Origin of the sequence: Flavobacterium sp. UMI-01 (assembly GCF_019656315.1) — a bacterium.
In the GTDB taxonomy this organism is placed as follows: Bacteria; Bacteroidota; Bacteroidia; order Flavobacteriales; family Flavobacteriaceae; genus Flavobacterium.
The window spans coordinates 57,672-115,342 of the sequence record NZ_BPLU01000019.1 but is presented as its reverse complement, the minus strand read 5'-3'; the positions used below and the strand labels follow the sequence as shown (position 1 = coordinate 115,342).

Annotated in this window: 41 protein-coding genes (2 of these 41 cut by a window edge); 26 read left to right on the top strand and 15 right to left on the bottom strand. The window is 35.6% G+C overall.

Going from position 1 to position 57,671, the window contains the following annotated elements; all coding sequences use genetic code 11:
- The 5 genes from rpoC to K5R64_RS07850 form a co-directional block, all read left to right on the top strand.
- On the top strand, nucleotides 1–3,042 hold the 3' portion of the coding sequence (rpoC, locus tag K5R64_RS07870; RefSeq protein ID WP_220762448.1) for a DNA-directed RNA polymerase subunit beta'. It extends 1,266 nt beyond the left edge of the window; the window shows 3,042 of its 4,308 coding nt (coding positions 1,267–4,308); its start codon lies beyond the left edge, outside the window; its stop codon occupies nucleotides 3,040–3,042.
- 304 nt (nucleotides 3,043–3,346) lie between these two features.
- On the top strand, nucleotides 3,347–3,646 hold the full coding sequence (locus K5R64_RS07865; RefSeq protein ID WP_220762446.1) for a DUF3467 domain-containing protein: 300 nt from the start codon (nucleotides 3,347–3,349) through the stop codon (nucleotides 3,644–3,646).
- A 257-nt stretch (nucleotides 3,647–3,903) separates the two neighbouring features.
- Nucleotides 3,904–4,254 carry a hypothetical protein gene (locus tag K5R64_RS07860; protein WP_220762445.1) on the top strand — a complete coding sequence of 117 codons (351 nt, stop codon included), beginning with the start codon at nucleotides 3,904–3,906 and terminating at the stop codon, nucleotides 4,252–4,254.
- Nucleotides 4,255–4,574: 320 nt separating this feature from the next.
- Nucleotides 4,575–5,042, top strand: a complete 468-nt coding sequence (locus K5R64_RS07855; protein WP_220762444.1) for a hypothetical protein — start codon at nucleotides 4,575–4,577, stop codon at nucleotides 5,040–5,042.
- Nucleotides 5,036–5,395: a T9SS type A sorting domain-containing protein gene (locus K5R64_RS07850; RefSeq protein WP_220762443.1), complete on the top strand. Its 360-nt coding sequence runs from the start codon at nucleotides 5,036–5,038 to the stop codon at nucleotides 5,393–5,395. Before K5R64_RS07855 ends, K5R64_RS07850 begins: the two co-directional genes overlap by 7 nt.
- A 131-nt stretch (nucleotides 5,396–5,526) precedes the next feature.
- On the opposite strand, the gene K5R64_RS07845 is transcribed toward K5R64_RS07850, so the two are convergent.
- Complete coding sequence (locus tag K5R64_RS07845; protein WP_220762442.1) at nucleotides 5,527–7,116, bottom strand: peptide chain release factor 3; 1,590 nt, start codon at nucleotides 7,114–7,116, stop codon at nucleotides 5,527–5,529.
- 468 nt (nucleotides 7,117–7,584) lie between these two features.
- On the opposite strand from K5R64_RS07845, the gene K5R64_RS07840 reads away from it, so the two are divergent.
- From K5R64_RS07840 to K5R64_RS07800, 9 genes are all read left to right on the top strand, one after another.
- The gene (locus K5R64_RS07840; RefSeq protein WP_220762441.1) at nucleotides 7,585–8,166 is read left to right on the top strand and encodes a hypothetical protein; all 582 of its coding nucleotides are present in this window, start codon (nucleotides 7,585–7,587) and stop codon (nucleotides 8,164–8,166) included.
- A gap of 586 nt (nucleotides 8,167–8,752) precedes the next feature.
- Nucleotides 8,753–10,162 (top strand): peptidylprolyl isomerase, encoded by a 1,410-nt coding sequence (locus K5R64_RS07835; RefSeq protein WP_220762440.1) that lies wholly within the window; start codon nucleotides 8,753–8,755, stop codon nucleotides 10,160–10,162.
- Between the two features lie 77 nt (nucleotides 10,163–10,239).
- A complete protein-coding gene (locus tag K5R64_RS07830) occupies nucleotides 10,240–11,193 on the top strand; it encodes a MoxR family ATPase (RefSeq protein ID WP_220762438.1) in 954 nt (317 codons plus the stop codon).
- A 336-nt stretch (nucleotides 11,194–11,529) separates the two neighbouring features.
- Entirely contained in the window at nucleotides 11,530–14,301 is a 2,772-nt protein-coding gene (locus K5R64_RS07825) for a bifunctional aconitate hydratase 2/2-methylisocitrate dehydratase (RefSeq protein ID WP_220762436.1), read from the top strand.
- 126 nt (nucleotides 14,302–14,427) lie between these two features.
- Entirely contained in the window at nucleotides 14,428–16,695 is a 2,268-nt protein-coding gene (locus K5R64_RS07820; protein ID WP_220762434.1) for an aconitate hydratase, read from the top strand.
- 314 nt (nucleotides 16,696–17,009) lie between these two features.
- Entirely contained in the window at nucleotides 17,010–18,626 is a 1,617-nt protein-coding gene (locus tag K5R64_RS07815) for a LysM peptidoglycan-binding domain-containing protein (RefSeq protein ID WP_220762432.1), read from the top strand.
- Between the two features lie 107 nt (nucleotides 18,627–18,733).
- Nucleotides 18,734–19,342, top strand: a complete 609-nt coding sequence (gene udk / locus K5R64_RS07810) for a uridine kinase (RefSeq protein ID WP_220762431.1) — start codon at nucleotides 18,734–18,736, stop codon at nucleotides 19,340–19,342.
- Between the two features lie 104 nt (nucleotides 19,343–19,446).
- Nucleotides 19,447–19,767: a septum formation initiator family protein gene (locus K5R64_RS07805; RefSeq protein ID WP_220762429.1), complete on the top strand. Its 321-nt coding sequence runs from the start codon at nucleotides 19,447–19,449 to the stop codon at nucleotides 19,765–19,767.
- Nucleotides 19,768–19,854: 87 nt separating this feature from the next.
- Nucleotides 19,855–21,219, top strand: coding sequence for a methylmalonyl-CoA mutase subunit beta (locus K5R64_RS07800; protein ID WP_220762427.1), 1,365 nt, complete (start codon nucleotides 19,855–19,857; stop codon nucleotides 21,217–21,219).
- Between the two features lie 42 nt (nucleotides 21,220–21,261).
- Here the strand turns inward: K5R64_RS07800 and K5R64_RS07795 are convergent, their stop codons facing one another.
- The 3 genes from K5R64_RS07795 to K5R64_RS07785 are packed head-to-tail and all read right to left on the bottom strand — an operon-like array spanning nucleotide 21,262 to nucleotide 22,344.
- Nucleotides 21,262–21,714, bottom strand: a complete 453-nt coding sequence (locus tag K5R64_RS07795; RefSeq protein ID WP_220762425.1) for a hypothetical protein — start codon at nucleotides 21,712–21,714, stop codon at nucleotides 21,262–21,264.
- 6 nt (nucleotides 21,715–21,720) lie between these two features.
- The gene (locus tag K5R64_RS07790) at nucleotides 21,721–21,858 is read right to left on the bottom strand and encodes a hypothetical protein (protein WP_220762424.1); all 138 of its coding nucleotides are present in this window, start codon (nucleotides 21,856–21,858) and stop codon (nucleotides 21,721–21,723) included.
- 39 nt (nucleotides 21,859–21,897) lie between these two features.
- Complete coding sequence (locus tag K5R64_RS07785; protein WP_220762422.1) at nucleotides 21,898–22,344, bottom strand: hypothetical protein; 447 nt, start codon at nucleotides 22,342–22,344, stop codon at nucleotides 21,898–21,900.
- 257 nt (nucleotides 22,345–22,601) lie between these two features.
- Between K5R64_RS07785 and scpA the strand changes: the two genes are divergently transcribed.
- Nucleotides 22,602–24,734: a methylmalonyl-CoA mutase gene (gene scpA, locus K5R64_RS07780; protein WP_220762419.1), complete on the top strand. Its 2,133-nt coding sequence runs from the start codon at nucleotides 22,602–22,604 to the stop codon at nucleotides 24,732–24,734.
- Nucleotides 24,735–24,832: 98 nt separating this feature from the next.
- Here the strand turns inward: scpA and K5R64_RS07775 are convergent, their stop codons facing one another.
- From K5R64_RS07775 to dapF, 5 genes are all read right to left on the bottom strand, one after another.
- On the bottom strand, nucleotides 24,833–25,474 hold the full coding sequence (locus K5R64_RS07775; protein ID WP_220762417.1) for a peptidoglycan-binding protein LysM: 642 nt from the start codon (nucleotides 25,472–25,474) through the stop codon (nucleotides 24,833–24,835).
- Nucleotides 25,475–25,571: 97 nt separating this feature from the next.
- On the bottom strand, nucleotides 25,572–26,486 hold the full coding sequence (locus K5R64_RS07770) for a DUF2279 domain-containing protein (protein ID WP_220762415.1): 915 nt from the start codon (nucleotides 26,484–26,486) through the stop codon (nucleotides 25,572–25,574).
- 2 nt (nucleotides 26,487–26,488) lie between these two features.
- Nucleotides 26,489–27,529 (bottom strand): endolytic transglycosylase MltG, encoded by a 1,041-nt coding sequence (mltG, locus tag K5R64_RS07765; RefSeq protein ID WP_220762414.1) that lies wholly within the window; start codon nucleotides 27,527–27,529, stop codon nucleotides 26,489–26,491.
- 10 nt (nucleotides 27,530–27,539) lie between these two features.
- Entirely contained in the window at nucleotides 27,540–28,100 is a 561-nt protein-coding gene (locus tag K5R64_RS07760) for a GNAT family N-acetyltransferase (RefSeq protein WP_220762412.1), read from the bottom strand.
- Between the two features lie 41 nt (nucleotides 28,101–28,141).
- Nucleotides 28,142–28,924 carry a diaminopimelate epimerase gene (gene dapF / locus K5R64_RS07755; RefSeq protein ID WP_220762410.1) on the bottom strand — a complete coding sequence of 261 codons (783 nt, stop codon included), beginning with the start codon at nucleotides 28,922–28,924 and terminating at the stop codon, nucleotides 28,142–28,144.
- A gap of 246 nt (nucleotides 28,925–29,170) precedes the next feature.
- Between dapF and K5R64_RS07750 the strand changes: the two genes are divergently transcribed.
- Nucleotides 29,171–30,571, top strand: coding sequence for a Do family serine endopeptidase (locus K5R64_RS07750; RefSeq protein ID WP_220762408.1), 1,401 nt, complete (start codon nucleotides 29,171–29,173; stop codon nucleotides 30,569–30,571).
- A gap of 449 nt (nucleotides 30,572–31,020) precedes the next feature.
- On the opposite strand, the gene K5R64_RS07745 is transcribed toward K5R64_RS07750, so the two are convergent.
- From K5R64_RS07745 to K5R64_RS07730, 4 genes are all read right to left on the bottom strand, one after another.
- A complete protein-coding gene (locus tag K5R64_RS07745; protein ID WP_220762406.1) occupies nucleotides 31,021–32,466 on the bottom strand; it encodes an MFS transporter in 1,446 nt (481 codons plus the stop codon).
- A 63-nt stretch (nucleotides 32,467–32,529) separates the two neighbouring features.
- The gene (gene uxaC, locus K5R64_RS07740; protein WP_220762404.1) at nucleotides 32,530–33,948 is read right to left on the bottom strand and encodes a glucuronate isomerase; all 1,419 of its coding nucleotides are present in this window, start codon (nucleotides 33,946–33,948) and stop codon (nucleotides 32,530–32,532) included.
- A gap of 146 nt (nucleotides 33,949–34,094) precedes the next feature.
- Entirely contained in the window at nucleotides 34,095–35,252 is a 1,158-nt protein-coding gene (gene uxuA / locus K5R64_RS07735; protein ID WP_220762402.1) for a mannonate dehydratase, read from the bottom strand.
- A 187-nt stretch (nucleotides 35,253–35,439) separates the two neighbouring features.
- Nucleotides 35,440–36,252 carry an SDR family oxidoreductase gene (locus tag K5R64_RS07730; RefSeq protein WP_220762400.1) on the bottom strand — a complete coding sequence of 271 codons (813 nt, stop codon included), beginning with the start codon at nucleotides 36,250–36,252 and terminating at the stop codon, nucleotides 35,440–35,442.
- Between the two features lie 206 nt (nucleotides 36,253–36,458).
- Between K5R64_RS07730 and K5R64_RS07725 the strand changes: the two genes are divergently transcribed.
- From K5R64_RS07725 to xylE, 5 genes are all read left to right on the top strand, one after another.
- Nucleotides 36,459–37,499 (top strand): LacI family DNA-binding transcriptional regulator, encoded by a 1,041-nt coding sequence (locus K5R64_RS07725; protein ID WP_308443158.1) that lies wholly within the window; start codon nucleotides 36,459–36,461, stop codon nucleotides 37,497–37,499.
- 296 nt (nucleotides 37,500–37,795) lie between these two features.
- On the top strand, nucleotides 37,796–38,794 hold the full coding sequence (locus tag K5R64_RS07720; protein WP_220762398.1) for a GntR family transcriptional regulator: 999 nt from the start codon (nucleotides 37,796–37,798) through the stop codon (nucleotides 38,792–38,794).
- Between the two features lie 2 nt (nucleotides 38,795–38,796).
- Nucleotides 38,797–40,281 carry a xylulokinase gene (locus K5R64_RS07715; protein ID WP_220762397.1) on the top strand — a complete coding sequence of 495 codons (1,485 nt, stop codon included), beginning with the start codon at nucleotides 38,797–38,799 and terminating at the stop codon, nucleotides 40,279–40,281.
- Between the two features lie 12 nt (nucleotides 40,282–40,293).
- Complete coding sequence (gene xylA / locus K5R64_RS07710; protein WP_220762396.1) at nucleotides 40,294–41,619, top strand: xylose isomerase; 1,326 nt, start codon at nucleotides 40,294–40,296, stop codon at nucleotides 41,617–41,619.
- Nucleotides 41,620–41,757: 138 nt separating this feature from the next.
- Entirely contained in the window at nucleotides 41,758–43,224 is a 1,467-nt protein-coding gene (xylE, locus tag K5R64_RS07705; RefSeq protein WP_220762395.1) for a D-xylose transporter XylE, read from the top strand.
- Nucleotides 43,225–43,337: 113 nt separating this feature from the next.
- On the opposite strand, the gene K5R64_RS07700 is transcribed toward xylE, so the two are convergent.
- The gene (locus K5R64_RS07700; RefSeq protein ID WP_220762394.1) at nucleotides 43,338–44,153 is read right to left on the bottom strand and encodes an SDR family oxidoreductase; all 816 of its coding nucleotides are present in this window, start codon (nucleotides 44,151–44,153) and stop codon (nucleotides 43,338–43,340) included.
- Nucleotides 44,154–44,159: 6 nt separating this feature from the next.
- Entirely contained in the window at nucleotides 44,160–44,609 is a 450-nt protein-coding gene (locus tag K5R64_RS07695) for a YhcH/YjgK/YiaL family protein (protein ID WP_220762393.1), read from the bottom strand.
- Between the two features lie 412 nt (nucleotides 44,610–45,021).
- Between K5R64_RS07695 and K5R64_RS07690 the strand changes: the two genes are divergently transcribed.
- The 5 genes from K5R64_RS07690 to K5R64_RS07670 form a co-directional block, all read left to right on the top strand.
- Complete coding sequence (locus K5R64_RS07690; RefSeq protein ID WP_220762391.1) at nucleotides 45,022–45,993, top strand: type I phosphomannose isomerase catalytic subunit; 972 nt, start codon at nucleotides 45,022–45,024, stop codon at nucleotides 45,991–45,993.
- A 178-nt stretch (nucleotides 45,994–46,171) separates the two neighbouring features.
- Nucleotides 46,172–50,326: a two-component regulator propeller domain-containing protein gene (locus K5R64_RS07685; RefSeq protein ID WP_255580325.1), complete on the top strand. Its 4,155-nt coding sequence runs from the start codon at nucleotides 46,172–46,174 to the stop codon at nucleotides 50,324–50,326.
- Between the two features lie 1,059 nt (nucleotides 50,327–51,385).
- A complete protein-coding gene (locus K5R64_RS07680) occupies nucleotides 51,386–52,819 on the top strand; it encodes a fasciclin domain-containing protein (RefSeq protein WP_220762387.1) in 1,434 nt (477 codons plus the stop codon).
- Between the two features lie 5 nt (nucleotides 52,820–52,824).
- Nucleotides 52,825–56,073 carry a TonB-dependent receptor gene (locus tag K5R64_RS07675; RefSeq protein WP_220762383.1) on the top strand — a complete coding sequence of 1,083 codons (3,249 nt, stop codon included), beginning with the start codon at nucleotides 52,825–52,827 and terminating at the stop codon, nucleotides 56,071–56,073.
- Between the two features lie 12 nt (nucleotides 56,074–56,085).
- A protein-coding gene (locus K5R64_RS07670; protein ID WP_220762382.1) for a RagB/SusD family nutrient uptake outer membrane protein crosses the window boundary here: on the top strand, nucleotides 56,086–57,671 show its 5' portion. It continues 493 nt past the right edge of the window; the window shows 1,586 of its 2,079 coding nt (coding positions 1–1,586); the start codon lies at nucleotides 56,086–56,088; its stop codon lies beyond the right edge, outside the window.

The window sequence follows — 57,671 nt, the reverse complement described above, 5'->3', positions numbered from 1 at the left end:
AAAAAAGAGCCAGTAGTTTGGGATATTCTTGAAAATGTAATCAAAGGACACCCAGTATTGCTGAACCGTGCTCCGACTTTGCACCGTTTGGGTATTCAAGCTTTCCAACCAAAATTAATTGAAGGAAAAGCAATCCAATTGCACCCATTGGTATGTACGGCATTCAACGCGGATTTTGATGGTGACCAGATGGCAGTTCACTTGCCATTAGGACCAGAAGCAATCCTTGAAGCCCAATTATTGATGCTTGCTTCTCACAATATCTTGAACCCTGCTAATGGTGCTCCTATTACAGTACCTTCTCAGGACATGGTTTTGGGTCTATACTATATGACCAAAGAACGTTTGTCAACTCCTGAAAAGAAAATCTTAGGAGAAGGATTGACTTTCTATTCTGCTGAAGAAGTAAATATTGCCTTAAATGAAGGTAGATTAGAATTGAATGCTCGAGTGAAAATTAGAGCGAAAGATTTTAATGAAAATGGAGAATTAGTTTATAAAATTATCCAAACAACAGCGGGACGTGTATTATTTAACGAAGTAGTACCAGAAGCTGCAGGATATATCAATGATGTATTAACTAAGAAAAACTTAAGAGATATTATCGGTCACGTATTGAATTCAACAAGTGTGCCTGAAACGGCTGCTTTCTTGGATAATATGAAAGATATGGGGTATAAATTCGCATTCCGTGGTGGATTATCATTCTCATTAGGTGATATTAGAATTCCAGAGCAAAAAACACAATTGATTGCTGATGCAAGAGAGCAAGTAGAAGGAATTTCTGCTAACTATAACATGGGTCTTATTACTAACAATGAGCGTTACAACCAAGTTATTGATGTATGGACTTCTGCCAATGCACAATTGACAGAATTAGCAATGAAAAACATTAGAGAAGACCAACAAGGTTTCAACTCTGTGTATATGATGCTTGATTCTGGAGCTCGTGGATCTAAAGAGCAAATTCGTCAGTTAACTGGTATGCGTGGTTTGATGGCTAAGCCTAAAAAATCGACTGCTGGTGGTGGAGAAATTATTGAAAACCCGATTCTTTCGAACTTTAAGGAAGGTCTTTCTATCCTTGAGTACTTTATCTCTACGCACGGTGCACGTAAAGGTCTTGCGGATACGGCTCTTAAAACGGCCGATGCGGGTTACTTGACACGTCGTTTGCATGACGTTTCTCAAGATGTAATCGTAAACATCGAAGATTGTGGTACCTTAAGAGGTGTTGAAGTTTCTGCACTGAAAAAGAATGAAGAAATTGTTGAATCACTTGGTGAAAGAATCTTAGGACGTGTAGCGTTACAAGATGTCATCAACCCATTGACAAATGAAGTATTAGTAGCTTCTGGTGATCAAATTACAGAATCTATAGTGAAGGCTATCGAAGCTTCTCCTTTAGAAAAAGTTGAAGTTCGTTCTCCATTAACTTGTGAGGCATTAAAAGGAATCTGTGCTAAATGTTACGGTCGTAACTTGGCTACAGGAAAAATGACTCAAAGAGGTGAGGCTGTAGGTGTAATTGCTGCACAGTCTATTGGTGAGCCAGGTACACAGTTAACACTTCGTACGTTCCACGTTGGAGGGGTTGCAGGAGGTATTTCTGAAGAATCTAGTATCATTGCTAAATTCCCAGGAAAATTAGAAGTGGAAGATTTAAAAACAGTTAAAGGAGAAGATCACGAAGGAAATGAAGTGGACATCGTTGTTTCTCGTTCAACAGAATTAAAATTGGTTGACGAAAAAACGGGTATTGTTTTAAATACACATAATATTCCTTATGGTTCTAGTATCTTTGTTAAAGATGGTCAATCTATCGGGAAAGGTGATGTAATCTGTAAATGGGATCCTTATAATGGGGTAATTGTTTCTGAATTTACAGGTAAAATTGCTTACGAAGATTTAGAGCAAGGTCAATCGTTCATGGTTGAAATCGATGAGCAAACTGGATTCCAAGAGAAAGTGATTTCTGAGTCAAGAAATAAAAAATTAATTCCTACTTTATTAGTTTATGGTAATGATGGTGAATTGATTCGTTCGTATAACTTACCAGTTGGAGCCCACTTGATGGTTGAAAATGGTGAGAAAATTAAAGCAGGTAAGGTATTGGTTAAAATTCCACGTCGTTCTTCTAAATCAGGAGATATTACAGGAGGTTTACCAAGAATTACCGAGTTGTTAGAAGCTCGTAACCCTTCGAACCCAGCTGTAGTTTCTGAAATTGACGGTGTTGTTTCTTTTGGTAAAATCAAAAGAGGTAACCGTGAGATTATCATCGAATCTAAATTTGGTGAAGTGAAGAAATACTTAGTGAAATTGTCTAGCCAAATTCTAGTACAAGAAAATGACTTCGTAAGAGCAGGTTCTCCTTTATCTGATGGAGCAATTACACCTGATGATATCTTGAGAATTCAAGGGCCATCAGCTGTACAACAATACTTGGTGAACGAAATCCAAGAAGTGTACCGTTTGCAAGGGGTAAAAATCAATGACAAACACTTTGAAGTTGTTATCCGTCAAATGATGCGTAAAGTACAAGTACAAGATCCAGGAGATACATTGTTCTTAGAAGATCAATTGATTCATACAAAAGATTTTATTGTTGAAAACGATAAATTGTACGGTATGAAAGTGGTTGAAGATGCTGGAGATTCAGCTAACTTGAAAGAAGGTCAAATCGTGACACCACGTCAATTGAGAGATGAGAACTCATTATTGAAACGTTCTGATAAAAACCTTGTTGTGGCTCGTGATGTTATTACGGCAACTGCTACTCCAGTACTTCAAGGTATTACAAGAGCATCGCTTCAAACGAAATCGTTCATCTCTGCTGCATCTTTCCAAGAAACCACTAAAGTATTGAATGAAGCTGCTGTAGCAGGTAAAATTGATTACTTAGAAGGATTGAAAGAAAATGTAATTGTAGGACACAGAATTCCTGCAGGTACAGGTATGAGAGAGTATGACAATGCTATTGTAGGATCTAAAGAAGATTATAACGACATGATGGCAAACAAAGAAGAGTATATTTACTAAAATAAATATTTTTCAAATTAAAAAAATAGAAAGATTACCTCGTGTAGTCTTTCTATTTTTGTTTTAAGGAGATTCGTGTAGTAAGTGTTGGGCTGTATCGATTTAAGATGTGAACTATTTTTTATTGTTTCAGTTGTTCTTTTTTCTTTGATAAGAATAAATTTAATCACATATTTGTTTCATAGTAAAAGGAGGCTCCTTTCGAGTTTAGGGTCATTTTTAAATGATGTAAATTAAGAAAGAATTTTTTTTTTTGAAATAAAAATGGAGCTGCTCTAATTTAACAATCTTAAAATAACAAGTTATGAAAGAACAAGAACAAATTAATATCGAATTAGACGAAAAAACAGCAGAAGGGATTTATTCCAATTTGGCTATCATTAATCATTCTTCCTCAGAGTTTGTATTAGACTTTGTGAGTATAATGCCTGGCATTCCCAAAGCAAAGGTGAAATCTCGAATTGTATTGACACCACAACATGCTAAAAGACTACTAAAAGCGATAGGAGAAAATATTTACCGTTTTGAAAGTACCCACGGTGAAATAAAAGATACCGAACAGGCACCCATTCCGCTTAATTTTGGACCAGCTGGACAAGCTTAGATTTTAAATAGTGTCTGAAAATATAGTCTTTCTTAGGTTGAACAAAATTGATAGTATATGATGAAGTCATTTGTTACTTTAGTTGTTTTGTTAAGAGTTACATGGTCTTGTTTTAGATACTCTTTATTTAGATTTTAGCTTTCCTAAATAACTTATTTCGTGTGTTATCGAGTTTACATGTTGTTTATCGAATATTTTTTTTATCCCTATGATGTTGCTGTAGCTTTGTTTCATAATCAAAGAACAACAACAAAAAGATGGAAAGATTTACAAAGAATAACAGCATAAAACAAGGAATTAGTAAAATGGTTTACTTGTTCGTTTTCATGTTTTCTTTAGTTGCTTACAGTCAATCTAATGATACCAACTCATTGACAGATGTAGCGGAACCTATTTCTAAATCGGCTCAAGCTACAACTTCAAAATCTTCCAGTATGGAATTTGTTTTATGGTTCATGGGGTCAAAACAAAATCCTAATACAACAATATCTTCTGAAAGTAACACAAGTACTAGAAATCAAATTATCAATTCAGGATTAGCACCAAATCGTTTGTTGATTAAAGCTTTCTTGAAAAAAGCAGTTAATTTTGAAACAGCTACAGTTTAAGTAAAAAATAAAATCCAATCTAACGCCAATTTATTTCTCAGTAAGTTGGCGTTTTTTTGTGCGAAAACATTTTTTTTTTTGATTTAATGGAAGTTTATTTTTAACAACTTTGTAATCGATTGCATAATTTTTGCTCTTTTTGATGTTTTGCTGTTTTATTTTAATTTTTATAGGTTATCAAATAACTCACGTTGCTTTTTTAATAATAATTACTTTTGGATAATTAATATCCTAAAATCTTAATAGATAGAATAATAGGAATATTTATATTTGTGTAATCGATTACATAGTGTAATCGATTGTAATTAAAAAATAGAGTTATGAAAAAAAAATTACTTTTATTCGTTTTACCAATGCTTTTTATAACATTGGTCGTTAATGCTCAAGGCAAAGATTGGAATTTTACCACTCATGCTACAATAAAAAATGGTAAAGCAGCTTCCACCACAGAAGAAGTTATTGACCAGTTGGGTTTCTTTCCGGGAACAGGAATTTCAAATTTTGGTTTAGTCACTTCGTCCAATCAAGTTTTTCCTGGTGATGCGACTACCTATTCAGGTCGTTTACAATCTAATGGTTCAGGTGGAGTTTCAACAGCTTCTAATCCGTATTTACCTATTCAACGCTATTTGTATTTTCATGTTGATGGGGATTGCACCGTAATTTTATATGCTAAAACCGCTAGTAATGGTGCGACGCGAACTGCTTACATTACAAATGGTCTTCTTTGCTTACCAATGGTTCCGGGACAACTAATAGCGGGGGTTCAGGAGATGCCATTGTGGTGACAGCTTCATATACTTATAATACAGCTAATAATGGTAAAATCTATATTTATGGACATGATAATGGATTCAATTATTATAGAATTCAGGTAATAGGCGCGAATGTTTTGAATATTTCTTTAGATACAAAAGAGCTTAAAGCGGAAGCTACTGCGAATATTTTTTCTGATGGAAACCTTGTCTCGGTTGCCAATGTTAAATCCAATACGATAATTTTTGTGTATGGGGTTTTAGGAAACCTCGTAAAAACAGTAAATACAACTACCGATACTTCTTTTAATCTTCCTAACGGAATGTACGTAGCTAAAGTGAAATCAGCTGAAGGTGAAAAATCAGTTAAATTATTGATTCATTAAATCGTGCTATTTTTAAAAAAAACGCCAATTTGAATTTTCAAATTGGCGTTTTGCTTTGGTGTAAATTAAATTAGCATTAATATAAAATTCACAGATTCAAATGCAATTTGCGAATCTGCGGTTATTTCAACTTAATCAAATTCCGAAGTAAAGAACAGCTTCACCGTTGGGTATTTGGTTTGGGTCATCTGAATCGTAAAATCCGAATCGGCTAAGAAAACCAACTGGCCGTATTTGTCTTTGGCCAAGAATTTTTGTTTGATACGTTTGAATTCTTTGAATTCTTCATTCTTAGCATCATCAGGTTTTACCCAACACGCCTTGTGAACAGGGAAGTTTTCATACGTACATTTTGCTCCGTATTCATGCTCTAAACGGTACTGAATTACCTCATATTGCAGGGCTCCAACGGTTCCAATCACCTTACGGTTGTTCATTTCAAGTGTAAACAACTGCGCTACTCCTTCATCCATCAACTGATCCACTCCTTTGTCTAGCTGCTTCGCTTTCATTGGGTCGGCGTTATTGATGTATCTAAAGTGCTCTGGTGAGAAACTCGGAATTCCTTTGAAACTCATCAATTCCCCTTCAGTCAGGGTATCACCAATTTTAAAGTTCCCCGTATCGTGCAATCCTACAATGTCTCCAGGATACGAAATATCCACGATTTCCTTTTTTTCTGCAAAAAAGGCATTCGGACTCGAAAATTTTAAATTTTTCTTTTGGCGCACATGGTAATAGGGTTTGTTACGCTCAAAAGTTCCCGATACAATCTTGATAAACGCCAAACGGTCACGGTGTTTTGGATCCATATTCGCATGGATTTTAAACACAAACCCCGTCATTTTAGTTTCATCAGGAGCCACTAAGCGCGTTTCAGAATCTTTAGGTCTTGGTGAAGGGGCAATAGCAATAAAGCAATCCAGCAACTCACGGACCCCAAAATTATTCAAAGCCGAACCAAAAAATACCGGTTGCAGTTTTCCGTCCAAATATTCCTGACGGTCAAACGGAGGATAAACTTCATCAATCAATTCCAATTCTTCACGCAATCTTGCGGCAGGTTTTTCGCCAATGATTTTTTCTAATTCAGGACTTTGAACGTCCGAGAAAGCAATTGTTTCCTCGATATTCTTGCGGCTATCACCACTAAATAAGTTGATGTTTTGCTCCCACATATTGTAAATCCCCTGAAAATCGTACCCCATACCAATAGGGAAACTCAACGGCGTTACTTTCAAGCCTAATTTTTGTTCCACCTCGTCCATCAAGTCAAAGGCATCTTTACCCTCACGATCCAGTTTGTTGATGAAAACAATAATCGGAATGTTACGCATTCTACAAACCGAAACTAGTTTTTCCGTTTGTTCCTCAACCCCTTTGGCAACGTCAATCACCACAATCACACTATCCACCGCCGTCAGCGTTCTAAAAGTGTCCTCGGCAAAATCCTTGTGTCCAGGAGTATCCAGAATGTTAATTTTCTTCTCTTTATAGTTAAAAGCTAAGACCGAGGTAGAAACCGAAATCCCTCTTTGGCGTTCGATTTCCATAAAGTCACTCGTTGCGCCTTTCTTGATTTTGTTGTTTTTCACGGCACCCGCCTCCTGAATCGCCCCTCCAAAGAGTAGTAATTTCTCTGTTAACGTGGTTTTACCAGCATCGGGATGCGAAATGATTCCGAACGTTCTCCTTTTTTGTATTTCTTCTAAAAAGCTCATATATAATTCTAAATGGTCTGCAAAAGTACTAATTCTATACCCGATTTAAAAACAAAGCCCAATTCTTTTATAACCCACTGTTTTAATTGTTTTTTAGGAGCAGAAACTTCTCGTTTTTCAAGAACATTTCGTCCTGCTCTCCGCTATATCTTTTTTTATTTCACCCTGTCAGGGTTTTAAACCCTGACAGGGTGAAATAAAAAAAAGGATGCCGCTTCGATCAGGGCTAAGAGGGACGTTTTGTTTTTTATAGTATGATTCAATAGGAATTCGTATAATAATGAGTACTATTTTAGATCGACTCTATAATTATTAATACTTTTAGATTTGTAGGAAAAAAAATAATATATTTGGAATAAAATATAAGGATGAAGTGTCATAAATTTATTTATTCATAATTAAGTGAGTTATGATTGTTTTGTGGTACATATATAAACGTTGGTAGCAATTCAAAAAAAAAAATTCACTATGATAAAACTTTTTAGTGCTCAAGGAAGCAGTATAATTATAGATGTATTTAGCTTTATGGTTCCTTTTTTTTTAGGTCTTTTTTCATCAATGATAACTGATAATATTAAAGAATCAAAAAAGAAAAAAAGGAATAAGGTATTTATTAAGAGTTACTTAAGAAATACGATTCTTGCTGAGTTGCCTAAGATTGAATTAGCATTCCAAGATATAAAATTTTCAATTGAAAATTATTCAGACGAATATTTTAAATTACCTGTTTTTGAGGGTTTTAATTCAAATGTTTTAAAAGGTATTGAACCTGTTGAGTATTTTGATACTTTTAAAAAAAAGTATACAATTCTTAATGAGATAATATCTACAATAGATTTTTTAAGTAGCAATTTGCCTATGAAAATTAATGATGATTATTATGATAAAATTAATGATCATTTGAAAGAACAAAATAAAATAGGAGATTTAGAGCATGAAAAAAGTTGCAACTTTTGTATTGATGTCAAAAATAGAACTCTAGCGATAATTGAAATCAGACTAAATGAAATTCAAGAATTAAATAAAAAAATAGAAGCTATTTTAAAGTGAAGTTTCGATTACAACTAGAACCTACTTAACCTCATTGGTGCTCGTCTGCGACGAGTACCTACTTACATTTTAAAATAAATCGTAGCGTTTGCAAGGCGATTATTCGAAGTTGATATTTTTTGATTTTAATATCAGGATACTTAAAAACCTTGTCGAGCTTCTTGCGGAGATTCCTACGGAATGACAAGATTGGGGTTAGGGTTGCTCTAAAATTTTGTGGTACTCTTTGTGAGTCTCTGTGTTTTTTCTTTGTGCATCTTTGTGGAATAATAACCATGCGCTGTTAATAAGCGATAAGCGGTAAAGAAAAATCCGTTTCATCCGCGTCCCAACGCTTTTTTTCTAGCGGGGCACCCCCAAATAATTTCCGTAGATAATATTTTGTTAATAGTAAGGGCTAAACTTGTAATATGTAGATGAATTGTTATTTTTGTTCGTTTTAAACATTTGCCAGTCTATAAATTTTTATTTACTGCAACTTATCACGTATATTTGGACGCGATAGCGAAAATTGATAAAAAAAGCGAAGATCAAATTTGGTTTCGCTACCCCTTTAATATTAAATAGGTCAACTAAAATACTACGAATGAAATTTGTAAATACTAAAAATGTTTTTTTGTTTTTCTTGATGTTGTTGTCAAGTTTTGGAATCAGTGCGCAGGAAATCATTAAAGATGCCGAACCAGTGGTAAGTAACGTGCCTGCAACAGGAAGGCAAAAAATTGACGGTATTATTGCGACGGTAGGGGATTACATTGTTTTGGATTCGGATATTGATAAGATGTTTTTAGAGCTTTCAAGTCAAGGAAATTCTATCAAGGACATTACCCGTTGTCAAATGTTAGGGAAATTGTTAGAAGACAAATTGTATGCGCATCAAGCCATTCAGGATAGTATCAAGGTAACAGATGCCGAGGTGAAAGGGATGATGGATGAGCGTTTGAATTATATGGTGGAACAAATTGGTTCTATCGAAAAAGTAGCGGAATATTATAAGAAAGAGTCGGTAGAAGAATTCAAAACGTACTTCTTTGATATTTTGAAAGAAAACAAACTGACCTCTGAAATGCAAAAGAAAATCGTAGATGCGGTTGAGATTACTCCTGAGGAGGTGCGTAATTTTTTCAAAAAAATACCTAAAGAGGAATTGCCTCTTTTTGGCGCAGAGATGGAAGTCGCACAGATTGTAGTTACTCCTAAAGTTTCGGATGCTGATAAGAAAAAAGTAATTGATAAACTCAACGAATTCAAAAAAGAAATTCAGGAAGGGCAATCAAGTTTTGCAACCAAGGCAGTGTTGTATTCTCAAGACCCGGGTTCTAGGTCAAGTGGTGGCTTTTATAAAATGAATCGTAAAACCCCATTTGTGAAGGAGTTCAAAGATGTGGCTTTTTCTTTGAAAGAAGGCGAAATTTCAGCGCCTTTTGAAACAGAGTTTGGATTTCATATTATTTATGTTGAAAAAATAAAAGGACAAGAACTGGAATTGCGTCATATTTTGCTTGCGCCTACAGTGACCAAAGCTTCTTTGGATGAAGCCAAAGAAAAAATCACGTTGATTAGAAAAAGAATTCTAGATAAGGAAATTACGTTTGCAGATGCCGCCAGAAGCATGTCAGACGAAAAAGAAACTAGAGCCAATGGTGGGGTGTTAATCAATCCACAAACCCAAGACACTCGTTTTGAGTTGACCAAAATGGATCCGGTTTTATATGGTCAGGTGTCTAACTTAAAAGACAATGAAATTTCCCTTCCTATTTTGGATGAAGAAAAACAAGGGAAGAAAAAATATAAAATTGTTACTGTGACCAACAGAATCAACGAACACGTTGCAGATTACGCCAAAGATTACATCAAAATCAAAGATTTGGCCTTGAAAGAAAAACAAATCAAAGCCATCGGGAAATGGTTTGACGAGAAAATCAAAGAAACCTATATTAAAATTATTGGAGAATACAGGGATTGTGACTTTACGAACAATTGGTTGAAAAAATAATTTTTACGAAATAAATAAAAAGAGTTAGTTTTATGATTTAATAACACTAACTCTTTTTTAATTTAAAAAATATTCAAATGTCTGATGTAGCTGCCATTCATAATTTAGTTCAAAAGCGAAACGAATTAAAAAAGGAAATTGCAAAAGTAATTGTAGGTCAAGATGAAGTAGTGGATCAAATACTGATTTGCATTTTCTCTGGAGGACATGCTTTATTAGTGGGGGTTCCTGGTTTGGCCAAGACTTTGATGATAAATACGCTTTCTCGCGCTTTAGGTTTGGATTTTAAAAGAATTCAATTTACACCAGATTTAATGCCTTCGGATATTTTAGGGAGCGAAATTCTGGATGAAAACCGCCAATTTAAATTTATAAAAGGTCCTGTGTTTTCGAATATCATATTGGCAGACGAAATTAACAGAACACCTCCTAAAACACAAGCCGCTTTGCTAGAAGCGATGCAAGAGCGCTCTGTAACCATAGCGGGACATCATTATCAATTGGCTTTGCCCTATTTTGTTTTAGCAACTCAAAATCCTATTGAGCAAGAAGGAACTTATCCTTTGCCTGAAGCACAATTAGACCGTTTTATGTTTGCTGTAAAATTGGATTATCCTACTTTTGATGAAGAGGTAGAAGTGGTCAAAAGAACAACTACAGATGTAGTTAAAGAAATAATGCCTTTGTTTGCAGCACAAGAAATTATCGATTTTCAACAACTTATACGACGTATTCCTGTAGCAGATAATGTAATTGAATACGCAGTGAAACTAGTCGGTAAAACGAGACCAAAAGGGGATTTGTCCGATGCTTACGTAAAAACGTATTTGGATTGGGGAGCAGGTCCTAGAGCTTCGCAAAATTTAATTTTGGCAGCAAAAACTCATGCCGCTTTTCATGGGAAGTTTTCACCAGATATTGAAGATGTTAAGGCAGTAGCAGTAGGAGTCTTGCGTCATCGTATCATTAAGAACTATAAAGCAGACGCAGAAGGAATTACCGAAGAAATGATAATAGAAAAGTTAGTTTAATCTGAAATTGATAGTTTTTTGTTGTATTTTGATTGAAAAACTTCTTCCTATTTGTATTGCGCTATAACATTCCAAATCTACTTTGTTACGAAAAACAAACTTGATTATTGATTTTTCAATTAAAGTGGTTGATTTACTGTTTTTTAATAATTTAATCAGGCTAAATTTGTTATTTTGTAATGAATTTAGAGTCAAAAAATCGCTTCTATTAAATTTTTTTAAATCTCAGCTTAAATAACTAAATTTGCATCACAAATAAAAAAATACCAAGATAGTACGGCATTTAATTTTGAGATAATCAAGGGAATCTGCCTTTAACATTGTAAAGACTCTATTATGAACACTTATAACGATTATCTTAAGGAGATCGAAGAAAGAAAAAGTCAAGGACTTCACCCGAAGCCTATTGATGGTGCTGAATTGCTAAGCGAAATCATTGCACAAATTAAAGATGTGAATAACGCACACCGAAATGATTCTCTAAAATTCTTTATTTACAACACTTTGCCTGGAACAACTTCTGCGGCTGGTGTAAAAGCTAAGTTTTTAAAAGAGATTATCCTAGATGAAGAGGTGGTGAATGAAATCACTCCTGCTTTTGCATTTGAATTGTTGTCTCACATGAAAGGTGGGCCATCAATTGGGGTGTTGTTGGATTTGGCATTAGGAAATGATGTGGCGATTGCTGCTGAAGCAGCTAAGGTGCTTAAAACACAAGTGTACCTTTACGAAGCAGATACGGATCGTTTAGTGGCAGCATTCAACAATGGTAATGCTATTGCTAGAGAAATCTTAGAAAGTTATGCTAAGGCTGAGTTCTTTACAAAGTTACCTGAGATTCCAGAAGAAATTAAAGTGGTTACTTTTATTGCTGGTGAAGGAGATATCTCTACTGATTTGCTTTCTCCAGGAAACCAAGCACACTCTCGTTCTGACCGTGAATTACATGGAAAATGCATGATTTCACCTGAAGCTCAAGAAGAAATCAAAGCGTTACAAGCACAACATCCAGATAAAAGTGTGATGTTAATTGCTGAAAAAGGAACTATGGGAGTTGGTTCATCTCGTATGTCAGGAGTAAACAATGTGGCGCTTTGGACAGGAAAACAAGCGAGTCCTTATGTGCCATTTGTGAATTTTGCGCCAATCGTGGGTGGAACAAATGGAATTTCTCCTATCTTCCTTACTACAGTAGATGTTACTGGTGGTATTGGAATTGACCTTCAAAACTGGGTTAAAAAAGTGGATGAAAACGGAAACCTTGTACGTAATGAAAACGGTGAACCCGTTTTAGAACAAGCGTATTCAGTAGCAACAGGTACCGTTTTGACTATTAATACTAAAACAAAAAAATTATACAACGGAGACCAAGAGTTGAAAGATATTTCTAAATCTTTTACTCCTCAAAAATTGGAATTCATTAAAGCAGGAGGTTCTTACGCTATTGTTTTTGGTAAAAAATTACAAACATTTGCAGCCAAAACTTTAGGAATTGAAGCGCCTGTGGTGTACGCACCTTCAAAAGAAATTTCTCATGAAGGACAAGGACTTACAGCCGTTGAGAAAATCTTCAACAGAAATGCTGTAGGGGTAACTCCAGGTAAAGTTTTACACGCAGGTTCAGATGTGCGTGTAGAGGTGAACATTGTAGGTTCACAAGATACTACAGGTTTGATGACCGCTCAAGAATTAGAGTCTATGGCAGCAACTGTTATTTCTCCAATTGTTGATGGGGCTTATCAATCGGGTTGTCATACTGCTTCAGTTTGGGATAAAAAAGCACAAGCTAACATTCCTAAATTAATGAAGTTTATGAATGACTTTGGTTTGATTACCGCTCGTGACCCTAAAGGAGTGTACCACGCTATGACAGACGTTATTCATAAAGTATTGAATGATATTACAATTGACGAATGGGCAATCATTATTGGCGGTGATTCTCACACACGTATGTCTAAAGGGGTAGCTTTTGGAGCTGACTCTGGAACGGTAGCGCTTGCATTAGCAACAGGTGAGGCTTCTATGCCAATTCCAGAATCTGTAAAAGTTACGTTCAAAGGAGATATGAAATCCTATATGGATTTCCGTGATGTAGTCCACGCTACACAATCACAAATGTTGAAACAATTTGGTGGAGAAAATGTATTCCAAGGTAGAATTATAGAGGTGCATATTGGTACTCTTACTGCTGACCAAGCCTTTACATTTACTGATTGGACCGCTGAAATGAAAGCGAAAGCCTCTATTTGTATTTCTGAAGATGAAACTTTGATTGAGTCATTGGAAATTGCGAAGAGCAGAATCCAAATCATGATTGATAAAGGAATGGATAACAAGAAGCAAGTATTGAAGGGCTTGATCGATAAAGCTGATAAACGTATCGCTGAAATCAGATCGGGTGAGAAACCTGCTTTAACTCCGGACGCGAATGCTAAATATTATGCTGAAGTAGTGGTTGATTTGGATCAAATTGCTGAGCCAATGATTGCTGACCCAGATGTAAATAACAATGATGTGTCTAAGCGATATACACACGATACGATTAGACCACTTTCTTACTATGGTGGGGAGAAAAAAGTAGATTTAGGATTTATTGGTTCTTGTATGGTTCACAAAGGCGATATGAAAATCCTTGCCCAAATGCTTAAAAATGTAGAAGCACAAAAAGGAAAAGTAGAATTTAATGCACCACTTGTAGTTGCGCCTCCTACTTATAATATCGTTGATGAATTGAAGGCAGAAGGTGACTGGGAAGTTTTACAAAGATATTCTGGTTTTGAATTTGATGATAATGCGCCAAAAGCTGCAGCACGTACAGAATACGAAAACATGTTGTATCTAGAGCGCCCAGGATGTAACCTTTGTATGGGTAACCAAGAAAAAGCATCTAAAGGAGATACAGTAATGGCTACTTCAACGCGTTTGTTCCAAGGAAGAGTTGTGGAAGATTCAGCAGAGAAAAAAGGAGAATCTTTATTGTCTTCTACTCCTGTTGTAGTACTTTCTACAATTCTTGGTAGAACACCTACTATGGATGAATATACGGCAGCTGTTGATGGTATTAACTTAACTAAGTTTGCACCTTCACACAAGTTGTTAGTGAAATAAAAGTGGTATTATCGATACCAAGTTTAAGCCTGAGTCAAATTTTGACTCAGGCTTTTTTATTGCTCGTCATTTTTTTGTATCTTGTTGTGTTTAAAAAAATATAAAAATCTAAAACCGATAGAACCTATGGCATTTGATATTGAAATGATTAAAAAAGTGTATGCCACCATGGCGACACGTGTTGATGCAGCTCGTGAAATAGTGGGGCGTCCGCTTACTTTAACTGAAAAGATTTTATACAGTCATCTTTGGGATGGTACGCCAAAAGCAGCGTATAAAAGAGGTGTGGATTATGTTGATTTTGCTCCTGATAGAGTAGCCTGCCAAGACGCTACCGCTCAAATGGCTTTGTTGCAATTTATGCATGCTGGTAAAAAAACAGTGGCTGTGCCTACTACCGTGCACTGTGACCATTTAATTTTAGCCAAAAATGGAGCCAAATATGATTTGGAAATGGCTAATCAGCAATCCAAAGAAGTGTTCGACTTTTTATCCTCAGTTTCTAATAAATACGGTATTGGTTTTTGGAAACCAGGTTCAGGAATCATTCATCAAATTGTATTAGAGAATTATGCTTTCCCTGGCGGAATGATGATTGGTACCGATTCGCATACGGTAAATGCAGGAGGATTGGGGATGTTGGCTATTGGTGTTGGTGGAGCTGATGCTGTAGATGTAATGTCTGGAATGTCTTGGGAGTTGAAATTTCCCAAATTGATAGGAGTGAAGTTGACTGGTAAATTGTCGGGTTGGACAGCTCCTAAAGATGTGATTTTGAAAGTGGCAGATATCCTCACAGTAAAAGGCGGTACAGGTGCAGTAGTGGAATATTTTGGAGAAGGTGCTACTAATATGTCTTGTACAGGAAAAGGAACCATTTGTAATATGGGTGCTGAAATTGGTGCTACTACTTCTACCTTTGGATACGATGATTCCATGAGAAGGTATTTGTCGGCTACGGGACGTCAAGACGTAGTAGATGCAGCCGATAAAGTGGCAGCCTATTTAACGGGCGACCCAGAAGTATATGCCAATCCAGAACAGTATTTTGATCAAGTTATTGAAATCAATCTTTCGGAGTTAGAACCTCACATCAACGGGCCTTTTACACCAGATAGAGGAACCCCAGTATCTAAAATGAAAGAGGAAGCTAGAGCCAATGGTTGGCCAATAAAAGTAGAATGGGGATTGATAGGTTCGTGTACCAATTCTTCTTATGAGGATATGTCTCGCGCCGCTTCAATAGTGAGTCAAGCTGTAGCGCATGGCATTACCCCAAAAGCGGAATTTGGAATTAATCCAGGTTCTGAACAAATTCGTTATACTATTGAAAGAGATGGTATCATTGAAACGTTTGAAAAATTAGGAACCAAAGTATTTACCAATGCCTGTGGGCCTTGTATTGGACAATGGGATAGAGAAGGGGCTGATAAAGGAGAGAAAAACACGATTGTGCATTCCTTTAATCGTAACTTTTCCAAAAGAGCCGATGGAAATCCCAATACACATGCTTTTGTGACTTCACCAGAAATGGTAGCAGCATTAGCTATTTCAGGAAGATTGGATTTTAATCCGATTACAGATACGTTATTAAATGACAATGGAGAAGAAGTGAAATTGAATGCCCCTTTTGGTGATGAATTGCCAAATCGAGGTTTTGATGTGGAAGATGCGGGGTACCAACCTCCTGCGGAGGATGGCTCGATTGTGCAAGTAAATGTTAGTCCTACTTCTGATCGTTTGCAGTTGTTAGAGCCCTTTGAGGCATGGGATGGCAAAAATATTTTAGGGGCTAAATTGTTGATTAAAGCCTACGGCAAATGTACCACTGACCATATCTCGATGGCGGGACCTTGGTTGCGCTTCCGTGGTCATTTGGATAATATTTCAAATAATATGTTGATTGGTGCGGTAAATGCTTTTAATCAAAAAACCAATTCGGTAAAAAATCAATTAACAAGTGCTTACGAAGCGGTTCCTGCTGTTGCACGTGCTTATAAAGCGGCTGGAATTCCGTCAGTAGTTGTGGGTGACCAAAACTACGGAGAAGGTTCTTCGCGAGAACATGCGGCCATGGAGCCTCGTTTCTTAGGGGTGAAAGCGGTACTGGTGAAATCCTTTGCCCGTATTCACGAAACCAATCTTAAAAAACAAGGAATGTTAGCTTTGACGTTTGCTCAAGAAACGGACTATGATAAAATACAAGAAGACGATACAATAAACTTTGTTGATTTGGTTGATTTTGCTCCAGGAAAACCATTGACGTTAGAGTTTGTTCATGCGGATGGTTCTAAAGATGTTATTCTGGCTAATCATACGTATAATGAAAGTCAAATTGGATGGTTTGTGGCGGGTTCTGCTTTGAACCTGATTGCTGCTGAAGCCAATTCCTAAATCCAAATACTCATCAAGAGGGTAAGATGGTCGATTTTATGGTGAATTTGGTGTGGAATACCATACTAGTATTAATTTATATAAAGTGCTCTGTTTCAACAGAGCATTTTTTTATATGCTATTTTGTTAAAATGGATATAAGGAGTTGTTAAAAATAATGCGATATTTGCAGTAATAGGTTATTTTTACGTTCCGAAAATAAAATTAATTTATGTTTTTTGTACAGACATGAATAATAAATTAAATTTTGTTTCAAATTGTCCTTTTTAAGGAATAGTCTATTGCTAATTTTTTAATGTAAAGAATTCAATTGTATGAAGGTTTATGGTTTTTTATTTGTCGCAGTTTTTTTGTTTGGTTTCACCGTTTTTGCTCAACAAAAAACTACTGAACATACTGTGGCGAAAGGGGAAACTATTTCGAAAATTGCAGCCTTATACAATGTAAAAAGCAAAGACATATACGAACTGAATCCTGAGGCTAAGAATGGGATTAAATTCAATACAAAATTATTGATTCCTGTGGGAGCTTCTAAAGGAACGACGAGTCTTGTTCATGAAGTTTTGGCCAAAGAAACTTTGTATGGTATTTCCAAACAATATAATGTAACTGTAGATGAATTGTACCAAGCCAATCCCAACCTAGAGGAAACAGGACTTAAAGTAGGTCAAAAAATAAATATTATAACTGCTAGCGTCTCTAATGGTTCTTTCTCACAAGAAGCACCAATTCATAAAACAATGGATACTATTGCTGAAAAAGTAATTGCAGAGGGAATTGTGTATGAAGTATTGCCTAAGCAAACCAAATACAATATTGCCAAGGAACATGGAATTACAGTGACAATTTTAGAAAAAGCAAATCCTATTTTGCAAACAGAGGAATTGAAAATAGGCCAAAAAATCATTATTCCTGTCAAAAAATACATTCCGGTGCAAACGGATATTGTTGCTGAAGAGGGTATGGCAAACAAAGAGGCTGAAAAGGGAGGTGAAATGCCAAATGTAACTTCCGAAACTTTGGCGCCTAAGTTGGAAACTTTGCCTGAGAATAGCAAGTTTATCACACACGACGTTTTGCCTAAAGAAACTAAATATGCGATTGCGAAACAACATGGCATTACGATTGCTGATTTGGATAAAGCAAATCCTAATCTAGTATCCGAAGGATTGAAAGTGGGACAAAAGATTAAGATTCCGGTTTTAGACGCATCAGAAGCGGTTGCTAATGAGGTTATATCAGCAAAAGAGGAAAAGGAAACGACAAAAGTAGAACTGGTAACAGTGGAGCCAAAACCCATTGACGCTACCGTAACCGAACAAGCAATTGTAACGCACACTGTTTTGCCTAAAGAAACAAAATATGGTATTGCTAAGGAATTTGGTGTAACGGTTAAAGAACTTGAGCGTCAAAATCCAGCTATAGTAAATCAACTTAGAGTAGGGACGGTCTTAACCATAACTAAAGCAAAAGAAGCAAGCTCAATTGTGGTTCAAAAACAGGAGTCAGAAATGGCGGAAGAAGCTTCTTTTTCTAAGTCAGTTCATGACGAACGATTTGTGGATCAGCTTATCTCCGCTGCTTCAGAAAATATAGGTACCCGTTATCGCATTGGAGGAACGACCAAAGAAGGTTTTGATTGTTCCGGTTTGATGTGTACTACTTATGGTGCTTTTGATGTACAATTGCCTCGAACTTCTCTGGAACAATCACAATTTGGAACCATTGTAGAATTAGAGAAAGCCCAAAAAGGCGATTTGATTTTTTTTAAAACCAGAGGACGTAGTCAAATCAATCATGTAGGAATGGTAGTTGAAGTGGCTGATGGGGATGTTAAATTCATTCATGCGTCTAATTCTGGAGTTATTATTTCCTCAATTAAAGAAAGTTATTATTCTAAAAGAGTGGTTCAAGTCAATAGAGTATTATAATTCTAGTGGTACCGCAATTGGATTTGTTGTTAATAGTTTTTGGCCACAAATAAAAAACACTTCAGTTTAAATCTTATTTTTGTTGTTCTGATAAAAAAACAATACGCATGCTTATAATAGGAATTGCTGGAGGAACAGGAAGCGGTAAAACTACGGTGGTACATCAAATTGTGAATGAATTACCAGAAACCGAAGTAGGGGTTCTTTCCCAGGATTCATATTATAATGCCACTCATCAGTTGAGTTATGAAGAACGTTCTGCTATTAATTTTGATCACCCTAGAGCCATAGATTTTGAGCTTTTGGTCAGTCATTTAAAAGATTTGAAAGCAGGTAAAACTATTCAGCAACCTATTTATTCCTTTGTAACCCATAACCGTACCGAAGATTATATCCTAACACATCCTCGAAAAGTATTACTTGTTGAGGGGATTTTAATTTTTACCCATCCAGAATTGCGCGATTTGTTTGATGTAAAAATATTTGTCCATGCGGATTCAGATGAGCGATTGATTCGAAGGTTAAAAAGAGATATTGCTGAAAGAGGTAGGGATATGAATGAAGTATTGAACCGTTATCAAAAAACGTTAAAACCCATGCATCAGCAGTTTATTGAGCCTACCAAAGCTTTTGCTGATATTATTATTCCAACTGATAAACCAAACACTGTTGCTATTGAGGTAGTTCGTGCTGTAATTAATCAAAAATTAGTATAAAATAGTGTAATTTTATAGCGACAAAGAGTAGAGTTTTAAGTAGATTACTGTTCTTGCTATAGGTTTATAAAATAAAAATTGTTAACTTTTATATTTTTCTGATAATGACTAATCCTTATAAAAACAAATCTTGGTTTAAATTTATGAGTAATAAGTACATTTGGGTACTGTTGTTCTTTCTGGCTTGGATGTTTTTTTTGGATAATTACTCTTATTTTGATCATCGTGTTTTAGACCAGCAAATTGATGAACTAGAAGAAAATAAGGCCTATTATCAAGAAGAAATAAAAAAGGATGAAAAGCAAATTAAAATGCTTCAAAACCCTGAACAAGTTGAAAAATATGCTCGCGAAAAGTATTTTATGAAAAAAGATAGCGAGGATATTTATATTGTCGAGTTTGAAGGTGACAGCCTCGCTAAATAAACTAGTCATCCTTTTAAAAGTCAGTTGGAGGTGTTAGTTTTTGAGGCACCCAATGGTTTTGCTATTTAATTCTAAAAAAAATCCATCATGTCCAGTTTCTCTTATAACGAATTTGACCCTGTGTCTTCAAAATTATGGAAACAGAAAATTCAATTTGAATTGGATGGTGCCGATTATAATGAAACCTTACTATGGAATTCACCCGAAGGTATCAAAGTGAAACCTTTTTATCATCGGGATGAAGATACCAAAAGATACCCTGTAATCACAGCAGCTTCAGCCTTTTCCATTTGTCAAAATATTTTTGTTTATGACATAGACAAAAGTATTGAGAGAGCCTTGGATACCTTGGAACGGGGAGCCGAAAGCTTGCGGTTTACCATCCATAATCCTAATTTGGATTTGGAAAAACTCCTTTTAAATTTGCCCTTGAAGGGATTGGTGATTTATTTTAATTTTGGTTATTTGTCACTTACCGGTATTCAAAAAATGGAGTCAGTTCTACAAAATAAAGGTGCAACAGTTTATTATAATTTAGATCCTATTGGGCAGTTGGCAAAGGAAGGTAATTGGTTTTTAACACCCTTTTCTACGAACTTTGAATGTTTAATGGCTATTGCCAAAGAGCTGTCAGTAAATTCCTTTTTGAGTGTAAACATGAGTTTGTATCAAAATGCGGGTGCTACAATGGTACAGCAATTGGCGTATGGTTTAGGGCATGTCAATGAGTATTTCAATCGGATTCCTGTAATTAATTCAAAGATTGTTTTCGAAATAGCGGTAGGTTCCAATTATTTTTTTGAGATTGCCAAATTACGTGCCTTCCGACTCTTGTTTCAAGCTCTCGCTCGCGAATACAATCACCCACAAGATTGCCACCTATTGGTGATGCCTACCAAGCGCAACAAAACCATTTACGGTAGCCATGTCAATATGTTACGCACCACAACCGAATGCATGTCAGCGATTATTGGAGGGGCTGATGCGATAGCTTCTCTTCCTTATGATGCTCTTTTTCATAAAGATAATGAATTTGGCGATAGAATAGCTCGCAATCAATTATTGCTGTTAAAACAAGAAAGTCATTTTGATAAAGTGGATAATCCCGCCGATGGGAGCTATTATATTGAAAGTGTAACACAACAATTGGCTGATAAAGGATTGCAACTTTTTAAAGAAATTGAAGCCAAAGGAGGTTTTTTGAAGTTACTCAATGAAGGGGTGATTAAGGATAAAATTACATTGAGTGCCGAAAAAGAACAGCAATTATTTGATTCAAAAATAACACCTTTGATTGGCACCAATAAGCATGCTGTGCGTGATGATACAATGAAAACCGAATTAGAGTTATATCCTTTTGTTAAAATTAAACCCAGAAAGACATTGATTGTACCCCTCCTAGAAAAGCGACTCGCTGATAAATTAGATCAAGATCGTTTGGCAATGGAATAATTGACTTCGTAGAATTATGCTTCGTATCGTGCGGATGACTGGCTAATTTGGTGCAACCACATAATGAGTCCATACATGTCCCGGTAAACTTACAGGTTCTCCCGGAGCTCTTAAAAATATCAAACGAAATTCATTTTCATCTATAAATTCAATTTTACAAACATCCTTATTGTCTTCAAATATAATGTAATTTCCTTTCGAATCCCAATAATTCAATTTAGGGTCATAAAGAGCGTCTGGTGTTTCAGAAAATTGAAATTTTTCTTCTGTTACTTTAGTATCTTCAATATAATATGACGCAACACCATCATTATATGCAAAAGAAGCTGGGTTAGAGACACCTTTAAATGTCCATATTTTACCATTTATTGCATTTTTTGGGATTATAGGAGGGGGTAACACAACTGTTATAGATTGAGCTATTGCATCGTTAGCTTGTATTCCTATTGTCAATAAGAATACGTTTATCATTATATTTTTTATTATTGTTTTCATAATTGTTTATTTAGCATTATTCACCCTGTCTAAAGCATCTTCATCTGTTTTAGACAAAATAGAATATTCTATTCTCAACTGATTAGAAATGACTTTTCTCCATGAATCAATGCTATCAGGAAAAATTGCGCAAAGTGTCCTCACTTTGCGCAACAGTTCTATTTTAAAAAAATAGATGTTACTCTAATTTGGTGCAACCACATAATGATTCCATACATGTCCAGGAAAACTTATAGGTTCTCCCGGAGCTCTCAATAATATCAAACGATATTCATTTTCATTTATAAATTCAATTTTATAAACACTATCATCGCCTTCTAGTATAATATAATTACCTGTGGAATCCCAATAGTTCAAATTAGGATTATAAAGAGCATCCGGTACTTCAGAAAATTGAAATTTATCTTCTCCTATTTTAGTATCTCCAATATAACTTGATACAACTCCATTATTATATAAAAGAAAAACACTTGGTTCAGGAACATCTTTATAGGTCCATTTTTTTCCATTGATGGCATCTCTTGGGGTTACAGGAGGGGGTAACACAACTGTTATGGATTGAGCTATTGCATCGTTAGCTTGTATTCCTATTGTTAATAAGAATACGATTATTTTTATATTTTTTATCATTGATGTCGTTTTTTTATTTGCCCTAAATTAATTCTACGTGGTTATTGTAACTCTACAGTAGTTTGGTATGTTTATAAGTAGTTAATACTGTTGCATCATCGTAAATATAGTAAGAAAAACCTTTTAATGAAAATACTGTAATTGTTGCCCCATAAATTTTTTTATCAATGAGTTTTTTTAGAAGGTTAAAAAACACAACATTTGATTTAGATTATAAAAAGGAATACCTTTGAATAAAGTGGTTTAAGAGAAGTGCAATGAAAAGAAAAAACATCCAACATATTACCCTCGATGGTGCAAAAGTATCGCATGATAAGAAGGTCTCTGTAGATCATTTTATCACTTCGGAAGGGATTTCTGTGGCCTCCTATTATTCTGAGATGGATGTCGAATCATTGGAACATTTGGATTTTGGTGCGGGATTTCCACCCTATCTCCGAGGCCCTTACACTACTATGTATGTTACTAAGCCTTGGACAGTAAGGCAATATGCAGGTTTTTCAACGGCCGAGGAGAGCAATGCTTTTTACAAACGCAATTTAGCAGCAGGTCAAAAAGGATTGTCTATAGCGTTTGATTTACCTACTCATCGAGGCTACGACTCCGATCACGAACGTGTAACGGGTGATGTAGGCAAAGCCGGAGTGGCGATTGATTCTGTTGAGGATATGAAGCGTTTATTTGAAGGTATCCCTTTGAATGAAATTTCGGTTTCCATGACGATGAATGGAGCAGTTTTGCCTATAATGGCGTTTTACATTGTAGCTGCAGAAGAACAAGGTATTGCTAGCCAACAGCTTTTGGGGACAATTCAGAACGATATTTTGAAAGAATTTATGGTGCGCAATACCTATATCTATCCTCCACAGGCGTCAATGAAGATTGTTTCGGATATATTTGAATACACGCACCAGTATATGCCCAAGTTTCACTCCATTTCTATTTCGGGTTACCACATGCAAGAAGCTGGTGCAACGGCTGATATTGAACTGGCCTATACTCTGGCGGATGGATTAGAATACATCCGAACAGGCTTGGCCACAGGAATGAAAATTGATGATTTTGCTCCTAATTTGTCCTTTTTTTGGGCTATTGGAATGAATCATTTTATGGAAATTGCAAAACTTCGTGCGGCCCGGATGTTGTGGGCCAAATTGGTTAAACAATTTGAACCACAAAATCCCAAGTCAATGGTATTGCGTACGCATTGTCAAACCAGTGGTTGGAGCTTGACTGAACAAGACCCGTATAATAATGTGACTCGTACGTGTATAGAAGCTGCTGCTGCTGTATTTGGAGGAACACAATCGTTGCATACCAATGCCTTAGATGAAGCCATTGCTTTACCCACTAATTTTTCGGCTCGAATAGCTCGAAATACGCAACTGTATTTAAGAGAAGAAACTCAAATAACCAAAACAGTTGACCCGTGGGGCGGGAGTTATTATGTAGAAAGTTTGACTCATGAGTTGGTTAAAAAGGCTTGGCAATTGATTGAAGAGGTTGAAGCTTTAGGTGGAATGACCAAAGCTATTGAAGCAGGAATTCCAAAACAACGTATTGAAGCCGCAGCTGCCAGAAAACAAGCTAAAATTGAAACGCACCAAGAAAGCATAATAGGAGTTAATCGATACCGATTGCCACAAGAAGAAAGGTTGTCTATTCTGGATATTGATAATCATAAAGTAGTACAACAACAAGTCGCGCAGTTAAATGAATTGAAAGCCAATAGAGATAATAAAGCGGTAGAAGAATCTCTTGAGCGACTGACACGATGTGCGCAAACACAACAAGGCAATCTTTTGGAATTAACTATAGTAGCAGCTCGAAATAGGGCAACTTTAGGGGAAATAAGTGAAGCACTTGAAAAAGTGTACGGTCGTTATGTGGCCAAAATTAAATCTATAACTGGGGTGTATGCCTCTGCGATTCAGCAACATCCCGTTTTTGAAAAAGCCAAAATGTTAGTGCAACAGTTTATGGCTAAAAATGGAGAAACGCCTCGTATTATGATTGCTAAAATGGGACAAGATGGTCATGACCGTGGTGCAAAAGTGGTGGCAACTGCTTATGCTGATTTAGGTTTTGAAGTTTTTATTGGTCCTCTTTTTCAAACACCACAAGAAGTGGCTAATTTGGCTTTGACTTATGATGTGCATGTTTTAGGGATGTCTTCGATGACTGCTGGGCATAAAACGTTAGTTCCACAGGTTATCACTGCCATGGAACAAAATAAAAAAAGAGAGGTGAAAGTGGTCGTAGGAGGAGTGATACCTCCGCAGGACTATGACTATTTACTCGATGCAGGTGTTTTTGCTGTTTTTGGTCCGGGAACGGTCATTGGGGAAACCGCCATTGTACTGTTAGAAGCCTTACTAGCTGAAAAGTAGCCTTAACCCGAAGTTTTAAAAAAAAATCCAGACGCTGTATAAGAAACATTTTTTCTCACTAATACAGCGTCTGGATTGTGTTTTTATAGTGGGTTTGTTTAGTTCAAACTTACCACTGCATTATTATCAGGTACAATGAACGAAGTGTCATAGCCTCCAAAATCTTTCAAATAACTTCTGATGGAGGTTCCGTAGGCATCTCTTAAATAACGCGAACCGTTACTGCTAAAGAATTTTTTAACAGAACCTGCGCCACCAAGATGCGCCGCGGCCAAAATTCCTGATTCGGTGATGTGAATGCCACTTACGATTTTACCTTCGTATTTTTCAATGATATCACGTAAGAGCCATTTGTTTTTGGCTAATAGTGCTACAAATGCTTTTTCTTGTAATTTAGGACTACTCAAAAATCGAGGGCTGTCTTTGATTCCAATAGTTTTTAGTGTTTCAACACCAAACTGGTATTTTCCTAAATACCCTAAGGAATTGATTTTTTTGTATTTTCCTTGTGATTCTTTAAAGCCAATGGCTTCTTTGAAACCAATAAATAAATTTCCAGTGTAAGGAATGTTTAAATTGGTGTAATCTTCTTGTTCTTGTGATGGATAGAGGTACTGTGTTCCATCAGGGTTTTTTATCAGAAACCAATGATTAGTATCAATTTTAACGGGTTTGAAACCTGAGCTTAAAAAAGCTATAATAATCACTAAACTTGTGTAAAAATACCATTTCTTTATCATAAATTGATTTTCTTCAGAACGCTGTCACCATCTGAAATTTCTGCATGCAAATATACAATAAATTTTATAAATCTGAAAATCAGCATGTTAAACTATGTTAAAAATGGATGGCATGAACTCTAACATGCTCGTTAACTGTGAATTCTATTGCTGGTGCGGGAATTTTTAACGTATTAAAAACGCTAAAAAAAGTTTTTAAAATGTGAGATTTTGTCTTTATTTTAGAGAGGTCAACGTCGAGGCTGAGGTAAAACTGCCTCTTTTTATTTTCTTCTAATAGCAAATTACTGTCAGTTAAATCTTTGTTTCCATATAACATTCCATCGGCGCCGTAACCCAAAGCGAGATTCAGCCATGAAGGAATTTTGGAATGTTTGGCAAAAGATTTCAAATTGATGGAAAGCCAATAGGTTTGTCCGTTATAATCTTTGAGAAGTTGTTCTGTGAAAGTACTCCCTAAAACCTGGGGACGTTGGGAAGCATATTTGGTGGGTTGAAATGAAAATTTAGGGATAATACGTTGTTCGTCCCAAAGGAGTTCTTGGGTGACATATAACGCCGTTCCAGAAGTATTGGCAAGAATATCACCAACTGATGCACCCCATTGAGAAGAAAAGCCGTCTAAGATTTCAATAGCGGTCAAAAAAGTAAATCCTAATCCAGCGCCATAATACAATTGTTCACTTTTACTGGCGCCACTCCAATCTAGCATTTCAGCACCCAATCGACTTAGGTGATATGCAGAATAGCCATGGCCTAGTTTGTCCATTTGAAGCCATTCTTGGTTGTCGTTTATGAAGTGAAACTTGGAGCGTGGATAGTCAGCGTACCACAACTGATTGAGTCCAACAAGGGTGGCAGTTCCTAGTGCTATTTCGCTAATGAGAACAGTTTGTTTTCGACCCAAATGCAAACTGTCCGTTGGTTTTAAAAAAGTATTGATGCGGTTTTGAGAAAACGAAACCTGTAATCCTAAAAGGAGTAAGTATCGTGTTGCTTTTTTCCAATCCAAAATTATCTTTTTACTCCTTGACTATTAATCCAATCAGAATATTTTTTGGCATTTTTATTATGCTCTGATAGCGTAGCGGCAAATTCATGATAACCAAAGCGTTCTACGCTAGCACAAAAATAGATAAAATCATGTTTTTCAGGATTTAATACGGCTTCCATAGCAGTTATGTCTGGCATAGCAATAGGTCCAGGAGGAAGCCCTGTATTAATGTACGTATTGTAAGGAGAGGACATTACAAGGTCGTTGTAAAAAACGCGTTTGATGACTTGGTTAAAATCATTGGATTTCTTTTTAATGGCATAAATTACAGTAGGATCGGCTTGTAGTGGTATTCCCAGACGCAAACGATTTAAATAAACGCCAGCAATTCGGGGTCTTTCGTCTTTTTTTACCGATTCTTTGTGTACGATAGAAGCTAGGATGGTGGCTTCAACTGGAGTAAGATTTTGTAGTTTGGCTTTGTTAATTCTTTCCTCTGTCCAAAATTTGCGGTATTCTTTCACCATTTTATCTCTGAATTTTACCGCTGAGGTATTCCAGTAAAATTCATACGTATTGGGAATGAATAAGGCAAAAACATTTTCTTCATTGAACCCGTTTTCTTTCATAAAAACGGAGTCCTTGATGACTTTGAGTAAGGAGATGCTATCAGCTTCAATTTGAGAGCTCACACGTCCCGCTAAATTTTCCAAACGCTCTTGGTTGTTGAATGCTAATTTTACGGGAATATTAGCACGCAATGCTTTTACGAGTTCGTAACTGTTCATTCCTTTGGTAAACAAAAAGCGACCTGCTTTTACGTTCGCAGGATAATCTCGTTTGTTGGCTACCATTTCAAATCGATCCATGTTCTCGATATAAGGGGAGATTATGGCTTTTGCCGTTTGGTAATTAGCATCGGTAGGGATGTGGATGTAAACTTCTTTATCGGTAAAAGTTGTGTTTTTGGAAAAAATTTGGTTTATCAAAATAAAACCGTAAATGATTAACCCTGAGATAATAACAATAGCGGATATTGAAATGATTTTCTTGAAGTTCAAAGTCTTAGATTTAAAATTGTTGTGTCAGTTCGCTGACATCCGTTTTTTTATTGATGAGTTGGTAAAGGCCTTCGTCTTTGTAAACACCATGAACAAGATTCCAATCTTTTTTTATACCAATACATTCAAAGCCAAATTTACTAAAAAGTGCTTTACTGGCGCTGTTATCTTCATCAATATTTGCATATAATTGATGTAAATTTAAATGAGTAAAAGCATAGTTTATTAATAACGCTAATGCTTCTGAGCCTACATTTTGTTTTCGATTGCCCATGCCTTGAATAACGATTCCTACACCTGCTTTATTGTTTCTAGGGTCAAATTCGAACAAATCAATTAACCCAATCGCTTCAAAATGATTGTTTTTGCAAATGGCCAATCGCAATTGTTTGGCTTCATAAATGTCCTGTTGGGCATTTTCGAGGTATTGCCTAATCAGGAAACGACTGTATGGGGTTTGGGTGTTACTTACTTCCCAAATGGATTCGTCATTTTCCATAGCATATACAAACTCCAAATCATCGGGTTCCAATGCACGAAGGTAAATGTCGTTTCCTTTTAAAGTTACCATTGGTTAAGAAGGATTAATATCAGTTGAATCGAAGATAGGATTTAAATTGTAATCTCACCGCTAAATACAAATGTAGCGGGTCCTATCAAAAATACATTTGTATAGTGATTGTCGTTTTTGTCAAAAGACACAGCCAGTTTTCCACCTTCAACATTAATATTGATAGCAGTAGCATTTGTTTGTCCCGTAGCGTTCATTGCTATTGCTACGGCAGTCGCCCCAGTACCACAGGCTAAGGTTTCGTCTTCAACACCTCTTTCGTAAGTGCGTAAGGCAAATGTGGTGTCATCAATTTTTTTTACAAAATTGATATTGCTACCAGCTTTACCATATAAGTCGCCATATCGGAGTGCTGCCCCTTTTTCTTTGACATTGTAAGACACTAAATCTTCGACCAGTTGCACATGATGTGGCGAACCTGTATTTAAAAATGAATAGGTTTCGGTCAGGTTGATTTCATTTACGTCAATCATCTGCAAGGAAACAATTCCATCTGGGCTAATGCTTGCGTGGTGTAAGCCATCAATTGCATTGAAAGTAGCTTTGTTTTCAATGACTTTCATTTGTTTTGCGAAAGCAACTAAACAGCGACCTCCATTTCCACACATCGTACTTTGATTCCCGTCGGAATTGTAATAAACCATTTTAAAATCGGTTTCTGCGTCATTTTCTAATAAAATAAGTCCGTCTCCGCCTATTCCAAAACGTCTGTCGCATAAATGAGCAATGAGTTGGGTGTCTTCTTTTGGGAAAGTTTCGTTACGATTGTCTATCATTACAAAATCATTTCCAGTGCCTTGGTATTTGTAAAAATGTAGTAGCATTCTCTATGGTTGTTATTTTCGATGACAAAAATACAAATTATCCACAACCAATTTGAGTTTTCCAGTCAAGAGTTAATAGCTGTTGTTTATTTGATGCTAAAAAAGTTAAATAATCACTAATTGTTTGAGTAATTTAGGAATATTATTAATAAAAAGTTAATCCCTGTTAAAGGGCGTTAAACTGTTTTTGTATCACTATTTTTCTTTTTAATTTTACTTTGTAAACTAATAAAACGACTTAACAGTATGAATAAAATTTCACAGCTTTTTCTAGTGTCACTCATGAGTGGGGCTACAACTTTAGGAGCTTATAAATTGTTTTTTGATACCAATGCTCCTTTTTCTTTGGAACAAAAGCCTTTGACTACATTGGCCACAAACAACTACAACCGTAATGTAGGTTTGTCCGCAAATGTATTGGATTTTACGGAAGCAGCTGATAAAACGATACACTCTGTGGTTCACGTAAAAAATGTGACTCGTCGTACTATTTCTAATCCCATGTTAGAGTTTTTTTATGGGTATAGAGGAGGACAATCACAAGAGCAAATTGGTACGGGTTCAGGTGTAATTATTTCTGAAGACGGATACATTGTAACTAACAACCATGTAATAAAAGATGCTTCAGAGATTGAAATTACATTGAATAATAAAAAATCATACAAGGCAAAATTAATTGGAACCGATTCTAAAATGGATATTGCCTTGTTGAAAATTGATGCAAATGAAAAACTTCCTTATACCGCCTTTGGAGATTCGGATAATGTGAAGGTAGGAGAGTGGGTATTGGCAGTGGGGAATCCCTATAATTTGACTTCGACAGTTACGGCTGGAATTGTATCTGCTAAGGCGCGAAATTTAGGTGATAACGGAATACAATCATTTATCCAAACGGATGCTGCGGTAAATCCAGGTAATAGTGGGGGGGCTTTGGTCGATACCCAAGGAAACTTAATCGGGATAAATACCATGATTTCGTCTATGACGGGTTCGTATGTAGGATATTCTTTTGCCGTGCCTTCTAATATTGCTCGAAAAATCATCGAAGACATTATGGAGTATGGGAATGTGCAAAGGGGAATTCTAGGTGTTGAAGGTGGTGAATTGAATGCTATGGCATCTAAGGAATTAGGGGTGTCTCAAACCGAAGGATTTTATATCAATAAGGTAACTAAAAATTCAGGTGCTGAAAAATCAGGATTACAAAAAGGAGATATCATTGTCAAACTTGATGGCAAAGCGATTTCTACTTTTGCAGATTTATCGGGCTACCTTAATACCAAACGTCCTAATGATAAAGTTGAGGTGACTTATATTAGAGAAGGAAAAACGAAAACGACTACGGTGACTTTGAGTAAAAATGAATTTTTCACTACAGAACTCAAAGGAATGGAGCTTGAAAATATTGATGCCGCTGATAAAAAGAAATTCAAATTGAATTATGGTGTGAAAATTAAGGCCATTCATAATGAAAATTTAGCTCAATATTCGGAAGAACTTCAAGGAAATATCATCTTGAGCATTGATAATGTAAAAGCAATAGATGTGGAGACTGTATCTAAATTGTTGAGTAAAAAAGATGAAAACCAAAGTGTTAGAATTGAAATGATGAATCGAAACGGTGAAATTATCCGTATTATCATTTAAAAAGTTATACGATTACAATTTGAAATCCAGTGCAAGTTTTGTACTGGATTTTTTTTGAAAAAAAATATTGAAATTATTTTACGAAATCGATTGAAAAGAGTACTTTTGCTCCCGTTCTGATAAAAGGCGTTGCATAACCCTTTTGTAGAGAATTAAATTGTTGATTTACAGGTGGGGACTACTGAAGTTAAATTTTTAGTTTTTAGTTTTTAGTTCAAGTTTCAGATTAAGATTTAAAGTAGTTCCTCCTGAAAGTATAGAAAGTCCGTTTTTGTAAAAGAAACGGACTTTTTTTGTGCTTGATTTAAACTGGGTTTATACTTTGCTATCACCAATTGGATGATTTTTATACATTGGATACTAAAGTGAAAAATAAAACTACCCCAAAAAGGATTTGTCTTTTTGGGGTAGTTTTATTTGTAAAAAAGGTTTATATGGTAGGAGTTGAACTATAAATCGGTTATAGGACTGTATTTTGGTACTAAAATTTTCATCACAGACCAACCGATGAGGTAACAAACCGCACAGATTGAGAAGATGATGAAATAACCTGCTTCAATCCCTTGAAACCCCATAAAAACCATATTGGTTTCTTGAGTGTAATCAAATAAGAGACCAGAACTTTTATTGATAACTGTTGAACCTACTCCTCCAGCTAATCCACCAATACCTGTAATAGTTGCAATGGCTTTTTTAGGAAACATATCTCCTACAGTGGTAAAAATATTAGCAGACCATGCCTGATGTGCGGCTCCTGCAATTCCGATGATAATAACAGGCAACCAATAACTGATATAACCTAAAGGTTGTGCAACCAATGCTAATAAAGGAAAGAAGGCAAAAATCAACATCGAACGCATTCTACCTGCATAAGGATCCATACCTTTCTTTTCAACAAAGTAAGTAGGGAGCCAGCCACCAATAATAGAAAGTAAGGTAATCATATACAAAACAAACAAAGGGAAAGCAGCTTGAGTTGAATCCATTCCGTAAACTGAACTTAAATAAGCAGGTGTCCAGAATAAAAAGAACCACCATACACCATCAGTCATAAATTTACCAAATGCAAAGGCCCATGTTTGTCTGTAGGTCAAACATTGTTTTAAAGATACTTTAGTGGTGGTTTCGGGTACATATCCTACTAGTTTGCTATCTGCAATATCATCTTGTTGGATATAAGCTAATTCGGCAGCACTTACTTTAGGGTGTCTTTCAGGTTTGTCATACATGAAAATCCAGAATCCCATCCAAACAAATCCTAGTGCTCCAATGATGATAAAAGCCATTTCCCAACCAAAAGCTTTAGCTATAAACGGAATCGTAATTGGTGCTGCTAATGCTCCAACTGTAGCTCCAGCGTTAAAAATACTAGTAGAGAAAGCGCGATCTTTTTTGGGGAAATATTCAGCGGTGGTCTTGATGGCAGCGGGAAAATTTCCAGCTTCTCCTAGAGCCAAAATAAAACGCGCAAAAATGAACAGTGTTACACTCACATTGATAACCATGGCGGTATCATTGATAGTGGCAATGATTTCTTTGGCACCTTCAAAACCTACAAACCAATTTCCTGTGATAATTCCTGAAGTGGCAATACCACAAAAAGCATGTAAACAAGCTCCTACTGACCAAATTCCAATGGCCCAAAGAAACCCTTTTTTAGTATCTAACCAGTCAACAAATCGTCCTGCAAACAACAAGGATACGGCATAGAAAATAGAGAATAAAGCAGTGATGTTTCCGTAATCATTATTAGTCCAATGAAATTCAGGAGCTATAAAGTCGCTCCAAGTTAAAGAAAGTACTTGCCTGTCCAGATAGTTGATTGTAGTCGCAAAAAAGAGCAAACTACAAATCGTCCAGCGGTACTTACCAATGGTTTGGTTTTTTTGAGTCATAATAAGGAATAGTTTTTTAGTTATAATAGAAAAAAGGGTGTTGTGCACCCTTGTAAATATAGGTTATTCTTTTACAGGGATGTTAAAATAATTTTTGGCATTATCATAGCAAATGGATTTTACTAAATTCCCTATGAGTTGCATGTCATTGGGCAATTCTCCTTTTTCGACTTCATCTCCAAGGGTGTTACATAAAATACGTCTGAAATATTCATGTCGTGGAAAGGATAAAAAGCTTCTAGAATCGGTTAACATTCCCACGAAACGTGAAAGCAAACCAAAATTGGATAATACATTCAATTGTTTTTCCATGCCGTCTTTTTGGTCCAAAAACCACCACGCAGCTCCATACTGCATCTTTCCAGGTACAGACCCATCATTGAAGTTTGCAGCCATAGCGGCAAACATTTCGCTGTCTTTTGGGTTGAGGTTGTACACGATAGTTTTGGTTAAGGAATCACTAGCGCTTAATTTTCCAAAAAAAGCACTCATGGCGTTGGCTGAATTTAAATCCCCAAGCGAATCAAAACCTTGATCAGGTCCTAAAAGTTCCATCATTCTGGCGTTGTTGTTACGGATAGCACCAATATGAAATTGTTGTACCCAGCCTCGTTTATGGTTCATTTTGGCTAGTTCATATAAAACCGCTGATTTGTATTTGTTAATTTCTATTTCGGTTATATTTTCAACCTTAATTCCTTTTTGTAGAATAGAGTCAATTTCTTCATTAGTATAATTTTCACCATAAAAAGTAGCATGACCATGGTCAGAGATGCGACATCCATTTTCATGAAAATAATCATGTCTCAGTTGTAAGGCTTGGATTAATTTTTCAAAAGACAGGATTTCGAAACCAGCGGTTTTTTCTAGTTTTTGAATCCATTGAGCAAAAGCGGAACCTTTTTCGATTTCGGTTGCTTTGTCAGGACGAAAAGAGGGCAGTACGGCAATGTCAAAGTTTTCTTCTCGAAGTTGTTTGTGATATTGCAAATCATCGGTAGGGTCATCTGTAGTTCCTACCATTTTGACATTCATTTTACGCAATAAATTTCGAACACTAAATTCGGGTTTTTTTAATAATGCATTGCACTGTTGGTAAATGGCATCAGCAGTTTCTTCATTGAGTAAATCATCAATTCCAAAATAATTTTTTAATTCCAAATGTGTCCAATGATACAAAGGATTTCGTAAAGTATAAGGAATGGTTGCGGCCCATTTTAGGAATTTTTCATAATCAGAGGCATCGCCACTGATGTATTTTTCATCGATTCCGTTGGCACGCATGGCTCGCCATTTATAATGATCGCCTTCAATCCATAATTGGGTAATATTCTCAAATTGACGGTCTTCGGCAATGTCTTTGGGTGACAAATGATTGTGGTAGTCAAAAATAGGCTGAGATTGGGCGTATTCATGATATAGCGTGCGGGCGACTTCATTGTGCAGCATGAAGTTTGGTGTGATAAAGGCAGTTTTAGTCATTGTCAAGGGGTTGTATTTTTTTTATAATACTATAACGTTTTAAGCCACGAATTCACGAATTAAACATGGTATAAGAAATTGTTTTAACCTGCTAAAAAAAGATTCGTGAATTTGTGGCTAAGATTTTTATAAAGAGTTATTACGGATTATAAGCTTCTTTTGATACCTAATTCAAGACCTCTTAATTCAGCCAAACCTCTTAAACGACCAATTCCTGAATAACCAGGGTTGGTTTTTTTATTCAAATCATCTAGCATTTGATGTCCGTGGTCAGGACGCATCGGAATAATTCGACCAGTTTCTCTTTCTTTTTTTACAATCGATTTTACCACTTCGTACATGTCCACATCACCTTCTAAGTGATTGGCTTCATAAAAGTTGCCTTCTTCGTCTCTTTGAGTACTTCTCAAGTGAATAAAATTCATTTTATCCCCATGACGATCCACAATTCCTGCCAAATCATTTTCAGCAATTACACCATACGAACCGGTGCACATTGTAAAGCCATTTGAAGGAGAATCAATAGCTTCTAATAATTGTTTTAAATCTGCTTCGGTACTTACAACTCTTGGTAATCCTAAAATTGGGTAAGGAGGATCATCAGGATGAATGGCCATTTTTACCCCTACACTTTCGGCTACTGGAATGATTTCGCGCAAGAAAAAATATAAATTCTCTTTTAATTTAGCAGCATCAATTCCGTCGTAAGCTTGTAGTACTTTTAGAAAATCTTCTACAGTGTAAGATTCTTCAGCACCCGGTAATCCTGCAATGATATTTTGTTGCAATTTGATTTTATCAGCCTCAGTTAATTTGTCAAAAGTAGCTTTGGCTTTGGCTTTTTGTGCTTCGGTGTAGGTGTTTACAGCACCAGGTCTTTTTAAAATAAACAATTCAAAAGCAGCAAACTCATTAACGTCAAAGCGTAATGCTTTAGAACCATCTTCAACTTCATAAGACAAGTCGGTTCTTGACCAGTCTAGAACTGGCATGAAATTATAACAAACGATATTGATACCACAAGCAGCTAAGTTTTTGATGCTTTGTTTGTAGTTTTCAATGTATTCTAAATAATTCCCTGTTTGTTTTTTAATGTCCTCGTGAACCGGAATACTTTCTATCACTGATAAAGTCAAGCCCGCTGCTTCCACTTCTTTTTTACGTTTCATGATTTCGTCCACTTCCCACACTTGACCGTTCTTGATATGATGTAAAGCAGTAACTATTCCTGTCGCTCCAGCTTGACGTGCATCTGATAATTTTACGGGATCATTAGGTCCGTACCATCTCCATGTTTGTTCCATTTTATATATTTTTTAAAGTAATAGTTAATTTTGTTTACCATGAATTAAATAGATCGCTAAAACTGTGAAATTTCACCATTAAGGAATTATGAATAATTAAGCCTTAATAAACTTAATTTATTAATGGCCAACCTTTTTTAATTTTAATGTTTTATTAGACAATCAATTTTTATAGATTGGTTAATTTTTAGATGCTTGATGCTGCAAATCCTCCATCCACATTTACAACAGTACCAGTTACAAATTTAGACAAATCACTGGCTAAAAAAAGCAACGCACCATCAAGATCTTCGGGAACACCAAAACGACCCATAGGTGTGTGGTCAATAATTTTCATTCCTCGAGGAGTCAATTCACCTTCAGGAGTCAATAATAAAGCGCGGTTTTGTTCACCAATAAAAAAACCTGGAGCGATCGCATTCACACGAATGCCTTCTCCATATTTCGAAGCTAATTCAACAGCCATCCATTGGGTGAAGTTGTCAATAGCAGCTTTGGAAGCTGAATATCCCACCACACGTGTTAAAGGCCTTTTAGCCGATGCCGAAGAGATGTTGATGATGTTTCCTGACTTTTGTTTGGCGAAAATTTCAGAAAACACCTGAGAAGGCAATACTGTACCTACAATATTTAAATCTAAAACTTTACGTAAATCTTCAGTTTTTAAATCATAAATAGCTTGGTCTGGCCCAATAGTAGCTCCAGGCATATTACCTCCTGCGGCATTAATCAATAAATCTAAGCGACCGTATTTTTCAAGAACATAATCTCTTATTTTTTCTAGATTTTCTTTGTCTAATACGTTTCCTTGTACGGCATATCCTTGTCCGCCAATTTTTTCAATATTTTCAACCGTTCTATTAGCCTCTTCGATAGTAAAACCTACTATCCCAACTATCGCCCCTTGCTTTGCTAAAACCATAGCCATATTACTTCCTAAAACACCTCCACCACCAGTGATAAGCGCTACTTTTCCTTTTAAATTAAAGATTGAATCCATTTTTATAAATTATAATTGATTTGTTTTCATTGTTCAATATCTTCCTTAGTTTAAAAACTCTTAAACCGATGGTTTTCAGGCGAAAAAGAGTTTTATTAGGTGTTTGTTGTTTTTGCGTGTTCGCACACGGTGTGTTTACAAATGTATATAAAAATTATAGGTGAACAACTTTTTTTGAAAAAAAAAATTAATTTTACCCATTTCAAATCATCTCTAATTTAAAAAGATACCCTATCATAACCATCAAAGAAATAGCACGTTTAGCAAATGTTTCAACAGGAACAGTGGACCGTATTATACATAATAGGGGACAGGTGGCGCAAGAAAATATTGATAAAGTAAATGCTATTATTGAGGAATATGGATATAAGAGAAATATTTTTGCAAGCAACTTAGCTTTTAATAAGAAATTTAAATTTGCAGTTTTATTGCCTCAATTTTCAGATTTGGAATACTGGAAAATCCAGATGCGGGGTATTGAGAAAGCCGAAAAAGAATTTAAACCCTATGGTGTCAGTATTTCGTATTATTTGTATGATTTTGATCCCGTTTCATTTGTACGTATGGCTCAAAACGTGCTCGAAGCTGATTTTGATGGTTTGCTTTTTGCGCCTATTTTTTATGATGAATCCGTCCGTTTTTTAGAAGAATTCCAAAAAAAAGACAAACCAATTGTTATGATTGACTCAGATATTGTCGAGCCTAAAGGACATGCGTATGTGGGACAAAATGCATTTAAAAGTGGTTTTTTGGCGGGCCGATTAACAAGTTTTGCTGTAAAAGAACAACGAAAGGTGTTGATTGTGAAAATAACGCGCGATATTGAGGCGACTTCTGTTTACCTACAGCGTATTGATGGGTTTTATTCTTTTTTTAGACAGAATCCTCAGTTGACTCATTTTAAGTTTTCTGAAATTACCATCAATGATTCCAGTTTGAATCAACTTGATAAAGCGATGTTTGAAGGAATTAGTAGTGTGTTTGTACCCAATTCTAGGGCGTATATTGTAGCTCAATTTTTAGAAGAAAATCAGATCAATGGGATACGCATTATTGGTTATGATTTGCTAGAAAAAAATATTGAGTATCTTAAAAAAGGAGTCATAGACTTTTTAATCAATCAAAAACCCGAGGAACAAGGATATAGTGCGGTGAATCATTTGTACAAAAAATTGGTGTTACAGGAAGCTGTAGAGGAAACCTATTACATGCCGTTGGAAATCATTGTAAAAGAAAATTTTGATTAATTCAATATTCTTTTAGGATTGATAAAAAAAAGCAATTAATTGTTAGTCAATGGTTTTTAGTGTGTTTTAATATTCTAATGAAATACGAAATCTTCTTTATTTTTTAGGCGCAATTCTTTTTTATAATTAAATTTTCACGATCTCATTATTTATTTTCAGCATTTGTTGTTGTATTAATTTTTTTGTTACATTTGCTTTCAGTACAGTACAGTACGGTATGATTTATTTTTAATGTTTTGTTTTGAATTGAAGGGGTAAATCGAGTATTGAATAATAAAGTTTTTTAATAAAAATAGATGAAAAACACGGTAGTCTTTCAATTGAGTAATAAAGCAGAAGAGCCCAAATACCAACAGCTGGTAGATGGTATCAAGAATGCGATAGCTCAAAAAGAATTACTCATAGGAGCCGAACTACCTTCGGTAACCAGTGTGAGTAAATCGTGTAAGCTTTCTCGGGATACCGTTTTTAAAGCCTATCTGATTTTGAAGGAACAAGGTGTAATTGATTCTGTACCTAGTAAAGGTTATTATGTAGCTGGAGAAACTCGAAAAGTGCTTTTAGTTTTGGATACTTTTAAAGCCTATAAAGAAGTATTGTATCATTCATTTGTAAACAATCTCCCTGATAACTTCATTACTGATGTGCAATTTCATCACTATAATGTGGATAATTTTAAAACAATTATCCAAAATAGCTTAGGGAAGTATTATAAATATATTGTCATGCCTTTTGATAATCAAGAGGTGGTTTCGGTTTTGAATACGTTACCTGCAGATAAGTTATTGTGGATAGATTGGAATATTCATTCGCAACCACAATGCAACTATGTTTTTCAAGATTTTGGACAGTCTTTTTACGATGCATTAGTAGCGGCAAAAGAACATTTGAGTCGGTACGAATCCATTCACTTTGTCTATCCCAGTTATACCAATCATCCTATGGAATCAGTTGCCTTTTTTAAAAAATTTGCTGCTGATTTTAAAATGAAATACGAGTTAGTCACTGATACAAAAGATTGGAAAATTGCCAAGCATACCGCTTATATAAGTGTGAGCGATCGTTTTTTAGGGCAATTTTTAGAGCAAGCTCAGGAATTAAACTTGGAGCCGGGTAAAGATGTAGGGATTTTGTCCTATAATGAAACGCCAATGAAAAAGTTTATTTACAAAGGCATTTCAGTAGTATCTACTGATTTTAAAACCTTAGGAACCCTAGGAGCGCAATTTGTGACTCAGGACGGTTCTATGCAACACTATGTACCAACACAGTTAACTATTAGAGAATCACTATAATTATGTATTACATTGGATTTGATATCGGAAGTTCTTCCATTAAGGTGGCCTTGGTCGAAATGACCACGGGGAAAAGCATTGGAGTGGTACAAGAACCCGAAACCGAAATGAGTATGCTTGCTGTGAAAAACGGTTGGGCAGAACAAAAACCTGAAGATTGGTGGCATCATGCCTGCAATGCTATTGCAAAACTGATGAAAAACCACAACATTGTCAACTCGCAAATCAAGGGAATTGGTATTTCGTACCAAATGCATGGTTTGGTTTTGGTAGATGAAAAAGGACAATCGTTACGACCTTCTATCATTTGGTGTGACAGTAGAGCAGTTGCTATAGGAAACCAAGCGTTTGAGGCTCTTGGAGAAACACAGTGTAATGAGCATCTGCTTAATTCTCCTAGTAATTTTACGGCTTCAAAATTGAAATGGGTAAAAGAAAATGAACCCGAAATATACCAACAAATTTACAAATTCATGTTGCCTGGAGATTATCTGGCTTATCGTTTGTCTAACACGATAAATACCACGATTTCAGGATTGTCTGAGGGGATTTTTTGGGATTTTAAGAAGGATGATGTTGCGGATATTCTTTTAAAACATTATGGAATCGATTCGAATTTGATTCCTGAAATTGTTCCTACGTTTGGGTATCAATCTGAGGTAGATACCAAAGGAGCACAAGAAAGTGGACTAGCCGCAGGAACGCCCATTTTTTATAGAGCGGGTGATCAACCTAATAATGCGTTATCGTTAAATGTATTTAATCCTGGTGAAGTTGCGGCTACTGGCGGAACTTCAGGTGTGGTGTATGCAGTTACCGATAGTTTGTCAGTTAAAGAAAGTGCTAGGGTTAATAATTTTGCTCATGTTAATTATGTTAAAGGAGCGCATCCTAGAATTGGAAAATTGTTATGCATTAATGGTGCTGGGATTCAATACCGTTGGTTGTTAAATAATTTAAATGTCGCTTCGTATAACGAAATGAATACGCTAGCTGAATCTGTTGCAGTAGGTTCAGATGGCGTGGTGCTAATTCCTTTTGGGAATGGTGCGGAGCGCATGTTAAACAATCAAGATATTGGGACAAGGATTGTAAATCTCAATTTGAATAATCACAATAAGGCACATTTATGTCGTGCTGCCTTGGAAGGTATTGCTTTTTCATTTATTTACGGAATGGAAATCATGAAATCCGACGGAATTGATATCAAAGTGATGCGTGCGGGTAACGATAATTTATTTCGCTCACCCATTTTTGCAAACACCATCGCTATTGTAATGAATTGTGAAATCCAAATTTACAATACCACTGGAGCCATTGGTGCAGCAAGAGCATCAGGATTGCATGAGGGTGATTTTGAGAAATTTGGCAAAAACATCACAGAGAATGATTATGTAATGAGTTACAAACCATTGCCTAATCAACAGGCTTACCAAGAGGCCTACCAAAATTGGAAAAAAGAACTTGAATTAATTATCAATAAATAAATTATTTTAAAAATGGCAGTAATAGGCAATAAAGAGTATTTTAAAGGAATTGGCGAAATTAAATTTGAAGGAGCGACATCGGATAATCCATTAGCGTTCAAATATTATAACCCAGAGCAAGTAGTAGCAGGGAAAACGATGCGTGAGCATTTTAAATTTGCGATCGCTTACTGGCATACATTCTGCGGACAAGGTTCAGATCCATTTGGACCAGGGACACAAAGTTTTGCTTGGGACCAAGCTTCAGATGTTTTGCAAGCAGCGAAAGATAAAGCAGATGCGGCTTTTGAATTTGTAACCAAAATGGGTTTTGATTACTATTGTTTTCATGATTTTGACTTGATTGCTGAAGGGCCAACTTTTGCTGAATCTGAAAAAAGAATTCTTTCTATTACCGAATATTTGAAAGAAAAACAAGCTGCTTCGGGTGTGAAATTGCTTTGGGGAACTTCTAACTGTTTTTCGAATCCACGTTACATGAACGGAGCTTCTACCAATCCTGATTTTAAGGTGGTGGCTAGAGCAGCGGGTCAAGTTAAGGTAGCCTTAGATGCAACTATTGCTTTGGGTGGTGAAAACTACGTATTCTGGGGAGGACGTGAAGGATATATGTCATTGCTAAACACTGATATGGGACGTGAATTAGATCACATGGCAAAATTCTTAACTACAGCGAGAGATTATGCTCGTGCGCAAGGTTTTAAAGGAACGTTCTTTATTGAACCAAAACCTATGGAGCCAATGAAACACCAATACGATTTTGATTCAGCTACGGCAATTGGCTTTTTACGTCAGTATGGATTAGACAAGGATTTCAAAATCAACATCGAAGTGAACCATGCTACTTTGGCGCAGCATACTTTTCAACACGAACTACAAGTAGCAGCTAATGCAGGTATGTTAGGAAGCATCGATGCTAACCGAGGGGATTACCAAAATGGTTGGGATACAGACCAATTTCCAAACAACATTCAAGAAACAACTGAAGCCATGTTAGTTTTCTTGAAAGCAGGTGGATTACAAGGTGGAGGAGTGAACTTTGATGCTAAAATCCGTCGTAACTCTACAGATATGGAAGATGTTTTCTTAGCTCATATTGGTGGTGCGGATACTTTTGCTAGAGCCTTATTGACAGCAGATAAAATCATCACTTCTTCGGCTTATGATAAATTACGTGAACAACGTTATGCTTCATTTGATTCAGGCAAAGGAAAAGATTTTGAAAACGGAAAACTCAATTTACAAGATTTATACAAAATCGCTCAAGAGAATGGTGAGCTAGAATTGGTAAGTGGTAAACAAGAGCTGTTCGAGAATATCATCAATCAATATATCTAATCAAATAGGATATTGGAATACAATAAAAACCTTCGAGGGGAGTCAATGCGAGATGCATTGGCCGTCTCGAAGTGTTTTTGTTAATAAAAAACAACCAACTTTTTTAAATTTTAACCAACCAACTTAATTGTTTACATTATGAATACAACAACAGAAAATTCCAGTTATTTATTGAAGTTGACGCTAGTCGCTACGCTGGGAGGACTTTTATTCGGGTATGATACCGCTGTTATTTCGGGAACTGTGAGTTCTTTAGATAAGTTTTTTGTGCTCCCTTTTGGTTTAAACGAAATGGAAGCCAATGCACGCTTAGGATTTTTAGTATCAAGTGCTTTAATTGGGTGTATTATTGGTGGCGTTTTTGGTGGATTAATCAGTAAGTTATTAGGCCGTAAAAAAGGGTTGATTTTGGCCGCTATTTTATTCTTAATTTCTGCTATTGGTTCTGCAGTTCCAGAGATGTTCATAAAACCAATAGGACAAGGAGATCATACATTTATTTACATTTTTGTGGTGTATCGAATCATTGGTGGCGTAGGAGTTGGATTAGCTTCGATGTTGTCCCCGTTGTACATTGCCGAAATCGCACCCGCAAAGAATAGAGGAAAATTGGTGTCAATGAATCAATTTGCTATTATTTTTGGTATGTTGTTGGTGTATTTTGTGAATTATTATATAGCCAAACAAGGTGATTCTACGTGGTTGGATAGTATTGGATGGAGATGGATGTTTGCGTCTGAGATTATTCCAGCGGTACTTTTTTTATTATTCTTATTTTTCGTTCCCGATACACCAAGGTCATTGATGCTGCGTTCGCAACCTGAAAAAGCCTTAGATGTATTGATAAAAGTAAACGGTAAGGAAGAAGCGTTTAAAGTTTTAGATGAGATAAAAAATACAGTTACAGAGCGTTCTGGAAAATTATTTTCTTATGGTTTGGCTGTGATTGTAATAGGAGTAATGATTTCTGTTTTCCAACAGTTTGTAGGGATTAATGTGGTGTTGTATTACGCCCCTGAGATTTTCAAAAGCATGGGGTCAGCTACAGATACAGCTTTGTTGCAAACTATTATTGTAGGGGGTGTTAATTTGATTTTTACTGTTTTGGCTATACAAACAGTGGATAAAGTAGGTCGTAAGCCATTGATGATTATCGGAGCCGTAGGAATGGCTGTGGCGATGTTTGCTATTGGGACTGCCTTTTTTGTAGGGTCGCTTGGTATGTTTGCCTTAATTTGTATGCTGGTTTATGTAGCCGCTTTTGCTATGAGTTGGGGGCCAGTTGCTTGGGTATTGTTGTCTGAAATTTTTCCAAATGACATTAGAGGGAAAGCATTAGCAGTAGCCGTAGCAGCACAATGGATTTCAAATTATTTAGTTTCATGGACCTTTCCTATGATGGATAAAAACAGCTATTTATTGGCGCAATTCAATCATGGGTTTGCCTATTGGATTTATGGTGTGATGGGGGTTTTAGCTGCTTTGTTTATTTGGAAATATGTTCCAGAAACCAAAGGGAAAACGCTAGAAGAAATGAATAGTTTATGGGATGAAGAGGAAACAGTTGAGACAAAGAAAGAGTCGGTTCCTTTTACACAATTGTAAAAAAAAGTCTTTAGAATAAAAAAATATTCTAAAGACTGAAAAATAAGTTTTTTTAATTTGTTTTTAGTTCGTTAAAACGGCAATTACGAGACGTAATTGTCGTTTTTTTTATACTAAATACTTTTAGCCCCAAAGCCGCCATCAACATGAATAACGATACCTGTTACAAATTTCGAAGCCTCGCTGCATAGCCATAATAGAGTACCTTGAATATCATCAGGTGTTCCAAAACGTCCCATAGGTGTATGGGCAATGATAGCTTCGCCACGAGTCGTCAAGTTACCATCGTCGTTGAGTAATAAGGCGCGATTTTGTTCACCAATAAAAAAACCTGGCGCAATCGCATTTACTCGGATTCCTTCGCCGTATTTGGTGGCCATTTCTACCGCCATCCAACGCGTGAAATTATCTATGGCCGCCTTTGAGGCTGCATAGCCCACAACACGTGTCAAAGGACGGTCAGCAGCTGCCGATGAGATGTTAATAATTGTGCCGTTTTTTTGTTTGGCAAATAATTCTGAAAAAACTTTTGAGGGTAAAAAGGTTCCCATGATATTCAAGTCCATCACTTTTTGTAAATCATTTTGGTTTACATTAAAAAAGTCTTGATTAGGACCTACCGTTGCTCCTGGCATATTGCCACCTGCGGCGTTTATTAAGATGTCTAGTTTTTGATATTTGTTTAGGATATGTGTTTTTACTTTTTGTAAATCGTCTTCATTTAATACATCTGTTTGTAGGGCAAAAGCTTGTCCGCCATTGTTTTGGATGGAATTGACCACTTCATTGAGTTTGTCAATTGTTCTTCCTAAAACACCTACAATTGCACCATTTTCGGCTAAGGCATGAGCCATGCTGGCACCTAGAACGCCACCACCTCCTGTGATAAGTGCAATTTTTCCAGTTAAATCTACAGTAATGTTGTTCATGTCTTTTTAGATTTTAACTTTAAAAATAAGTTTTTTGATCTCACCTTGCCCCATCATTGACGCATGACAATCCTCTGGATATAAAATGGCAAATTGATTGTGGGTTAATTCAAAAAAAGTATCAGGTTTATCAAACCAAAAGCGAACATCTTTTTCAGTGTTGTACTCGCCATTGGGTTGGTTGCATTTTTCTCTAGGTTTCCATGCGTAAGTTTCAATACCTTGCACACATACTTGGATGTCAATGTGTAAATCATGGCATTCAAAAAATTTCAAAGCATCTTCCTTGGGGTTGCCTTCGCCTGTATTGACAATAACTCGTAATCCATCGGATAAAGTTGTCATTCCGTCAGGTAATTGAGTGATGTCGTTTTGGGCAATGTATTCAAAGGCGACTTTGAATTGTGGGTGTAAAGAATAATATTTAGCGGCATTTTGTAAGCTGTCTATTATCATAAGAATTGTTAGTTTATGTTGTTATAGTTTGTTTTAAAAAAGAGCATTTTCATAAAAAGTACTAAAATGCAACGATGCGGTAGCTAAAATAGTTATAAAAATTTGTTTTGAATTCAGCTTTTTTTGAAAATGATTGCGCATTGCTTCAATCCTAACAATATCTTGGAAGTGGTATAGAATTATAACAGCAAATGGGGAATAATTAAACGCAAATACAATCGATTGTATTTAGGTTTTGATTATATTTGTAACTTACAAAAAACTGCCCTATAATTATAATGATGGTTGTTAGGAAATGTTTTGAGTTAAAATGAGGAAGGTGTGAAGATTTTTACCGCAATCGATGGTTTTGAAACCATAATAAATTACATTTGAAAAGTATTTAATTATTTAAAATAAAAACAATTACAGCATGGAATTATATCCTATTAAATTTAAGCCACTTTACAAATACCGTCTTTGGGGAGGAAATAAATTAAAGACCTATCTTAATAAAGATTACAATGAGGAAAGCATTGGAGAATCTTGGGAAATATCAGATGTGAAAGGAGATGAAACGCAAGTACTAGAGGGACCACTTCAGGGAAAAACGTTAAAAGAGCTTATTCAAGCCTATAAAAGTGAATTTATTGGAGGTTCAGTGTATGCAACTTTTGGCGAAGAATTTCCTTTGTTGATTAAGTTTATTGATGCTAAAACGCCATTGTCAATTCAAGTGCATCCTAGTAATGAATTGGCTAAGGAACGTCATAATTCATTTGGTAAAAATGAAATGTGGTACGTGATGCAGGCTGATGAGGACGCGGAACTTATTGTAGGTTTTGAAACAGAAATTGATAAAGAGGCTTACCAGCAACATTTGAATGACAATACGATTTTAGAAGTGATGCATCATGAAAAAGTAAGTAAAGGGGATACGTTTTATATTCCTACGGGACGTATTCATGCTATTGGTGCTGGGGTGTTATTGGCAGAAATTCAGCAAACTTCGGATGTAACTTATAGAATTTATGACTACAACCGTGTAGATGCAGCGACAGGAAAAGAACGTGAATTGCATACAGAATTGGCATTAGATGCGATTGATTTTACCTATCACGAGAATTTTAAAACGGCTTATGATACCGATGCTAATAGGACCAACACATTAGTGCATTCGCCTTATTTTAAAACCAATTTTATTAAGATTGAAGGAACTGTATCCAAAGATTACACGAACACAGATTCTTTTGTGATTTATATGTGTGTAAGTGGTACGCTTGAAATACAATACAAAGAAGAAAAGTACAGTTTGCAAAACGGAGAAACAATATTGTTGCCTGCTACTGTTAATGCAATTGAATTAGTTGCTGACCAAGCTGAAATACTTGAAATCTATTTGTAATTTTAGTGAAGTACTAATAGCTAATTGACAAGTAATTTTGTTATTTTTGAAGATTATGAGTTGCAATAGAGATTTATTTAATTTTTAAATCAATTTTGCAACTCATTATTGTTTAAATCAATCTAAAGACAACACAGGAATGAATTTTAGAAGTTATATAATTTACTTTTTTTGTTTAATGACCCATTTACTTTTTGGGCAGTTTAATAATTTAAAGTTTGAGAATTTAGATACTTTTAATGGGCTTTCTAGTAGTACTTGTACCGAAATATTCCAAGACAGGGAAGGTTTTTTATGGTTTGGAACAATCGATGGACTAAACAAATACAACGGATACGAATTTGAAATTTACCGCACTGTCTTAAATGATTCAAAATCGATAAGTAACAATAGGGTCAATGCTATCGAAGAAGATAATGAAGGAAACTTGTGGATAGGAACGAATAACGGACTGAACTTATTTAATAAAAAGACCAATAAGTTTACCCGAATTAATTTGTATCCTCAAAACATTTATCCACAGACACCTTCTAGTACGACACAAAAAATCATAAATGATCTTTGGTATGATAAAATAAATAATTTATTGTGGGTTGCTACCAATAATGGCGCAATCAAAATAGGGTTGAGTGATTATACCAGTAATGTTCAGAATTATAAATTTTCCTATTATGTAAATAGCCAAACCAATAGAAAATCCATTGACAATAACTCGGTTAATGTTATCGTAAAAGACAAGAATGGTGATGTGTGGGTAGCTACCAATGGCGATTATCTTAATAAATACAATAGCACAAAGGATAATTTTGAAAGAGTTTATATAAAAAAAACGAAGGCGTATGAACTCAATCATTTGCCAAAAAGACTCTATGTTGATAAAGATGGTGATTTTTGGATAGGAAACGATCTTTCTAATTTAATTTTATGGAACAGAAAGACAAATACATTTAGTCATATTTCGGTCGTAGGAAGCAGCACTGCAATTTTTGATATTTATCAAGATAAAAAAGGGTTGTTTTGGGTATCTACTGATGTTTCCGGATTGTTTTTATTTCAAAAGAAAAATGGGAGTGCTACCTTACAAAGGCATATTGTAAACGACTTTTTGGACCCGTTCTCCTTGCCTAATAACAAACCGAGTAAAATTTTTGAAGATCGTAAAGGTATTTATTGGATAGGGAGTTATGATAAAGGGGTGAGTAAATTGGACCCTTCCAGTTATTCATTTGGACATTATTATTACCAACCCAATGATTCTAATGGGCTCAACCAAAAAACAGTTCAATCCGTTTTACAAGATTCAAAAGGAAGAATTTGGATTAGTGCTTATAATGGAGGACTGAATCTTTTTGATGAGAAAACAAAATCCTTTAAACATATTGTCAGTAGGCCAGGCGGACTTAGTTCGAATAAAATATTATATACTTTTGAAAGTCGTGATGGTCATATCTGGGTATGTACATTAGATGGAGGAGTATGCAAATTTAATCCAGATAGCAATTCTTTTGAAACCTTTTTGCACAACAATCAAAATCCAAATTCAATCGGGCAAAGTTCAGTATGGACAGGCGTAGAAGATTCGCAAAGACGAATATGGTTTGGTTTGAGAACGGAAGGATTGAGTTTGTATCACCCAGAAAGCAAGCAGTTTACAAATTTTAGAAGTGTCAATGGTAAGGAGAATAGTTTAGCAAGTAATTCTGTTATTTGTACCTTTATTGATAGTAAAAACCGTTTGTTCATAGGTACTTCATTAGGATTAAATATTGTTGACTTAAACAAAATAAAAGGGATTCCCAAAGACATCGATTTTGTTCAAGTAAAAGGAAACGGAATAGAAGGGGGAGGGGTCAATTATGTGACTGAAGATCATCAAAATAACATTTGGGTTGGTTCAGATAATGGCTTGTATAAATTAGATTCCAAATTAAACTTAAAGAAATCATATTCTTCAGAAAACGGACTACCTAATAACCTTGTGGTTGGTATTAAAGAAGACAATAATTATAATATTTGGGTTACTACCAAAGGAGGATTGTCTTTTTTAAATCCTAAGACCAATCAAATCATGAATTTTAATGCTCATGATGGATTACAAGGGACAGAGTTTCAAAGTAAATCAATTGCTAAAACCCGTAATGGGCGTATTATTGTAGGAGGGATTAACGGTTTTAATATTTTTCAACCCAATGATATTAAAATAGCAAAATCTCTAGCACTGCGTCCGCAGATTACCAAGTTCAAGTTAAATAATAAGGTGGTGTATCAAGGGGATTCCATCAATGGAAGAGTGCTTTTGAACAAAAGCATTTCGGAAATCAAAGAATTGGTGCTGAATTACAATGAAAATTATATTTCACTGGAATTTGTAGCCCTTTATTTTGATAACCCTGATCAGGTACATTATGCTTATAGAATGAAGGGACTTGATGAAGATTTTATCAATGTAGGAACAAATAGAGCTGTGAATCTTTCCAATCTTAAGTCGGGTAATTATACTTTTGAAGTGAAAGCAACCACTAACGGACAGTGGGAAACAGCTCAAACGGCATTTGTAGATATTAAAATTTTACCCCCATTATGGAGAACCTGGTGGGCTTATTTGATTTATTTTGCGTTAGGAAGTTATGCGTTATGGTTTGTGATGCAGTACTATACATCAAAAGTACAGGAGAATCAAAAACACGAATTGGATCAAATGAAGTTTCAATTCTTTGTAAATGTTTCTCATGAGTTTAGAACACCTTTGACCCTAATTTTGAATCCAGTTGATAAAATACTAAATAGTACTAACGATCCCGAAGTGGTAAAAGCCTCCGCTGTTTCCATACAGCGTAGTGCCAGACGTCTTTTGCATCTTGTAAATCAATTATTAGATTACCGAAAGATGGATGTGGGAATGTCGCCAATTCAATTAGAAAAAGGTGATATAGTCAAATTTGGATATGATATTTTTTCTTTATTCAAAGACTTAGCGTCTAAAAAAGACATTCAATATACCTTCACGAGTGGCTCAGAGAGTATCAAATGTCTTTTTGACTTTGATAAAGTTGAAAAGATTATTACCAACTTGCTTTCTAATGCGATTAAGTTTACTCAAAATGGTGGAGAAATATCCGTTACGATTAACAAAATAAAAGCGCAATCTACCAAGTCTAAATTCTATTTCTTTAAAACACAAGAGGTTGTTGATTTTATTGAAATTGTGGTTAAGGATAATGGGGTAGGATTGAATAAAGAACAACGCAAACACATTTTTTCTCGTTTTTATAATTTAGATGTTACTAAATCAGGAACAGGAATCGGACTTAACTTTACCAAAGCCCTGGTGGAATTGCACGGTGGCGAGATTTTCGTAGAAAGTAAACGCCGTAAAGGTGCTAAATTTGTGGTTCGTTTGCCATTGGATGTAAAATCAAAATCACAAAAGGTAGAGAATATTAAAAATGAATTTTTGATAAACTCTAGAGAAGCAGTGAATTATGACATGATTATTTCTAATGAAAATGATTTAAACACTGCAACTGACGCTCCTACTGAATTGAATTCTGAAAAAGTACCCGTAATTCTCATTGTCGAAGACAATAAGGAGTTACGCACCCATTTGGCCAATGATTTAAAAGGTGAATATATTGTCAAACAAGCGGTTAATGGTGTAGCTGGTTTAGAAATGACTAAAAAACATTTTCCAGATATCATTGTAAGTGATGTCATGATGCCAAAAATGGATGGTTTTGAAATGTGTCGCCAGATTAAAACGGATATAGAAACATCGCATATTCCAGTAATCTTGTTAACGGCCAGAAGTTTAGAGGAAGATAGGATAGAAGGATATGAAAACGGCGCCGATGGTTATATTTCGAAACCATTTGTGACAAGTGTATTAAAGGCTAGAATTAATAATTTACTCGAAGCAAAACAAAGATTGCAAAAGCGCTTCTCTGAAATAGGGGGTGTTTTACCAGCGGGCGATGTAACGACTAATAACTTAGATAAGGCCTTTTTGGATAAAGCCACACGAATCATTATTGAAAACATTAGTGATATCGATTTCAAACAAGAGCAATTGTTGAGTGAGATGGGAATTGGTAGGTCACAATTTTATAGAAAAATTAATTCCCTTACAGGGGGTAATCCAAGTAACTTTATCAGAACGATACGTTTGCGTTATGCTGCTGATTTGTTGTTGAAGAAAAATTACTCCATCAAGGAAGTAACCCACATGACAGGATTTAATTCGACAGCTTATTTTAGTAAAACATTCCGAGAATTGTTTGAAGTCACTCCGAGTCAATTTATAGAAGAAAACGAAAATAAAAGAGAAAATAGTTAACCATTACATATTGTAATATAAAAGCGATTTTCTTGCTTTATTCTTAGAATGATTTAGGTTTTAAAACCTGCTGTTTTTTTGAAGAAGCAAACGAGATTCGTCTAGAGAATAACACCCTAACGGTACAAATGACTTTTGTATGGTTAGGGTTTTTTATTGATTTTCAACAGTGTTAAAAACGAGTTGCTTTTAGTTTTATCGCTTTAGCTTCTGAAATTGTCCACGGATAATTATTAATCTTAAAAAAATTAGCGAATCTGTGGTTTAATTACATTCTCTTCTTGATGACTTTAAGTCTGCCAACCGATACTAAGGATTTCATGTTCCAAAGGTTTTCTGCATCAATCGTTCTGTTTTTAAAACAATAAGTAAAAAGGATTATTTTTTTGAGCATTTCCAAAAGTTTGTAAAACGACCATTAGTTTTAAAAATCATTTTGAAAGGCTGCTCTTTGGACTATTGTTTTTTTGCTTATTATATCCTTAACTTTAATTAACATCTTTTTTGGAGAGTTGTGATTGGCGTGTAAAAAAGGGAATATTGAAAAATTAAGAGAACCAATTCTAAACTGATGCTGTTTTTAGTTGGAAATTGAATATTAGCCCTGTTTTTAAGGTTTTTAGGCGTAAATGAGCAATAATTTATTCTATATGAGCGATGATTTATATTGCTTTTTCTACTTCTTATTTATGTTTGTATTTGTATATTATTAACATTATTTAACAGTTTTTAATTTGTACTCAGGTTGGATTGTTGTAATGAAGTCTATTAAAAAATGTAAGCTTTTTATTAATTTATAATTCTGCTGAAAAAAAAGTGCATTACCTGTTTTACTATAACGATAGAGAAGCGCTATTAATTAACCAATATTTATGAACATGAAAGAAACATTATTTTCACAAAACGCGATGTTGCCGATTATCCTTAGTAGGATAAGGAACAGTTGCTTAAACACAAAAGTAGGTTTGATTCGTACTTTGAATTTGAGCAGCATGACAAACGGAGGCTTTTCTGTAGAAACTAATCAATTATCAACATTTAATTTTATTATCTATCAGTATGTTTAAACTTAAATTAAAAATTCCACAGCTAATATGTTTTGTGGTTTCCTTATTGCTTCTGGGGTGTGATGAGGACAAACGTGAAACTCCAAGTTCTGTAAGTGTTTATAGGATTTTGAAGGATGATACAGGTAACTATAGTTATCTAAGTGCTGCGATTGACAGAGCGGGTATGCGAAGTTTTTTTGAAAGTAACGAGCGTGATTTTACAATTTTTGCTCCTATTAATCAAGCTTTTATAGATGCAGGTTTTCCTAATTTGTTATCTGTTAAAACAGCTGATCCAGTTGTATTGGAAAAAATATTGAAATATCATATTATTGAGAATAAGATATTGGTCAAACCTATTGCTGGAGAAGTAACAGTTACAGCGCTTGATGGGAACGAAATCACGTTGGATAGAATAAAAATTTTAATAAGAACGGGGGAGATTTCTGTATTTTTTGCTAATGGTGCTGATATTTTATCTAGAGATGTGAACGGTACAAATGGGAATGTTCAAACCATTAATAAAGTATTGGTTCCAAAAACGAACAAAAACATTATGAATATCCTAGCGGAGAATTCTAATTATTCTCTATTTCTTGCTGCCATCAATAGAGCGAGTTTAGGTTCTAGAAATTATGCTGCTGAGCTAGCTTCTTCGAGTCAATTTACTGTTTTTGCACCTGTAAATGCAGCTTTTGCTGAGTTTATGGGGGGAAAATATAATTCGACTACTTCAATAAATAATACGCCTCCTCAAACGGTCGCAGATGAATTAGTAGGTAACCACATTATTAATAATGCTTATTTTACATACAAATTACCTTTTATTTCTTTATCATTAAATAGTTCAAGGCTTACCATCAGTAAGACCTTTACATATAATGCACCTAATGCTATTGCGGGTTATAATACAGTGGTGAATGGTGGTGCGGTGACACGTAGTTTGGCTAATGCGATGGCTACGAATGGTTTTGTGAATGGTGTAGGTGCTGTTTTTGCTCTTCCTTCTTCGTTAACCCTTTCAGATGCAGCTAGAGCAAATAGTAACTTAACTTTTTTCGTGGCAGCAGTAGATAGAGCTAGTACTGGAGGAGTTGACTTTAGCGGAATGCTATCTGGAACAAGTGACTATACCATTTTTGCACCAAGCAATCAAGCTTTTAGAGATGAAGGATATGAAACAATTGATGTGGTTAATACAGCTAGTCCAAGTATTTTAATACAGCTTTTGAGCAAACACTTTTTTGAAGGGTCATTTTATTCTAATTCATATCCAGTAGGAACGTTTAATCTTTTAAGTATAGGCGGAACTGATGTAGAATTTGACAATACGACACTCTACACAGCTAAAGGACCACTCAATACAGCGCCTGGAACTATTTCGACTAGAAATGAGATCAGAAAGAATGGTGTTTTAAATATTATTAACCAAGTTATTAAATAGCATAAATGGAGATGATTATAAACAAAAGATATAAAACGAGTAATGAGGAAGTGCAGGTTGCTTCTCGATATTACAAATTGATTGTTCTTTTTATGTTGGTGTTTTTTAATATCAATAATGCAGTAGCACAGGAAAAGACAATAACAGGGATTGTGGTGGACAATACAGGTCAGCCTATTCCTGGTGCAGGGGTAAAGGTGAAAAAAACAACCAAATATGCCGCTACTTCAATGGACGGAAAGTACAGTATAAAAGCGGATAATAATTCGGTGTTGCAATTTTCATTTGTTGGTTTTGTAACCAAAGAAGTTACAGTTGGAAATAAAACGTCTATTAACGTGACTTTGGAAGAAGAATCTACAAATCTTAATGAGGTGGTGATTCAAACAGGGTACGGGACAACCAAAAAAATGGATTTGGCAGGGTCAGTATCATCTGTAAATGTAGTTGATTTGCAAAAAGCTCCAGTACGTTCTTTTGAAGAAGCACTTGCTGGAAGGGTTGCTGGAGTTCAAGTAATTGCAGGTGATGGTCAACCAGGGGACGCTTTGAATATTGTGATTAGAGGGAATAACTCGATTAACAATGACAACTCACCGTTGTATGTAATTGATGGTTTTCCAATCGAGGATCCAGACAACAATGCAATCAACCCAGCTGAGATTGAAACAATCGATATTCTGAAAGATGCTTCGGCTACTTCTATTTACGGTTCGCGTGGAGCAAATGGGGTAATTGTAATTACTACTAAAAGAGGTAAAGTGGGTGCGCCTACTATCACCTATAACCAATATTATGGTTTTAATAGGATTAATAGAAATGTTGATTTGATGAATCCTTATGAATTTGTGAGGTTGCAAGCGGATATTAATCCAACTGTTGCAGCAAACACTTATTTTAAAGATGGGAAAACTCTAGAGTCGTATAGAGGAGTTGAAGGAGCTGATTTCCAAACTAAAGTTTTTAGACCAGCTGCTTTTCAAAATCATTATTTGTCGATGACAGGTGGTACTAAAGATACCCGTTATAGTCTTTCGGGTTCGATTACTGACCAAGATGGTATCATTATCAATAGTGGATTCAAACGTTACCAAGGAAGAGCTACACTGGACCAGCAAGTGAATGAAAAATTAAAAGTAGGAAGTAACATTAATTATGCCTCTAGTAGATCTTTTGGGCAAACTCCTCGTGATCAAAATAATGATGGAGGAAACAATGTGGAGTTCAACTTGATGTATCAAATTTGGGCATACCGTCCTATTACAGGGGCAACATTGGATGTGACTGATTTGTACGATGATTTTATTGATGAAGAATTATTAGACCCGGGAGAATTAACGCGTACATTGGTTAATCCAACCGCATCGTTTCAAAATGAGTACAAAGCTTCTTTTAGTAACAGTTTTACAGGTAACTTATATGCGGAGTATCAGTTTAATAAAGCGTTAAAGTACAGGGTGACAGGAGCTGTTAATATTGGAAATTCAAGAAATGAGCAATTTTATAATTCAAAAACACGTAGAGGAACTAGCCCTGTAAATGGAGTGAATGGTAGTATTGGTTTTGGAGAAAGAGTAGATTATTCTGTGGATAATGTATTGACTTTTGATAAGGCGTTTAACAGAAACCATCGCTTGACATTGACTGGAGTTTATACATTCCAAATCAACGAAAGATCAGGTTATGGCTATAGCGCGACCAATGTACAAAATGAAAATTTGGGTATGGCGGCTCTAGGTGGGGTATTGAATGTGTATTCTCAAACCTATTCTAATAGTTCTACTTACAGATTGTTGTCTTATGCCGCTCGAGCAAGTTATCAATTAGCAGGTGGTAAATACATCTTAGGAGGAACCGTACGTGCGGATGGTTCTTCTAAATTTGCACCAGAAAACCGTTTTGGTATTTTTCCATCTGGTTCGGCTGCTTGGAGATTTAGTCAAGAAAAATTCTTGAAAAACAAAAAATGGTTATCTACGGGTAAATTAAGAGCCAGTTATGGTGTAGTAGGTAACAATAGAGTTAATGATTTTGCTTATGTTTCTTCAATCACTCAATTAGCTGGTGGAAGACCACAATACTATGGTTTTGGAGGTGATATCAGCAGCGCAAATCTTTCTTATTTTATCAATTCATTAGGGAATGAAAAAGTAAAATGGGAAAGCACTAGACAAGTAGATGCAGGATTGGAAATAGGATTCTATAAAGATCGTTTCTTGTTAGAGGTAGATTATTATAAAAAGACCACTTTCGATTTGTTATTGAATTCTAGATTAGCACCTAGTGTGGGGACTCCAGCAAATATTATTGACAATATTGGTTCGATCAGTAATACTGGTCTTGAGTTTACTCTTAATACTACAAATATTAAAACAAAAGATTTTAACTGGAGTACGAACTTCAATATTTCATTCAACCGTAACCGTATTGAAGCTTTGAGTGGTGGAGATGATTATTTACAAAGAAATGTTCCTGGAGCAGGTAATGCCATGAATACAGTTGTTGGGTATATTTCTCAAATTGGTAAGCCTATTACAGCTATGTATGGATTTGTATATGAAGGAAATTACCAAGTAGAAGACTTTAACATTCAACCAAATGGTACTTATCTTTTGAAACCAAATATTCCTTATGGAATTGGAGGGGAAATTGGTCAAACTGCTACAGGAGTACAACCTGGAGATCCAAAGTATAGAGATGTAAATGGTGATGGTTTGGTTAACAACGATGATAAAACGATTATTGGTAATCCTTTCCCAGTACATATTGGAGGACTTAGTAATAATTTCAGATACAAACAATTTGATTTGAATGTTTTCATGCAATGGTCTTATGGTAATGATACGTACAATGCCAATAGATTATATCTTGAAGGAGGTACTGTAGTAGGATTAAATACGAATCAATTTGCTTCGTATGCTGACCGATGGACAGAGGAGAACAGAAGTAATACGATGTTCAGAACAAACGCAACTGGTGTAAGGGTGTATTCAACACGTTTTGTTGAAGATGCTTCATTTATAAGATTGAAAACGGTTCAATTAGGATACAATTTTACACCTGAGATTAGCTCAAAATTAGGATTGAAATCATTAAGAATGTATGTGTCAGCTCAGAACTTGATTACTTGGACCAATTATTCTTCTACTGACCCTGAAAATTCAACCAAAGGTAATACACTTACTGCAGGTTATGATTTCTCTGCTTATCCAAGAGCATTAACTGTAACAGCAGGTTTTAATCTTTCATTTTAATAACAAATCACAATGAAAAAGAAAATATTAGCATTAATAGCTTTTAGCGGTATTTTAAGCATCAGCTCATGCACAGATTTTTTGGACACCAAACCAACAACAAACACATTAGAAACGTATTTTAATAACGAAGCCGAATTAAATACGTATTTAAATAGTGTTTATGACGCGATGAATCAAGCTAACTTTTATTCTTCGGGTTATCAAATGATTACTGCTCAAAGTACTGATGAGGCCTATAACCGTTCAGGATTAAATGCAACTACAATGGGTACTTATACAGGTTTACCATCAGATGGAGCCAATAGTAGTTTTTGGAACAGCTTGTATATAGGTATTAATAGAGCGAATACGGTATTGGAGAATATTGACAAAGTGCCTAATTTGACTCCAGAGCGTAAAAATATATTTTTGGGAGAAACTCGTTTTTTAAGAGCATATTATTTGTTTTTAGCTACCCAATGGTATGGAGATGTTCCTTTGAGAACCAAATCGGTTAAAACACCTCAGGATACACATTTTGCTTTTACACCTCAAAAAGAAGTGTATGATTTTGTAATTGCTGAAATGACTGCTGCGGAACAACTTTTGAGCAAGCAAACTCCAGCAACTATTGTACCTTATCAAAGTGGTAGAATTACCAATACTACTGTACAAGGAATTTTAGCAAGGGCGTGTTTGTATGCGGCAGGAAATCCTCTTAACGATACAAAACGTTATGCTGAAGCAAAAGCTTGGGCTCAAAAAGTAATCGCTTCTGGATTTCATAAGTTAAATCCAAATTTTGAGCAAATTTTTATCAATCACTCACAAGATCTTTACGATGTAGCTTTCAAAGAAAGTATGTGGGAAGTTGAGTTTAAAGCAGATCCTAATAACCCTGACCTTAGAGAGGCATTGAATGCTAATGCAATGTTATGCCCACAATATAATGGTCAAACACCTAGTATGGGTAAAGGATTATGCCAAGTGTTAACAACTGCTGTATTGTATAGAAGTTATGAGTCTTTTTACAATCCGACACGTTCTACTGATTTGTCTCCAGACAAAAGAAGAGATATTTGTGTAAATCCTTGGAGTTATTCAGGAGGTAATTTAACTACAGATGCGGTTAAAAATCCTGTTGCTTGGAATGTTTGGTGGGGTAGATGGCCTGGTAAATGGAAAAGAGAAAATGAATTTGTTAAAGAAAACAATGGTTCGCCACAAAACTGGCCTATTCTACGTTATGCTGACGTTTTGTTGATGTATGCTGAAGCTGATAACGAAATCAACGGACCAACACCTCAATCAATTGAATTGGTTAATCAAATTAGAGCAAGAGCATACGGTTCGTTGACATCTACTAATAGTATTGTACTTACGTTAACATCAGGTGGTAGTGGTTATACCATTGCTCCAACAGAAATTACTACAGTAGGTGGTTCTTCTAGTGTAAAAGCAACTATTGGTTCAACTATTGCTGGAGGTGCTGTAACATCTCTTACGATGAGTAACCCAGGCGCTTATGCTTCTTTACCGACCACTATTTATTTAGGTACTCAATGGGAGGCTAACAAAGCGTTTCTTGTAAACACAAACGTTGTAAATCCAGCAAA

Coding starts and splice junctions, on each gene's coding strand:
- K5R64_RS07865 (WP_220762446.1), top strand. CDS start 3,347: ATGAAAGAACAAGAACAAATTAATATCGAATTAGACGAAAAAACAGCA.
- K5R64_RS07860 (WP_220762445.1), top strand. CDS start 3,904: ATGGAAAGATTTACAAAGAATAACAGCATAAAACAAGGAATTAGTAAA.
- K5R64_RS07855 (WP_220762444.1), top strand. CDS start 4,575: ATGAAAAAAAAATTACTTTTATTCGTTTTACCAATGCTTTTTATAACA.
- K5R64_RS07845 (WP_220762442.1), bottom strand. CDS start 7,116: ATGAGCTTTTTAGAAGAAATACAAAAAAGGAGAACGTTCGGAATCATT.
- K5R64_RS07840 (WP_220762441.1), top strand. CDS start 7,585: ATGATAAAACTTTTTAGTGCTCAAGGAAGCAGTATAATTATAGATGTA.
- K5R64_RS07835 (WP_220762440.1), top strand. CDS start 8,753: ATGAAATTTGTAAATACTAAAAATGTTTTTTTGTTTTTCTTGATGTTG.
- K5R64_RS07830 (WP_220762438.1), top strand. CDS start 10,240: ATGTCTGATGTAGCTGCCATTCATAATTTAGTTCAAAAGCGAAACGAA.
- K5R64_RS07825 (WP_220762436.1), top strand. CDS start 11,530: ATGAACACTTATAACGATTATCTTAAGGAGATCGAAGAAAGAAAAAGT.
- K5R64_RS07820 (WP_220762434.1), top strand. CDS start 14,428: ATGGCATTTGATATTGAAATGATTAAAAAAGTGTATGCCACCATGGCG.
- K5R64_RS07815 (WP_220762432.1), top strand. CDS start 17,010: ATGAAGGTTTATGGTTTTTTATTTGTCGCAGTTTTTTTGTTTGGTTTC.
- udk (WP_220762431.1), top strand. CDS start 18,734: ATGCTTATAATAGGAATTGCTGGAGGAACAGGAAGCGGTAAAACTACG.
- K5R64_RS07805 (WP_220762429.1), top strand. CDS start 19,447: ATGACTAATCCTTATAAAAACAAATCTTGGTTTAAATTTATGAGTAAT.
- K5R64_RS07800 (WP_220762427.1), top strand. CDS start 19,855: ATGTCCAGTTTCTCTTATAACGAATTTGACCCTGTGTCTTCAAAATTA.
- K5R64_RS07795 (WP_220762425.1), bottom strand. CDS start 21,714: ATGAAAACAATAATAAAAAATATAATGATAAACGTATTCTTATTGACA.
- K5R64_RS07785 (WP_220762422.1), bottom strand. CDS start 22,344: ATGATAAAAAATATAAAAATAATCGTATTCTTATTAACAATAGGAATA.
- scpA (WP_220762419.1), top strand. CDS start 22,602: ATGAAAAGAAAAAACATCCAACATATTACCCTCGATGGTGCAAAAGTA.
- K5R64_RS07775 (WP_220762417.1), bottom strand. CDS start 25,474: ATGATAAAGAAATGGTATTTTTACACAAGTTTAGTGATTATTATAGCT.
- K5R64_RS07760 (WP_220762412.1), bottom strand. CDS start 28,100: ATGGTAACTTTAAAAGGAAACGACATTTACCTTCGTGCATTGGAACCC.
- dapF (WP_220762410.1), bottom strand. CDS start 28,924: ATGCTACTACATTTTTACAAATACCAAGGCACTGGAAATGATTTTGTA.
- K5R64_RS07750 (WP_220762408.1), top strand. CDS start 29,171: ATGAATAAAATTTCACAGCTTTTTCTAGTGTCACTCATGAGTGGGGCT.
- K5R64_RS07745 (WP_220762406.1), bottom strand. CDS start 32,466: ATGACTCAAAAAAACCAAACCATTGGTAAGTACCGCTGGACGATTTGT.
- uxaC (WP_220762404.1), bottom strand. CDS start 33,948: ATGACTAAAACTGCCTTTATCACACCAAACTTCATGCTGCACAATGAA.
- uxuA (WP_220762402.1), bottom strand. CDS start 35,252: ATGGAACAAACATGGAGATGGTACGGACCTAATGATCCCGTAAAATTA.
- K5R64_RS07730 (WP_220762400.1), bottom strand. CDS start 36,252: ATGGATTCAATCTTTAATTTAAAAGGAAAAGTAGCGCTTATCACTGGT.
- K5R64_RS07720 (WP_220762398.1), top strand. CDS start 37,796: ATGAAAAACACGGTAGTCTTTCAATTGAGTAATAAAGCAGAAGAGCCC.
- K5R64_RS07715 (WP_220762397.1), top strand. CDS start 38,797: ATGTATTACATTGGATTTGATATCGGAAGTTCTTCCATTAAGGTGGCC.
- xylA (WP_220762396.1), top strand. CDS start 40,294: ATGGCAGTAATAGGCAATAAAGAGTATTTTAAAGGAATTGGCGAAATT.
- xylE (WP_220762395.1), top strand. CDS start 41,758: ATGAATACAACAACAGAAAATTCCAGTTATTTATTGAAGTTGACGCTA.
- K5R64_RS07700 (WP_220762394.1), bottom strand. CDS start 44,153: ATGAACAACATTACTGTAGATTTAACTGGAAAAATTGCACTTATCACA.
- K5R64_RS07695 (WP_220762393.1), bottom strand. CDS start 44,609: ATGATAATAGACAGCTTACAAAATGCCGCTAAATATTATTCTTTACAC.
- K5R64_RS07690 (WP_220762391.1), top strand. CDS start 45,022: ATGGAATTATATCCTATTAAATTTAAGCCACTTTACAAATACCGTCTT.
- K5R64_RS07685 (WP_255580325.1), top strand. CDS start 46,172: ATGACCCATTTACTTTTTGGGCAGTTTAATAATTTAAAGTTTGAGAAT.
- K5R64_RS07680 (WP_220762387.1), top strand. CDS start 51,386: ATGTTTAAACTTAAATTAAAAATTCCACAGCTAATATGTTTTGTGGTT.
- K5R64_RS07675 (WP_220762383.1), top strand. CDS start 52,825: ATGGAGATGATTATAAACAAAAGATATAAAACGAGTAATGAGGAAGTG.